This is a genomic window from Lentimicrobiaceae bacterium, assembly GCA_028697555.1.
In the GTDB taxonomy this organism is placed as follows: Bacteria; Bacteroidota; Bacteroidia; order Bacteroidales; family UBA4417; genus UBA4417.
Map to the genome: position 1 here is coordinate 1 of JAQVEX010000014.1, position 47,659 is coordinate 47,659.

The following is a 47,659-nucleotide window of genomic DNA, read 5'->3' on the forward strand; positions in this document are numbered from 1 at the left end:
ATCGGCTTGGGTGAAATACTGATACTTATCTCTGATATCTATCGGCGTATCGATAAAGTTTATATTTTCCGGTATATCAAGTGCTTTAAATACAGCTTGAGCCAAATGTAAAAACGGTCTGGCATTGCCTGTGCCTAGATTGTATAAGCCGGATTTTGGTTTGTTTTCCATCAAAAATGTTAATACATCTACAACGTCCTTTACGTACACAAAATCTCTTTTTTGGTATCCGTCTTTATAATTGGGATTATGCGACCTAAACAAGTTTGTATAACCTTGTTTTTTTATTTGATTGTACGAGTGCATAACCACCGATGCCATTCTTCCTTTGTGGTATTCGTTCGGACCATAAACATTAAAAAATTTCAGTCCGTACCATGCAGGTGGAGTTTCAGTCTGCGACAAAGCCCATTTATCAAAATCGTTTTTTGATTCGCCGTAGGGATTAAGCGGTTTTAGCTTATCAACAATATCGTGAGAATCGTTATATCCCAACTCTCCCATTCCATACGTTGCAGCACTCGATGCATAAACCAAAGGTATCTGATATTTTGAGCATTTTTGCCATACCTGTTTAGTATAGTTTAAGTTCAAGCGGTCGAATACAGATTTATCAAACTCAGTTGTATCGGTTCTTGCACCTATGTGATAAATAGCTTCCACATTGTGTTGGTTTTCATCTAACCACGAAAAAAAATCGTCGCGATGTACTTTTTGATATATGTTTTTATTTTTTATGTTCTTGTTTTTATCTTCTCTACTAAAATCATCGACAGCAATAATTTTTTTATCGCTTGCAGAGTTTAATTTTCCTATCAATGCAGAGCCGATAAAACCTACGGCTCCTGTAACTACTATATACTTCATTTTCTATTTTTTAATTTTGTTCAAAGATATGTTTTTCTGAAAAACAAATCGTAACATGATAGCAAAAAAAAATCGCTATTTATTTATAGCGATTTTTTTAATTTATTTATTATTCATCTACTTAACGGTATTCATGTACGCAATCAGGTCTAACATTTTGTTTGAGTATCCCCATTCGTTGTCGTACCATGCAATCAATTTAACGAAATTAGGATTTAGCATAATACCGGCTTGTGCATCAAAAATACACGAGTAGCTATTTCCAATAAAGTCGCTTGATACAAGAGGTTCATCAACGTATTGAATAATACCTTTCATATTTCCTTCTGCCGACTTTTTAATAACTTCTTTAATTTCTTCGTAGCTTGTCGATTTTTTTAAGCGACAAGTTAAGTCAACAACAGAAACATTAAGGGTTGGAACTCTAAAAGCCATTCCTGTGAGTTTTCCTTTAAGTTCAGGAATTATTATTCCAACAGTTTTTGCAGCTCCTGTGCTTGAAGGTGCAATGTTAGAACCGGCTGCTCTGCCTCTACGCCAATCTCTGGACGAAGAACCGTCAACTATTTTTTGAGTAGATGTAAGTGAGTGTACTGTTGTCATAAGACCTTCTTCTATGCCGAACTCATCGTTAATAACTTTTACCAAAGGTGCAAGACAATTGGTAGTACAGCTTGCATTTGAAGCAAATGTTTCACCTTTATATTCTTTATGATTGACACCATAAACAAAGACGTGAGTATCGTCTTTTGCCGGCGCCGACATAACAACATGTTTTGCACCACCGTTGATGTGAGCCTGACAGCTTTCGGCAGTTAAAAACTTACCTGTGCATTCAAGAACAAAATCGGCTCCTACAGATGCCCAGTCAATTTCGGCTGGGTCTCTGTGCGAGGTAAATCTTGTTGCTTTACCATCTACAATAATATTGTTGCCTTCAACTTCAATTTTTTTATCAAATATGCCGTGAACCGTATCGTATTTAAGCTGATATGCTGAATATTCAGGATCTTGTAGGTTGTTTACAGCAACAACTTCCATATCATTTCTATTACTTGCAGCTCTGAACGCGAGGCGTCCGATACGTCCAAATCCGTTAATTCCTATTTTTATCTTTTCCATAGTATTGTATTTTTATTATTCGGTGCAAAATTACACATTATTTCAAAATTAACTTACTTATCCGATTATTTATTTGTTACTATTTATTAATAATACTTCTGTAAGCTCTACTACACAAGTGCACATAAAAATACTGCCCTAAACAAATTAGAGCAGTATTAATATATTTATTAGTTAAAACTTAGAACTTATAGATAGCTCCAACAGTTATTGCTCCTAAGTTAGCAACATTTGTTAAGTCAAAATTCATGCCGAAGAACGAAGCAGTCGAAACTGTTTTTTGTTGTGGTGCCGGTGGATTATCGGCTGTTCTGACAAAGCCTGCGTTAAAGCCAAGGAAGTTAAGGTTGGTCCTTAACTGAACATGATTGTTAACATCGTATTTTAAACCCGGTGCTAAACCAACTGCCATTCCTACAACAGGATCTGAAGCAACTCATAAACCTCCGAGTGTTTCAGTAACTTTGCCGAAAACAAAAGTAAAGCTACCACGAGCAAAAACTCCAAATTTACCTACTTTCATAAAGGTGAAATCAGCGTAAGGGCGGAGCTGAAATAATGTAGTAGTTGCTTTATAGTTATCTGGAATAGCATTATCATTTTCTGTAAAAATAGTCAAACCCACAACACCTCCAATGGCAAGCTTATCAGACAAAATAAAACCTAACTCAGGACTTAGGTCAAAAGTAAATTCAGATGGACCTTTCACGGAAACATTTCCTTGAACGTCTTTTGATCCATTAGTATTAATTCCAAAAGTACCTCCCATGTACATTTGAGAATAACCTGCAGTAACAAACATAACTACAAAAACTGTAATAAGTAATCTTTTAAACTTCATAATATTAATTATTAAAAAATGCCTACTCTTTGTTGGTTTTTCGGCTTACACCATATTGCAAAAATAACAAATTTTGAATATATCCAAAATTTGTTATTTAATTTTTATGTTTTAAGAAAGCTTTTCTAGATTATTTTACATACTATATTATCTAACGTGTTGTATTACAGCATTTGGTACATATTTAAAATATCTATTAACAAAATTGAAAAATTATCAACAATAAGTCCGTTATATAGTGTGAAATAAGCTTTATAAATTTATACAGCCATTTTCAACTTCTATTAGTTTTTGCTTAATACTAACTCCTGCCGCATAACCACCAAGTTTTCCATCATAAGTAATTACCCTATGACAAGGAACAATTATAGCTATAGGATTTCGATTATTAGCCATACCTACAGCTCTTGCTGCCTTTGGGTTACCAATCTGTACGGCAATATCTTTGTACGAACGTGTTTGTCCGTAAGGGATTTTGCATAATACTTGCCAAACTTTAATCTGAAAATCAGTACCAAGCAATTTTATTGGAACTGTAAACTCTTTTCTTTTTCCTTCAAAATATTCGTTAAGTTGCTTAAGGGTTTCATCTGTCAAAGCGCAGGGTAACGATTCTGCTGACTCTGTTTTGTTGTTACCAACAAAATCAACTCCAACAATAAAATTATCATGATAAGATATTTTTATTTCTCCCAACAGCGTTGTGTAAATAGCTGATAAAACTGTATCCATTATGATAAAAAAACAATTATGTTAAAGGACAAATTTAACAATTTGAAACAAAAAACAATTATTTGCACTAAAATTTTAATAAACATTTAACCTGTAGTGAAAAACCTTTAGCAAAATCTAAAAACCTTAATAATATTTACGAAAAAACAATTACTTTTGCAAACGATGAAAAATATTCGAAATTTTTGCATAATAGCTCATATAGACCATGGTAAAAGTACTTTGGCTGATAGGTTATTGGAAGCTACCGACACGTTAAATCTCAGACAGCAGCAAGATCAAGTTCTTGATAGTATGGATTTGGAAAGAGAGCGCGGTATTACAATAAAAAGTCATGCCATACGTATGGATTACAATTATGGTGGCGAAAATTATGTATTAAACTTAATTGACACGCCCGGGCACGTCGACTTTTCTTACGAAGTTTCTCGTGCAATAGCTGCCTGCGAAGGTGCGTTGCTTATTGTTGATGCAACACAAGGCATTCAGGCTCAAACCATATCGAACTTGTACTTAGCTTTGGAACAAGACTTGGAAATTATTCCTGTCATCAATAAAATTGATATGGACGCGGCTATGCCCGACGAAGTTGAAGACCAAATTGTGGATTTGCTTGGTTGTAAGCCCGAAGAAGTTATTAGAGCAAGTGCAAAAATAGGCTTTGGAATAGAAGATATTTTATCTGCCATTATTAATAGGATTCCTGCACCTAAAGGCGATGCAGATGCACCGCTACAAGCTCTTATTTTCGACTCTTTGTTCAATCCGTACAGGGGTGTTATTGCTTACTTCAGAATTTTTAACGGAACTCTTAAAAAAGGCGACCACGTTAAATTTATGGCTACCGACAGAGATTATACGGCTGACGAAATTGGAATTTTGAAACTTGCGTCGGAGCCTGTCGATGAGCTTAATGCGGGAGACGTTGGATACATTATTTCGGGAATAAAAACTGCCAAAGAAATTAAAGTCGGCGATACTATTACTCATGTTGAAGATGGTTGCCATAAACCCATAGAAGGCTTTAGCAACGTTAAGCCTATGGTTTTTGCCGGATTGTATCCTGTTGATAGCGAAGACTACGAAGACCTAAGAGCTTCTATTGAAAAATTGCAACTTAACGATGCTTCGCTAACCTTTGAACCCGAATCATCAGTGGCACTAGGATTTGGTTTCCGTTGCGGTTTCTTGGGATTATTACACATGGAAATAGTTCAAGAGCGTTTGGACAGAGAGTTCGACATGGACATTATAAACACCGTACCAAACGTTATGTATAAGGTTATAACCACAAAAGGTGAAGTTTTAGAAGTGCATAATCCTTCCGGCATGCCCGATGTTAGTACAATACATCACGTTGAAGAACCGTACATTCATGCTCAAATAATTACGAAATCGGAGTACCAGGGAAGCATTATGAAACTGTGCTTAGACAAAAGGGGTACAATGAAAAATCAGGTTTACCTTACACAAGACCGCGTTGAACTTACTTTCGATATTCCATTAGGCGAAATTGTATTCGATTTTTATGATAAACTAAAGAGTATATCAAAAGGCTACGCCTCATTTGATTATCATATATCCGACTATAAATTATCAAACCTTATAAAATTAGATATTTTATTGAATGGCGACCCTGTTGACGCACTTAGCACACTTATACATCGCGATAATGCTTACACATTTGGTAGAAGAGTTTGCGAAAAACTTAAAGAGCTGATACCACGTCAACAGTACGAAATTGCTATTCAGGCTGCAATAGGTTCAAAAATAATTGCTCGCGAAACTATTAAGCCACTTAGAAAAGACGTTACTGCTAAATGCTACGGTGGAGATATTTCGAGAAAACGTAAACTTTTGGAAAAACAAAAGAAAGGTAAAAAAAGAATGCGACAAATAGGAAACATTGAAGTCCCGCAAAGCGCCTTTCTAGCAGTTCTTAAATTAGATTAATCTATAAATCTGGATTACATATGCCTCAAGGAGTGGATAATTTGTTGTACAATTACGACACAACACAAAAGTTGAACTTCCACCCTTTGTTTCCATATTTTGATACTGTGCAAAAAACTACCGACAGTACAAATCTTGTCGGTACAAATAATAATTATCAAAAATATTATCAAGAAGTTTCGGGATTCGATAATCTTTTGAAAACCTCCGATTTCGACCATATTCAAACTAAAACCACTATCAATAACGATTGGTTGGTTTTTGTAATTCTGATAAGCATTTCAATTTTTTCTGTAATACAAACTTTTTTCAACAAGCGAATACAACAAATGTACAAGGTTATTGTCAAACCTTCTCATTTGTACCAAATAGAGCGCGATGGAAATTTGCTTTCAGAATTTATTCAAATACCGTTAAACATCATACAACACCTGATAATCCCTCTGTTTATTTATCAAACTGCAGTTTATTACGAGATTATATCTTCGCAACGTGGGCTCCTTCTATATGCAATTTTTGTGGGTGTTTACGTATTGATAAACCTAACACGGCATTTGGCAATTCACCTTTGGGGATTAACATTTTCTACTAAAAGTTTAAGTCAAACTCATCGTTTGCTGCTAACCATATATAATCAAATCACTGCTATATTAATAATGCCAATATCATTGTGTTTTCTTATTTGGCAGAACTCTGTTTTTATAAAAACAGGTTTTTTAATAGCGGCTATCATGTTGACTATTAGAGTTATAAGACTTTTCTACATGAGCTTTTTTCAAGCAAGGCATCAATTATTTTATATAATTGTGTACTTTTGCACACTCGAAATTATACCAATTTTGATAATTATTAAAACAATTTATATACACATATAAATAGATTGAACATAAAATTAACAAATCATGGCACAAAAAATACTAATATCGCAACCCAAACCTAACGAGTTAAATATAACTCCATACAAAGAATTGGAAACCAAATACGGCGTTAGCTTTGATTTTGTACGATTTTTTAAAAACGAAAGCGTTTCGGTAAGAGAGTTCAGAAACAGCAAAACGTACATAAACGATTACACTGCTGTTGTTTTTAACAGTCGCCATGCTGTTGACAACTTCTTTAATTTGGCAAAAGAAGTCAGAGTTCAGGTAAAAGAATCGATGAAGTATTTTTGCCTTTCAGAAGCTATTGCGAACTATCTTCAAAAATATATACAATACAGGAAAAGGAAAATATTTTTCACAAACCAGTGTACAAACGAGCTGATTGAGCTTATTAAAAAGAATAACACCGAAAATTATTTACTTCCTTGTTCGGAAGTAACAAACAACGAAATAAGCAACGCTTTGGAAGAAGCCGGTATTAAGTTTCGTCAAACAACAATGTACCGTACTGTTTCGGAAAAGTTAGACGATATTGACATTACCAAGTACGACATTATTGTATTGTACAGCCCGAAGGGAATAACCGCTTTGTTTGATAATTGGAAAGATTACAAACAAAACAAACAAACCATTGCCACATTCGGCGATTCGACTAAGCAATACGCCAGAGAACGCGGACTTAAAGTAGGAATATCGGCACCAACATCAAAATTCTTTTCAATGACCGCCGCTTTAGACGATTACTTGAATAAAAAGAACAAAATATAATCCTTATCAGAAAAGATTTAATTGTAGCATTTTGTCAGAAATAAACACCGATAATTCGTTTTCGAAAAATGAAAGAATTTGCTCGGCTTTACAAATATCCGAACTTTTTAGTAAGGGAAAGTGTATTACCAAAAAGCCTATAAAACTTATATACCTGCAAAAACCTTCTGTCGACAACGATGCTACTGTTAAAGTGTTGATTTCCGTCCCCAAAAAAAAACTGCACAAAGCCGTCGACCGCAATCGTGTCAAGCGGTTGATAAGAGAATGTTACCGACTTAACAAAAGCAAATTGCACCAAAAAATTGATTGCAATTGCCAGGTGCTTTTGGCTTTTATTTACACCGAAAATCAGGTTTACAAATATGCTGCAATTTATGACGCAATAAATGATTTGTTTAATCGTTTACCAATAAAACATGAAGAGAGTAATATCTAAAATACTAATAGCTTTGATACGTTTTTACCAAATTGCAATATCGCCGTACCTTCCTCCTTCGTGCAGATACCAACCTACATGCTCAACATACAGCATTGAAGCAATAAAAAAACACGGACCAATAAAAGGTTCGTGGTTGGCAATAAAGCGTATTTTGTCATGCAACCCGTGGGGCGGTAGTGGATATGACCCTGTTCCTTAAATTTTAAAATAAGTTTCAAATATGAATAAAAAAATTACATCTTTTAGCAAATTAATTTTTACGATAATTATAGCTATTGCCTTTTTTCAAAAGGGATACGGACAAAATGACAAAGATTTTGAAATTCTGAAAAATGTAGATATTTACACATCGCTGTACAGAACCCTTAATGCCAACTACGTTGACGATATTAAGGTATCGGAAATGATGAAAACAGGCATAGAAGCAATGCTTAAAGAACTTGACCCATATACTGTTTTTGTTTCGGAAAGCGAAATTGAAGATATAAAATTTATTACAACCGGCGAATATGGCGGCATTGGCTCATTAATACAAATGCGAAACGATAGAGTTATTATTTCGGAACCTTACGAAAATTCGCCTGCACATAAAGCCGGACTTAAATCCGGTGATATTATTCTGAAAATAAATAATCAGTCGGCACTTGGAAAGACAGTTCAAGACGTTAGCGCCATGCTTAAAGGACAACCCGGCACATCTATAGATATTGAGATTGAAAGACCCGAAACCAATAAGACTCTGAACATAAAAGTAACTCGCGAAAAAATCTCCATACCGCCTGTCTCATACGCTAGCGTACTAAGCAATAACGTTGCTTACATTAAGCTCAATTCGTTTACCCAAAACTCGTACAATGAAGTTAGAAAAGCTTTTACAAGTATGCGCGACACTACTAAACTAAAAGGTGTAATCTTAGACTTAAGAGATAATTCGGGCGGACTGCTAACCGAAGCCGTTGATATTGTCAACTTGTTTGTAGATAAAGGCGAACACGTTGTTAGCACAAAAGGCAAACAAAAAGATAAAAACAGTTCCTTTTATACAACAAAAACGCCAATCGATACCAAAATACCTGTTGTTGTTTTAGTTAACGGCAGAAGCGCTTCGGCTTCCGAAATTGTATCGGGTGCTATACAAGATTTGGACAGGGGTGTTATTATTGGCAGACGCACATTTGGCAAAGGTTTGGTGCAAAACATTTTCCCTTTGGATTACAACACACAGGTTAAAGTTACCGTAGCCAAATATTACATTCCAAGTGGCAGATGTATTCAGGCAATAGACTATACACATCGCAACAAGGATGGCGACCCCGATATTATTCCCGACTCGCTGATAAATGAATTTAAAACTCGCAATGGTCGTAAAGTGTACGACGGAAAAGGAATACAACCCGATATTTTGTCCGATACGGTTTCGTTTAACAGTATTATTTTCAATCTAATAACTCAAAATATCATTTTCGACTACGCTACCAAGTTTGCTGCTAATAACGCAACAATTGCAAGTCCTTCCAAATTTCAAATATCCGACGGTCAGTACGATGAGTTTGTGAAATTCACCCAAAATAAAAATCTTACCTACAAAACGCAAATGGAAGAAGTTTTGGAAGATTTGAAAAAAGCTGCCGAATTTGAAAATTCTTTCGAAAATATAAGCTCCGAATATAATCAGCTGAAAAACATAATTGAACAAAACAAAAACAAAGACCTTATCACAAACAAAAAACAAATAAAACAGCTAATCGAACAAGAAATAATTTCGAGATATTACTACCAAAAAGGCAGAATTGAACATTTTTTGAAAGACGACAACGATGTTTTAAAAGCGATAGATATTATCAATAACAGCGATAAATACAAAGAAATTTTAAAGAAAAAGTAATTTTTATTCATGAAACTGAAAACAACTTCGTTAAACTATAAAGACGGATACTTTATTTCGATAGTATTGCTTGTTGCTAGCTTGCCGCTCTCGAAGTTTACGATGAGTGTTTTTCAGTTTTGCATCTTGTTTTTTTGGCTTTGGCATGGAGTTTCTTACCCCAAAAGTTTGAGCCGGTCAAGCAAAAACTCTGTAATAAAAATCATTTTTGCTTACTTAGCGGAAATTTTTAAACAGCTTATAAACAAGTTTAAAATACTGTTTAAAAATAAAGTTGCGTTGGTTTTTGTTTCTATTTTCTTTATGCACATTATTGGTCTCACCTACACCACCGATTTTAATTACGCATTTAACGACATCAGAATAAAAGTTCCGTTGTTTATTCTCCCTTTGTTTTTCGTTAGCGGTCCAAAATTATCAATAAAACAGCTACACATTATTTTTATAGTTTACATTCTCGCTGTTTTAGGCGGAATTACCTATCAATCATTGCTTTTTTACCAAGCCGGCGAAGCAAGTGCCTACGCAATAAACTCGCACGTTAGCCACATACGTTTTAGTCTTAACGCTATTTTTGCAATGGCACTTTGTTTCTACTTTGTTTTTAGTAAAATCTTTAAAAACGTACTTGTCAGACTGCTTTTTGTTATTCCAATTGCCATAATTGTAGCGTTTGTTTCACACTTTAATTATAAAACCGGAATTATGCTTATCCCTATAGTGGTTGGACTATCGGTGGTATTTTTAATTATTAATTGTAAAAATAAAATAGTAAAAACAACGGCTATAATCGGTACAGCAATAGTGATAATTTTGGGCATAATTGGAATTAAAATTTTGTTCGACAGTTTTAAACCGAAAACAATAGACTTTGCCACTTTGGATAAGGTAACGGCAAACGGAAACGCCTACACACACGATACGACAAACTACAAAACCCACAACGGCAAATGGATGGGCTTGTATATTTGTTATCCCGAACTCATCGAAGAATGGAACAAACACAGCTCTACCGATTTTTACGGCAAAGACAAAAAAGATCAGCCGATTAGGGGAACGTTGATAAAATATTTAGCATCAAAAGACCTAAGAAAAGATGCCGAAGGTTTTAGTAAACTTAGCAGCGAAGATATTGAAAACATTGAAAACGGCATAAATAATGCAAATTATACGTCGGGAAAGACATTGCGTAACAATTTTGAAGATTTTTATGCGGGATATTGCAACTACAAAACCAACAAATACGTCAATTACAACACGTATTGGCAAAGAGTTGAATATTGGCGTACATCTATTTTGATAATAAAACAGCATCCTGTTTTTGGCGTTGGCACCGGCGATTTGCAATTGGCATTCGACAAACAGTACGAAAAAATGCAAAGCACTTTGGATACTCAATTCCGACATCGCTCGCATAATCAGTTTTTGGCTATTGCTATTGCGTTTGGATTAGTTGGCTTGGCTTTATTCGTTTTCGTACAATTTTATCCGCCAATAAAACAAAAAAGTTTTAAAAATTACTATTTCTACATTTTTTGGTTCATAGCAATGATATCAATGCTTACCGAAGACACATTGGAAACCCAAGAAGGTGTTACATTTTACGCAGTTTTTATGGCTTTGTTTTTATTTGCAGTAAATTTTGCCAATAGCAACGATAAATCGGAACAAGAAACTTAAACACAACACGATTATGGAAAAAAAACATATTACTATCAGTTACAACGAGTTTTCAAACGTAAATGAGCTTGAAGAATATCAACAAAAGTTAATTCGCAAAGCCGAAATTGTTTTAAAAAATGCTTACGCTCCTTTCTCGAATTTTAAAGTCGGAGCAGCCGTATTGTTAAGTAATAATAAAGTAGTTACGGGCTGCAATCAGGAGAATGCTGCTTTCCCTTCGGGATTGTGTGCCGAAAGAGTTGCTCTTTTTTCTGCTGCATCAAAATATCCGGGTGTAAAAGTAAAATGTATTGCCATTGCCGCCGAAAGTAGTAATCTGTTTTCACCTGATATTGTAACACCCTGCGGTGCTTGCTGTCAGGTTATGAGTGAGTTTCAACTACATAATAATGAACCGATAGAAGTGCTGCTTAAAGGCAAAAATAAAATAATTCAACTGTTTGGAATCCAACAACTATTACCTTTTACATTTAAAACCAACGGTTAACCGATTGGCGAAAATCTTGCCTGAAACAATAAATTCACCTTACTTTTTACAGATAATTTTTACCATCTGAAAGTTTTTTTCATTTTATTAACCTTTATTAAAAAAGTTTTTATAACTTTACAAGAAATTTTTAGCCGTGTCTTTCAAAAATTTAATATTCACATACTTACACATTTTAAGCCGCCAAAAAGGCAATAGACATTGCTTATCTGTTTATTAACATAGCAGATAAGCACAAAACAACGGCTTAAGCTACTTGCCTTAATTTAAAGTAGCTAAACAAAATAATAATAAATTTAAAAAATAATATAAATATGAAAAAGTTTAGTTTAATTAAAATAGCTGTAATAGCAATTATTGCTACTTTAAGTCTTGGACTTTTCACGGCTTGTAACAAAGAGAATGATGCTTTATCATCTAGTAAAGATAATGAGGTTACTATTGTTACACCCGAAAATGATATTTTCACAAAATGGGAGTGCTTTTCTGCTAAAGGTATTAAAATTACATTAGATTTATATAAAGACAGATATTATACAACACTAAGTGATACTACTCCTTCCTTATGTAAGGGCTTATTTTTTGCAAACAACGTTTGGGTAGAATATCAAATGAATCAGGATACAATGTTTCTTACCAAAATTGGAGATTTAGAGTTGGTACCTGATGGTAGTGTTAGTCCCAAATGGTTAATAGACACACCTTCTGATAACGTTATGGCAATGGAATACTTAGGGCTTATACCTGCTGTTGAATACATAGAATTAATGTATGAGTTTAAACGTATTAAATAGTTTTGCTCAATAAAAAAGGGTGCAGCAGATTTCCCCCGCTACCGCCCCCGCTACCGCACGATTGCATCGTGTGGTAATTGTTTCTGAAAACATTAACTTGTTAAATCATTAGAATTTTGTATTTTTGGCATTCAACTAAATTGAGAAAATTATAATGAGCCGCAACTACAAGTTTCGGACTTGCCACACGATACAATCGTGCGACAGCAAAATAGTTAACTAAATTCTAAAAATATGAAAAAGTTTAATTTAATAAAAATAGTTGTAATAGCGATAATTGCTGCTTTAGGTATTGGTCTTTTCTCGGCTTGCAACAAGGACAATGATAATGCAAATGCTGTTACACCCGAAAATGATGTTTTCACAAAATGGGAGTGTGTTACTACCAGAGGTAATAAAGTTACATTAGATTTGTACAAAGACAAATATTTTACCACACTAAGCGATACTACTCCTATGTTATGTACAGGCTTATTGTTTGGAAACAATGTATGGGTAGAATATCAAATGAATCAGGATACGATGTTTCTTACCAAAATTGGAGATTTTGTAATAGAACCTTCTGGTGGTAGTCCCGGATGGTTTATAGACAAACCTTCTGAGAACATTATGATAATGGAGTACTTAGGTCTTATAGTCGGAATTGTAGAAATAACATATGAGTTTAAACGTGTTGAATAGTTTTTGAATAATTCTATGATGAAAAAATTATTACTAATTATTTTAACGCTAATTATTGCAACTTCCCTAACTGTTGACAAGCCTGCATACTTGATTTACAATTCGGCAGGAAAATCGAATAAATATCAAAAAATGATTAAATCTTGTGCCAAAGCCGATATTATTCTGTTTGGCGAACTGCACAACAATCCCATTTGCCACTGGTTGGAATTTTCTCTAACAAAAGATTTGCACAAAGCTAAATCGGGTAATATAATTTTGGGTGCAGAAATGTTTGAAAGCGACAATCAACTTATTTTAGACGAATACCTCAGCGGCTTGATAAAAGAAAGAAATTTTGAAAACGAAGCCAAACTATGGAATAACTACACAACCGACTATAAGCCTATTGTTGAGTTTGCAAAAGAAAACGAATTAACATTTGTTGCCACAAACATACCTCGCAGATATGCAGCTCTTGTTAATAGCGAAGGTTTTGAAGGTTTGGATAAACTAAGCGATGATGCTAAATCGCTTATACCTCCATTGCCCATTCTTTACGACGAAAACTTACCTTGCTATAAAAACATTGCTGAAAATATCGGCATGATGCCTAACAAAAACACTCTTAATAATATTGGGAAAGCTCAAGCCGTTAAAGATGCAACAATGGCTCACTTTATTTACAAAAACTTTAAAAAAGGAAACACATTTATTCACTTCAACGGAAGATACCATTCCGATAACTTTTCGAGTATAGTTTGGTATTTGAACCAATTAGACAGCACACTGAAAATAACTACTATAAGCTGTGTAGAACAAGACGATATTCAATCCTTTGAAGAAAAAAATAAGGGTATAGCTGATTTTATTATTGCTATACCCTCAGATATGACTAAGACTTACTAAAAACTATGTTTAGTTTTTAAAATCCTTATTAAACTGTATAAGTCTCTTTTCTAGGTCTGGGAATTGATCACGATATACCAACGAAACACAAGCTCTTAGTCCTTCGGTTCTTTCGCTACCGGTAATTCTTAGCGAAATCGCACTTACTCCGTAATAAATAAGCGCTTCAATAAGTTGTTCGCCACTCAATCCCGGGTACGAAATTGTGAAATAAAATCCGTCGGCTACAGGCTCGTCAAGGTCTTTATCGTAAACTATTTTGAAACCGTTGTCGGTAAAGAGTTTTTTCATAATTCTAGCTTTTTCGCCGTACTCAATAACGTCGTCTCTAAAATTATATACGCCATCATTGGTAGCTTTAAGCATGGCAGCCAAAGCGTACTGCGCCGAGTGTGCAGTACCCGAACTCAATGAATATACTGTTCCGAACACTATTGCTCTACCAAATTTTGAATTTCCAAAATACTGTACAAGATTTTCCGATTCAGTGTTGAAAAGTTTATCGCTAATAACCATTACGCCTATACGCTGACCGGCATAACTAAACGCTTTAGAACTGCTGATAAGCATAACGTAATTGTCGGTGTATTTTGCTACACTTGGCTGATAAGGAGGTTTGCCAGGCTGTCCGTAATCTTTACGGAAGTCCATTGCAAAGTAAGCCAAATCTTCTAAAACTATAACATTGTACTTATTTGCCAACTCGCCTATTATCTTTAATTCATCGTCGGTTAAGCATACCCACGACGGATTGTTAGGATTGGAATATAGAATTGAGTGCACGTTGCCTTTCGACAAATATTCCTCTAATTTTCCTCTTAGTTTTTCTCCTCTAAAATTATATACGTCAAACGATTCAAATTTTTGTCCCAAAACTCTGTGTTGTTGTTTGTGCACAGGAAATCCCGGGTCGATGAAAAGAGTGGTATCTTTCTCTTTGCTCATTCTGTTAAGGGTTAAAAACAAAGCAAAACTTGCTTGCATAGAACCGACTGTCGGGATACACGACGAAGGACTTACATCAACATCGATAAAGTTTTTAACAAAACGCGAAATTTCGGTCTTTAACTCGGGTATTCCGTCTATATCGGGATATACAGCAGCTACGCCTTTTTTCAGTGCAGCAATCTCTGCATTGGTACCGATTTCTGTTGGTACTAATCCCGGAACTCCCATTTCCATTCTAACGTATCTAACTCCGCTATCGCGCTCAATGTTATCTACCAATCTTTTAATTTCTCTAATGCTGGCTTTGCCAACAGACGACAAACCCATCAATTGTAAGTTCTTCTTAACAACTTCTGCGGGTACTGGTGTGTTTTTATATTCAAAATTCATAATTATAACTGTATTTTTATTTCAATGCAAAGGTCTGATTAATTTTCCAAATAAGCAAGGCGTTGGACTAAATATGTTTTAAAAGGAGTGCAAAATCATTAATGTAGGATAATACCTTGAAATGGTGAGTGGTGAGTGGTGGGTGGCGGTTGGAAGACGGAAGACAGAAGACAGAAGACAGAAGACAGAAATTAGAATTATCAAATTTTTAACTCTGACTCATAACTCGAAACTCGCAACATCCCGAAACTTCGGGATAACCCGAAACACGCAACCCGAAACCCGCAACTTCGTGATTAAAGATGATTATAGGACTCAATAATTCAAAATAGACATTAAGAACATTTAACTACCCACAAATAAAACTAAAATATTACCTTTGCCGTTTTATATAAAAATCATTTATGAATTCTATAAAATCTAACAATACTGTAAAAGGAGCCATTGCCATATGCATTGCTGCAACACTTTGGGGATTAGACGGAGTTGTCCTTACTCCTCGTTTGCATTTACTGGATATATCATTGGTTGTTTTTGTACTGCACGCTCTACCGTTTACTTTAATGTGCGCTATATTTTCAAAAGAAATTAAATTACTTAAGACCTTTAATTTTCAAGATTATTTAGGCTTTATTCTTGTAGCATTTTTCGGCGGATTCTTAGGAACTTACGCTATAGTAAAAGCTCTATTTTTGGTTGATTTTCAACAACTTACAATTGTAATATTACTACAAAAACTTCAACCGATTTTTGCTATAATTTTAGCAGCTATAATACTGAAAGAAAAGTTTCAGAAAAATTTCCTACTGTGGGCAAGTATTGCAATAGTTGCAGGCTACTTTTTAACCTTCGGATTTAACGCTCCCAACTTTAACCCAAGCGATAAAACAGGGCTAGCCGCCTTGTACTCTTTATTAGCCGCATTTTCATTTGGTGCTTCTACAGTAATAAGCAAAAAAATACTATTCAGATTTAATTTCGTTTCGGCAACCTACTACCGATTTGGTTTTACAGCCCTTATTACCCTTATTATCTTGCTATTTAGCAATAAAATAGGTTTGGTTGTAACTATTAATCCTAACCAATGGTTAATATTTTTAATTATTGGCTTAACTACGGGCTCGGGTGCTATATTCCTATATTACTACGGACTTAGAAAAGTAAAAGCAATGGTTTCGAGTATTTGCGAACTGTGCTACCCAATTTCTGCTATTATATTCGACTATATTTTTAACGGAAAAGTGCTTTCGCTTGTACAATGGGTTAGCGCTACAGTTATGATTTTAGCCATTTACAGATTGAGTAAGAATTAGTGTGAAAAATATAGGTTAGCTATTGGCTTTGGCTGTCAGCCGTTGGCGGGTAAAGTTAGAAATTAGAAGTCTGAAGGTAGAAGTGGAGAAATTCACTGTTATTAACCTCTATTTCTAATTTCTAATTTTTAATTGACTCATAACTCATAACTCGAAACTCAAAACTATCCCGCAATCCGCACCATCCACCATTCACCAACCACCATTCACATATAAATTATACAAACAAATTTTATCTTATTAACCTAATAATTACTACTTTTGCAGTTACAACAATAACATAAAAAACAAATAATATGGCAAATATTTTAATGGATCCTATAGGTAAGCTAATGGGACTTAGATATAAATCGCACCCATGGCACGGCGTTGAGCTTGGCGAAGAATGTCCCGACGTTGTTACCTGTTTTATCGAAATGGTTTCTACCGATACCGTGAAATACGAAGTTGACAAAACCAGCGGCTATCTCAGGTTAGACCGTCCTCAAAAATACTCAAATGTTGTACCGGCTTTATACGGCTTTTTACCGCAAACATACAGCGGCGATTCAGTTGCTGAATTTTGTATGCAAAAAAGCGGCAAAACGGGAATTAAAGGAGATGGCGACCCTATCGACATTTGCGTTCTGACCGAAAAAACAATTTCGCACGGAGATTTTTTGGTACATGCACGACCCATAGGCGGATTTAGAATGATTGACGGAGACGAATCTGATGACAAATTAATTGCAGTGCTATACAATGATGCTGTTTATGGCGATTATCAAGATATTAACGACTGCCCCGAACTCGTTGTTCATCGATTGCAGCACTACTTTTTGACCTACAAAGACTTGCCCGGGAAAGAAAGTAACGTCGAAATTACGCACATTTTTGGCAAAGAAGATGCACACGAAATAATTATGCGTTCGATAAAGGATTATAGAAATCACTTCAGTAATATATACACAATTTTGAAAGACGTATAATCGTTAATGCAATTGTAATGTTGTAATGTTTGTAGCACTTTACAATATTTTACTACTTTTGTAAACAGTTAATATTCCATACTGATGATAAAACCGACTAAGAATAGTAAAACGTACATTATAATTGCCCTTATTATTGGAACTTGTTTTTTCAAGCCTTCGTATTCGCAGATTGGCGTAACAATCCCTAACCTTCAAATATGTAACAACTCGTACAATTACGTACCTGTTATTATCAGCAACTTTATTGATATCGATTCGTTTTGCATTGAAATAAAATACAACAACGATATTGTAAAAAACACATCGTACTATGGATTGCACCAAGCTCTGAACGAAGGCAATGCCAACATTACAATTAGCGAAAATATTACAACTATAAAATGGCATACCGAACATGCTGGAGCTATTATTATAAACGACACATTGCTACATCTGAACTTTTTTGCCAATTCAATTGGCAGTACCGAACTGCAAATAATTGAAAGCTCATGTTATTTTTATTCGTCAGACGGTTCGCTACAAACATTCATGGCGAATAATGGAACATTAAACGTTAACGGAAAACCTAAAGTTTTTCTTACCGAAATAAATGCTACCTGCATGAATAAATGCGAAGCTAATTATTTAGCCTCCGTTTACGACGGATATGCTCCGTATCAGATTTTATGGAACGGTTCGCCTGGCAGATTCGACTCAATACAAACGGGATTATGCGCCGGTCCCAACAGCTTATGGATAAAAGATAAAATCGGATGCGTAACCGACACAATTTTTGAAGTTTCGGGACTTCCTTCGGCTAACGTTGAAATTGAAATTCGCTGCTACGACACGCTTACCGAAGTTATTTACCTTCAAAACCCAACATTGGATTTTTCTTTTAAAGAAATTCCTCCCTCTCATGTTCTTGAACCACCCTTGTGGGAATTTGGAGACGGCGACACCGCAAAAGCATTTACAACTTCTCACAAATACATTGGTGCTAAAGATAACACCGATGGATATTATATTCTGAAAGTGCATTTCATAAACGAAAACGGTTGCGATACTATAATTGAAAAAATTATTGAAATTCATGAAGCAAAACTGCGAATACCTAACATATTGATAAAAAATGCCGACAATGAATCGCATGCTGCTTTTATCATATCCGATAGAGAAGGTAGTTCTACCGTGGCTTCCGGAAACTACATATATAACCAAGTCATCAGAATGGAAGTAGTTATCAGAGACCGTTGGGGAAGGAAAGTCTTTGCAAGCAACGATTATAAAAACGATTGGAAAGCCGAAAATGTTACAGACGGGGTTTATTTTTATACCCTTAAAGTTATTGGGCATTATAAAAACGACTTCTTTAAAGGCTCTGTAACAGTTTTTACAAATAGTCTGTAGAATTATTTACAAATCATAGTGTTGAAACACATTATTTACATTTTTGTCATTCTTGCTACTTGCAACTTGAGTTTTGCTCAAAATGCCTTTGATACCGATATGTTTACTTTTGGAAAACATTGTAGCAGAAATATCATTGAAAAGAAAGACGTTTCTACCAAAAATGGTAATATGAACAACTACGATATTTCTTATCATCGTTTTGAATGGTACGTAAATCCCGAAGTTGACACTATTAGCGGCTGCGTTACAACATATTTCAAAACCTTAAATCAAAATACCGATAGCTTATTTTTCAATCTCACTTGTAAACTTACGGTAGATTCGGTTATAAACAATAATGTTCGTGTGTTACATATGCATACCAACGACCAATTGTGCATAACATTACCAAACAACGCCTGCTTTAACACTTTCGACTCGGTATCGATATATTATCATGGAAACCCTGTTGCACGTTGGCATAACGCATTTAACATCGATACACACGACGGTGTTGCCGTACTGTGGACGCTTTCTGAACCTTACGGCTCAAGTCATTGGTTTCCAACCAAAAACGACCTAACCGATAAAATTGACTCTGTGGATATTTTTGTATCAACGCCGGCGCCATACTCAACGGCTTCAATTGGCTTGCTTCAGTGGGACACAATATCGCCAAAGACCAATATCAGAACATGTTTTTGGAAACATCGCTACCCTATTGCCGCGTACCTGATTGGAATTGCTTCTACAAATTATTCCGTTTTCAATCAGTATCACGTTTTTACAAACAACGACACTTTGCTCATACAAAACTATGTTTATCCCGAAGATTCGGCTCTGCAACACTATATAGCAAATACAATGACCAAAGTTTATCAACTTTTTGAGGAATACTACGGCGCTTATCCGTTTATGAACGAAAAATACGGACATGCACAATGTGGTTTTGCCGGTGGCATGGAGCACCAAACTATGACTTTTATGGGCGGTATTTTCAGTCTTCATGTACTTGCTCACGAATTGGCTCACCATTGGTTCGGAAACATGATAACTTGTGGCTCATGGCACGATATATGGCTTAACGAAGGATTTGCTTCGTACAGCACTTTGCTTATGTACGAAAAGTTGAATGATGGTTCGTGGTGGCTACCGTGCAAAGAGCATGTTGTGAAAAGTATTACTTCAAAACCCGACGGCTCTGTTTATTGCTACGACATAACAGACCCTAGACGAATATTCGACAATCGCCTTACTTACGAAAAATCCACCTACGTACTACATACTTTAAGGTGGATTATAGGCGATTCTGCTTTTTTTACCGCCATAAAAAATTATCTCAACGATACAATTCTTCGCTACAAATTTGCCATGTCCGAAGATTTGATTAATCACTTTAAAAATGCCGCCAATACCGATTTGGAATGGTACTTCAACGACTGGCTCTACTGCGAAGGATATCCTTCATATAACATAACTCTCAGACATGTTGCTCAAAACGAGTACACAATCAATTTTGTACAAACACAGTCGCATCATTCTGTCGATTTTTTTAAACTTCCATTGCCAATAAAGATATTCGGCAATAATAAAGATACGATTATGGTTTTTGATAACACAGTCAATAATCAAACCTTCAACTTCATAACTGATTTTACAATAGACTCAATTCAATTCGACCCCGACAAATGGCTTGTTACAGCCAATAACAGTATTAACTATATTCTGAGCAAAGATATTGACGAAAGCAAAGTAGAAATCTACCCAAATCCTTGCTCAAACTTTTTTTGTATCAAAAACATAGACTTAGACAAGTATAAAATCAATATCTACAACACAAAAGGAGCAAAATTAAATTACACATTAGATAAGAAAAACAACTTATCGTACATAGTTAATATAAAAAATGCCATGTCCGGTATCTACATAATAGCGATAACCGATGGAAATAATAAAACAGTATTAAGCAAAAAAATATCAATTAAATAGATTCCGGTATCTTTTCAAAATTGAATCCTTTATCTAAACATTGCTTAATGTATTTTTCCAAAATTTCTAACATATTAGGTGCGGCTTTTATACTATCGTGAAAAACAATAATACTACCGCTTTTCGTGTATTTATTAGTAACATCAAGGCATTGTTGTGGCGATAGTTTTGGTGAAAAATCGCCCGAAATTACACTCCACATAACAATTTTGTATTCGGCTGATAATTTTTTTGCCCACATCAAAGGTAATATGCCATGTGGTGGTCGGAACAGCTTAGAATTAATCATTTTTGAAACTTCGTCTATTTCATTCTTGTACTGCATATAACTGACTTTGGTAGCTTTAACATGGTTATATGTATGTCCTCCAACCGAATGATTCAAATCAACAATATCATTAAACAAACTCAAATTATTTTTAACATTATTACCTACCATAAAAAAAGTAGCTTTAATATCGTATTTCTCAAGAATATCTAAAACTTTTGGAGTAACTTGCAGATTTGGACCATCATCGAAAGTAAGGTAAATACTATTATTCGAGTTTTTTATATCCCAAACTACACTTTTTGGATACAAATACCTAAAAACAAACGGTGTGTTGTGTAACATATTTGTTAATTTTGCAACAAAATTAATCATTAAATTATCTTAAATAGAAATTTAAGAGTGATTTTTAAATTATCTTTGGCAACATAATTTTTAACTAAAATAATAACAATAATGAAGAAATTGGTTCTACTCCGACACGGAGAAAGTTTATGGAATAAGGAAAATCGCTTTACAGGCTGGGCTGATGTTGATTTATCCGAAAGAGGTATAAAAGAAGCTATTGAAGCAGGTAAAACCTTAAAGGAAAATGGATTTGATTTTAAATTGGCTTACACATCGTATTTAAAGAGAGCTATAAAGACTTTGAACTTGGCTCTTGAAGAAATGGATTTGATGTGGATAGAAGTTCGTAAAACATGGCGATTGAATGAAAAGCACTACGGAGTTTTACAAGGTCTTAATAAAGCAGAAACAGCTCAAAAATACGGAGACGAACAAGTTTTAATATGGCGCAGAAGTTATGATGTACCTCCTGCACCAATGGCTGAAGACGACCCAAGATGCACAAGATTGCAACCCAGATATAAAGACATTGGAAATGATGCTCCTCTCACAGAAGCATTGAAGAATACCGTTGAAAGAATGATTCCCTACTGGGAAAACGAAATAAAACCATCGTTTGATAATCACGACCAACTTCTAGTTGTGGCTCACGGAAATAGCCTTAGAGCAATTGTAAAACACGTAAAAAACATATCCGACCAAGATATTATTGCATTGAACATTCCAACAGGAATACCTTACGTTTTTGAATTTGACGATAATCTTAACTTGGTAAAAGATTATTTCTTAGGCGATCCTGAAGTCATAAAAAAACTTATGGAAGAAGTTGCTAATCAGGGTAAAGCTAAGTAAACATAATGAGAACGTGGGTAATTCCGGATGTTCATGGTTGTATCAACACTCTTAAGGCGTTGATAGAAAATGTTTTACAACCAAACTCAAACGATAATATATATTTTTTGGGCGACCTTGTTGATAGAGGCGATAATTCTAAAGAAGTTATCGACTATATTTGGTCGCTCAAATATAGTGGTATTGCTACTCAAGTTGTAAAAGGAAATCATGAATACTACCTAATAGAGACCTACAAAGCTGAAACCAATAAAGGTTTTTGGAAAAAAAAACTTAATATACGCACTAATATTTATAAAGAATGGATGAGACACGGCGGCAAAAATACTTTGAATAGCTTTGGCGTTAGTTCTCCATCTCAATTACCGGAAAAATACGTAAAATACTTAGAAGAGCTACCCTACTACATCGAGACTGACAATTATTACATTGTTCATGCCGGATTTAATTTTGCCAACGATGATATTTTTTCGGATAAGCACTCTATGATGTGGGTTAGAGACTACGAAGTTGACAAGGACAAACTAAACGGAAAAAAAATAATACACGGTCATGTGCCTGTTCCTCTAGATTTTATACACCAAAATTTGAAATATAATTCATACGATTTCATCGACATTGACAATGGCGTGTATATGAAAGACAGACCCGATTACGGCAATTTGTTGGCTTTGGAATTGAACACTTTAAAACTTTTTGTACAACCGAATATCGATTAATAAAAACAATGATTTGCTAACTTAATTCGATTTCTGTTTTTTATCTAGCACATGCGAGATTTTAATTAAAAAAAAGAGCGTTGAAAATTCAACGCTCTTTTTGGATATATAATTTTGTTTTTAAACCAAATCTTTACTACAATACTGATTTAATTTCAACTCTACGGTTTTTAGCCCAGTTGGTAGGTCCATCATTTGGAGCTGCCGGTTGAGTAATACCATGGAATGATTTGATAATTCTTTCTTTTTCAATTCCTTTTTTAGCTAGGTAGTTGATAACATAATCGGCACGTTTTTCCGAAAGTCTCATGTTATAACCTTCATCGCCTCTTGAGTCGGCGTGACCTGCAACAGAAACTTTAACATCGCTGTGTTGTTTCATTAAATCAGCAACTTCGTTCAAATCTTTGGTATACTTTGAAATAACTACGCTGCTTGCAGTATTAAAGTAAACTACTTTGAAAATTTCTACGCTTGGTCCTTTAGGTGTTTCCGGACAACCTCTATTTGCTGCAGTTCCTGGAACTGTTGGGCAATCGTCGTCTTTATCAGGAATACCGTCACCATCAGTATCGGGGCAACCTCTTGTTGATTTAGGTCCTCTTAAATCCGGACATTCGTCGTCTTTATCAGGAATACCGTCACCGTCAGTATCGGGGCAACCGTTAAACTCAGCTAAACCAAATTCATTTGGACACTCGTCTTTATGATCAGGAATTCCGTCACCGTCTTTATCAGGGCATCCATTAAGTTCTTTTGAACCTGCTTCATTTGGACATTCGTCTTTATGATCGGGTATTCCGTCACCATCAGTATCGGGACAACCGTTGAATTCAGCTAAACCTGGCTCATTTGGACATTCGTCATCTTTATCAGCTATACCGTCGCCATCTTTATCAGGACAACCCATCAATTCAACAGTACCATATTCGTCAGGACATAAGTCTTTCTTGTCAGGAACTCCGTCGCCATCTCTATCTGAAGATTTAAATCTGATTTGTAAACCCAAAGATGCAAAACCAAAATGGTCATTTATTTCTTTATTGTTCACATTTTTAAAGTTGTCAACGACATCATCATTAAACAAAATATTGTGGTTATACTCAAGGTTTAAACCAACAACTTCTGACAATCTGATACCCAAACCAAGTCCGGCAGGAACCATAAACGAGCTTTTACTGATATTTTCCTTATTTGGTAAAGGATTTTCAGTACCTAACTGATATTGAGTACTCTTTGAGTTCAAATATCCGGCTCCACCCATTAAATACAAGTTGAGTAATCTTTTCGGATTATTGTTGAAAAGTTCATTAACGTTAAGAGTAAGCTGACCGCCTCCGTACATCAATTTACTACTAAAATCGCAGCTAGGAGCTCCTAAATCGTCTCTACCGCCAGATACTTTTCCCATATTGAAGTGTCCTCTAATTCCGACAACTCTACTAAATTGCCAACCCAAAGCGGCTCCATAGGCTAAATTGATTTCTTTGTCGTAAAAATCATTTTCATTTAAGTCCCCAAAATATTGGTGAATTCCAACATTTGGTTGAAGGTAAACATAACCATTAAATGGTACTTTAGCTTCTTGTGCGCTAACAGTCTGCGTTAAAGTGAAAACCAACAAAACTGATAGCAATAATTGTAAGATTGTGTTAAACTTTTTCATAATAAAATTAAATTTGGTTCTTAATAATGCAAATATAATATTGTTTTATAACTAATCTATTTATTTATTAAAAAAATGTAAAAATTTTACTTATTACAATGCCAAAAGCTACCGAAACATTCAATGAATGCTTAGTCCCAAACTGAGGTATTTCTAGGCTCACATCGCACATTTCAACTATTTGGTCGTCTATTCCGCATACTTCGTGACCAAGTACCAGTGCAATTTTTCTCATTTTGGGATTTTTAAAATTATAAATATCAATACTTTCAGTTGTTTGTTCTACACAAACTATTAAATAACCCTTTTCTTTCAATTCCAATATCGACTGTTTAGTGTGCTCGTAGTACTTCCAACTAACCGATTCGGTAGCACCTAAGGCTGTTTTAGAAATTTCCTTGTCAGGTGGCAAAGGTGTCAATCCGCATAGGTGTATTTCTTCGACTAAAAAAGCATCGCAAGTTCTGAAAATAGAACCGACATTGTGTTTACTTCTTACATTGTCTAAAACACATACTATAGGTTTTTTTTTAGATTCCTTATATTGTTCTACGCCGACACGATTTAGTTCCGATAATGATAGTTTTCTCATAAATAGCTGATTATATAATGCAAAGTAAATATTTTTTTAACAAGAGAATTAAAAATCGCGTCAAAAATTCAAATTGTTATTATATTTGCATCAAACAATAAAGATGGCAAAGAAAAGTAATAGAGAAAATAACGAATCAATGACTCCGTTGATGAAGCAATACAATAGCATAAAGGCTAAATATCCTGATGCCCTATTGCTATTCAGAGTTGGCGATTTTTACGAAACCTTCGGCAACGATGCCATCATTGCTTCGGAAGTTCTTAACATTGTACTTACCAAACGTGCCAACGGCAGGGCTTCTTCTATTGAGTTAGCGGGATTTCCGCATCATTCGTTAGACACTTATTTGCCGAAACTTGTACGTGCCGGTTACAGAGTTGCTATTTGCGACCAACTTGAAGACCCAAAACTAGCTAAAACCATTGTCAAAAGAGGTGTTACCGAACTTGTTACTCCGGGCGTTTCATATAATGACAAAATATTAGATGCAAAAGAAAATAATTTCTTGGCAGCCGTACACTTACGTAAAGATACTACTGGTATTTCTTTTTTAGATATATCAACAGGCGAATTTTACGTTGCGCAAGGAAGCAACGAATATATTGAAAAACTGCTTCAAACATTTTCGCCTTCGGAAGTTATCTTACAAAAAAATAAACGAAACGAATTTGAGCAACTTTTTGGCAGCAAATTCTACTTCTTTTATTTTGAGGACTGGGTATTCCAGTATGAGTTTTCGTACAATCTGCTAAAAAAACACTTTAAAACAACTTCGCTAAAAGGATTTGGTGTAAACGATTTAAAAGAAGGTATTATAGCCGCCGGAGTTGCGCTGTATTATTTATCGGAGACACATCACGATGAAACGAGTCACATATGCAAAATATCTCGTGTTGAGGAAGACAAATACGTTTGGCTAGACAAATTTACAATAAGAAATTTGGAATTGTTGCCTACAAACAACAAAGAATACAACCATAGTTTACTTGGAATCATCGACTCAACCATAACTCCTATGGGAGCACGATTGCTCAAACGATGGTTGCTTCTGCCTCTGAAAGACAAGACTAAAATTGAGCAGCGACAAAGTATTGTTGATTATATGATAAACAACGATACTTTTAGCGAAAATATAAACAGCAACATAAAACAGATTGGCGATATAGAAAGACTAATAAGCAAGGTAGCCATAGGAAGAGTTAGTCCGCGCGAAATACTGCAACTAAATAAGGCTCTCGTTGCTATTGTTCCTATTAAAGCATTATGCAACAACACTAACGTTGAAGCGTTGGTACAAATAGGCGAAAAGCTTAATCCGTGTAGTAGTATTGCCGAGATGATAGAAAAAAGCATTAAATCTGATGCTCCTGCAGTTGTTAGTAAAGGGAATGTTATACGTTCGGGGGTTTCGGAAGAATTGGACGAACTAAGAAATATTGCCATCTCCGGAAAAGATTACCTTGTTAGTATACAACAACGCGAAATTGCTACTACCGGAATACCATCGCTAAAAATCGGATTCAATAACGTTTTCGGTTATTACTTAGAAGTTACAAACACACACAAAGATAAGGTTCCAAGCACTTGGCAAAGAAAGCAAACTCTTGTTAATGCCGAAAGGTACATCACAGAAGAACTTAAAGAATACGAACAAAAAATTCTGACAGCCGAAGATAAAATCTTAGAATTGGAGCAGCAACTATTTGAAAACGTTGTAAGACAAATTGGGGAATACATTGAGCCTATACAACTTAATGCATATTTAATTTCGCAGTTAGATTGTTTACAATCCTTTGCTCAGAACGCCAAAAAATATAATTATTGTAAACCAACGATAGACAACTCTTTCTCTATTTCGATAACGGAAGGCAGGCATCCTGTAATTGAGCGACATCTTCCACCCGACAATCCGTACATTTCGAACGATGTATTTTTGGATAATCAAACGCAACAAATAATAATTCTTACAGGTCCAAACATGTCGGGTAAATCGGCTTTTTTGCGACAAACCGCACTAATTACACTGATGGCTCAAATAGGAAGCTACGTGCCTGCAAAAGACGCAACAATAGGTATTGTTGATAAAATATTTACCAGAGTTGGAGCATCCGACAATATTTCGTCGGGCGAAAGCACCTTTATGGTCGAGATGAACGAAGCTGCAAGCATACTGAATAATATGTCGAACCGAAGTCTTATACTTTTAGACGAAATCGGTCGTGGTACCAGCACTTACGATGGTATATCGATAGCACGCTCAATAACCGAATATATGCACGAACACCCGTTTTACAAGCCGAAAGTGCTATTTGCAACTCACTACCACGAGCTTAACGAAATTGCCAACAGTTACGAAAGGGTTAAAAACTTTCATGTAGAAGTAAAAGAAATAGGCAAGCAAGTAATCTTTTTGCGAAAGATAAGTGAAGGCGGTAGCGAACACAGCTTTGGTATTCACGTGGCACGCATGGCAGGTATGCCGGAATTAGTGATTAAAAGAGCTGAAGATTTGCTGAAACAATTGGAAAAATTAAGAATTAGCCAGCCCGAAAGTGTTAAAACTAGCGAAAAAAAAGAGCAAAAAGATAGTATTCAGTTAAGTTTTTACCAGATGGAAGACCCGCTTTTGTTGCAAATACGAGACGATATACTTAAAATAGATATCAATACGCTAACTCCAGTGGAAGCTCTGATGAAGCTAAACGAAATTAAAAAATTATTGAAAAATTATTGATTGTTTGAAGTGAAATTTTGCTTATTGCAGGTCTTTTTCATACCATTTTATTTATTCTTATACAACTTAAATTTGAATTGCCTTTGGCTTTTGGCTGTTAGCCGTTGGCTTTTGAAATTGGTGACGAGTGATGAGTGATGAGTGAAGGGTGCAGAGACTCGCCACCAAAGACACCGACCACTGACCACTGACCACCGACCACCGACCACCATTCACCCATCACCAACAAAAAATATTAAAAAATTATTAAATATATTTTGTGTATTACAAAAATCAGCTTATCTTTGCAAAGTTTTAAACAAAAGGCGGAAGTAGCTCAGTTGGTAGAGCACAACCTTGCCAAGGTTGGGGTCGCGAGTTCGAGTCTCGTCTTCCGCTCAAACAAAAAGCGCTGAATATTCAGTGCTTTTTTGTTTTATAGCTTTTTGCTTGATAACAATTTCCCGCTCGCTTTGCAAAAGCGAGCGAGCGACGATTGTACCTTTATAAATAGCCACGCCTTTAAAGGCATGGCTATTAATAAAGACACACGACTCAACTCTCCATTTTCGGCATTTCGGGTTTCGGCTACGCTCAACCACCACAATGACTGAAAATGTCGAGCCTCGAAACAGCCAAGAGCCCCGAAACTTCGGGGCTAATGGCTAAAAGCCATGAAACCTCGTAACTCCTAATAAATCTCCACAAACGCATTACCCAAATTCTCAATAATATCTGAAGCGATTATCGCTTCATAGCCATTTTGAAACGCTGAAATATCACCTGCTCTGCCGTGCAAATATGTAGCTAAAATACAAGCATCTTTCTGGTTATAACCTTGTGCTAAAAGTCCTGCTATCACGCCTGTCAACACATCACCACTACCTCCTGTTGCCATTCCGGGATTGCCGGTAGGATTAAAATAACAATCGCCTTGTGGCGTGCAAACAATACTGTAAGCACCTTTTAGTACGATATATACTTTGTAATTGATACAAAAATCTCGCATCAAATTTATACGCATAAAACTATCGGTGATATCAACATCAACTAGCCGTTGAAACTCTTTAAAATGAGGAGTAAGAATTGAGTTTTCAGGCAGCTTGTTCAACATTTCTCTGTTGCACGACAAAATATTAATTGCATCGGCATCAATAACCATAGGACATTCGACATTACTTAGGCAATAACTTAAAATCTCTTTCTTATCCTTATCAGTTCCAAACCCAGGACCAATAGCAACAGACTGATATTTTTGCAGATTACTATCACCTACTTCAAAGAAATTACTGTCGTGGGTGTTCAAACAAATCACTTCAGGTAAAGCTGTCTGCACAATAGGCAAAGTAGTATCGTTAACCAATGCCGAGACCAATCCCGCACCCGATTTAAGGGCTGCTTTCGACATAAGCAGCAAAGCTCCTGTCATGCCAACGCTGCCGCCAATACATAAACAATGCCCAAAAGTGCCTTTATGGGAAAACCTCTTGCGATGCTTGTACAACTTCTTTAAATCGTCAAATTCGACTAAATTGTAAGGCGTTGTTACGCTATTAACGTAATCTTTATGGATATTGATATCAACAATACTGAAGCTGCCAATGTAATCCTCCGTTTCGGGTATAAAGAAAGCTAATTTTGGAAAAGCAATGGTAAAGGTGTAGTCGGCTTTGATAATATGTGAGTTTTTGTAATCCATAGGTTTATCGGCAAACAAGCCCGAAGGAATATCAATAGAAATAACAATATTATCCAAACTATTGATTTTACCGATAACATCAGCTATTGTGCCATCACTAATAGGTCGAGATAAACCGCTTCCCAACAGGGCATCAATGATGATTGCATCGTCGGGAATATCAGTATTGAGAAAATCGGAATGAGAACCTACATTAACGTCCCTTGGCAAACTATTTATATTTTCGACTAAATCGTCGGAAAAATTATTATGGTTTTCAGGCAAAAACACCTCGACAATTCTTCTGCTAGCGTATAAAATTCTTGCCATAGCAGCACCATCACCGCCATTATTGCCACTTCCGCACACCAAATAAAACTTTTTATCGGTAAAAGTCTCATTATCAATTATTAATTTGGAACAATACCTTGCGGCTCTTTCCATTAAATCAATAGAGCTAATCGGTTCATTTTCAATTGTATATTTGTCGCCTTCGCGGACTTGCTTTGTATCAAGAATAGGTATCATAATATTTTGTTTTGTTAATTTGGTTAATTTGGTTTATCTGTCATTTCAAATTTTAATGTACCTCCCTTACGTATATCTTCGTGGTTTAAAGTATAATCGGAAATCTGTTTTCCATTAATGTAAACGTTTTTTACATAAATATTTTCATCGGATTGATTTTCAACTTCTACTTTAAAAACCTTGCCGTTATTGAGTTTTACAGTTGCATTTTTAACCACAGGACTTCCAATTGCATAGTAACTGCTTCCGGGCAAAACCGGATAAAATCCTAAAGCACTAAAAATGTACCAAGCACTCATTTGACCTACATCATCATTGCCACACAAGCCGTCGAAAGTGGGTTTATACATTGTTTTCAGTATTTCTCTGACTCGTTCTTGCGTTTTATGCTGACTATCAGTCCAATTGTACAAGTACGGGATATGATGTCCGGGTTCGTTGCCGTGAACGTAACCGCCAATTATACCGTGTCGAGTAATATCTTCGTTGTGTTCAAACTGCTCATCTTCAATATACATTGTAAAAACCGTATCCAAATAGCTTTCAAACTTTTGTTTGCCACCCATCATATCAATCATTTTGTTAATATCGTGCGGCACGTATAACCCGTAGTTCCACGCATTGCCTTCAATAAAACCTTGTCCCGACGTATTTGAAGGATCGAAGTTTTCTCTGAAAGTCAAGTCGGACAAGCGTGGACGCATAAAACCGCTAACAGTATCAAACACATTTATAAAATTGTTACTTCTTTTAAGATATTCTTCCTGGACAGCCTTATTGTTAAGACTTTTAGCTATTTCGGAAATACACCAATCGTTGTAGGCAAACTCAAGAGTTTTTGATACGGAAGAATGACTTTTATCGTCGGGAACAAAATTGTATTCTAGGTAATAACCCAAGCCGTCGAAATAAGGAACATTGGCAGTGCTAATAGCAGCTTGTAAAGCCAATTGTTTATCGAAGTTATCGTTGCCTTTGGCGATAGCATCAGCAATGACCGAAACCGCGTGATAACCAATCATACACCAATTTTCGTTTGCATAATGGCTCCAAATCGGCAACATTTTGTGGACACTCTGCTGATAATGAGCCAACATAGATTTTATCATATCTACATTTCGCTCCGGCTGGATAATATTAAACAATGGATGCAAAGCCCGATAAGTATCCCACAATGAAAAAATCGTGTAATTGTCGAAGTCTTCAGCTACATGAATGTTTTGGTCTAAGCCTCTGTACTTTTTATCAACATCTTGATAAATAATCGGTGATAAATATGTGTGGTACAAAGCCGTATAAAAATTGAGTTTGTCTTCATCAGAAATAAACTCCGCATCTATCTTGGATAATTCATCGTTCCATTTCTTTTGCGTTTGATTTTTTATTTCATCAAAATTCCAATTGGGTGCTTCGGTTTGAGCGTTTAGTTTAGCTCCGTCGGTACTAACAGATGACAAAGCAACTTTTATTTCCAAAACCGGGTCGTTTTGCATATCAAATTCAAAAAACGCCTTTATGTTTTTTCCTGCAAATTCCGGAAAATTATTTTCTTGGTCGAAACGTCTGTAAAAGCCCTGATATTGGGTTTTGTCAAACTTTTTGTGTCCGTAATTTATAATCGGCTTTGAAGTCTGAATACTGAAATACACTATGCGAGTCCTTGCCCAACCCTGCGTTTGTCGGTAACCGGTGATAAGAGTATCGTTTTCAACTCTTATAAAAGTCCAAACGTTTTTATCGTCGTGATGATAAACATTGTAAACCATATCTAACACTATACTCGCAGTGTTGCTATTTTTGAAAGTGTATTTATGATATCCAACCCTATCGGTAGCGGTTAGTTGAGCCAAAATTGAGTCGTTTTCAAGAAAAACCTCATAATACCCTGGCGAAGCAAACTCGCTATCGTGGCTGTATTTAGATGCAAATGTGTTGAAATCGGTGGGAGATTTAAAATCGGAGACTTTAATTTTCTTTGTAGTAGGCATAATAAGTACATCGCCTAAGTCGGAATGACCCGTACCGCTGAAATTTGTATGAGCAAAGCCAATAATAGTCGTATCGGCATACTGATATCCGGAGCAATATTTATAAACATCTTTGTTGTAATTCCCCTCGCTATCGTGCATTGGCTCAAAGTGCGTTTGCGGACTCAGCTGCACCATACCAAAAGGAGCCGTAGCACCAGGATATACATGTCCCATTTCGCCTGTGCCTATCAGCGGATCTACAAACTGAGTATAATCAAGTGGTTCAGCATCTTTGATTTTGGTTTGGCACGAACCAAAAGCAAACAAAAACAATATTAAAGTGGCTGCGTAAAGTATAATTTTTATCATATCGAAATATTTTTGTGTTGTTACAAATGTAGTACAATTTTGAAAAAATTATGATAATATAATAAAGATTGTAAGCAATTTATTTGTGTTTTTAGTGTAGTTTTGTAGTCGTTAAACAAAAAAATCACCACAAAACACGTAAGTTTTATACGACATTAACCAAATATAGATATGAGAAAGCTTTTAGTACACATTTTGAGCGATATAAATATATCTATAAAGTCGTTTATGACTCATAAAACCAGATTTATTTTAACAGTATTAATTATTTCGATTGGAATAACTGCTTTAGTCGGAATACTCACTTCAATTGAAGGTTTGCAACATTATCTGACCGAAAATTTTAAATCGATGGGTAGCAATACGCTTACCATCCACAGAAAATGGAGAGATACAAGGGGTAATGTCAAAAAAGAAAAAGGTGATTTGTACCGACGCATAACTTATAAAGAAGCTGTTGAATTTAAAAACAGATTTAGCAGCAATGATCACTTATGCAGTATTTCCAACACATTTTCGGGGACTTCTACCGTACAAAGTAATTTAATCAAAACCAACCCTAATATTTCTGTAATTGGCAGCGACGAAAATTACTTGACAATAAGGGGATACGACTTGTCGGCAGGCAGATTTTTTTCGTCGGAAGAAGCATCTCGCAACAGTTATGTTGTTGTTATTGGTTCGACCATTGCCGACAAACTGTTTTCATCGGCACAAAAATCCTTAAACCAAACCGTAAAAATAGGTTCCACTCCGTACAGAGTCATTGGAGTACTAGAAGATAAAGGAATGTCGATGGGATTTGATATGAACAACATTTGCATTATACCTATCCATAATGCCAGAATTAAATACGAAACCGATAGAACTAGCTACAAAATTGATTTCACAGTCTCAGATGCGACATCAATAGAAAAAGCCGAAGAAGAAGCAACCGGAGTTTTTAGAGTGATTAGAAAAAATAAACCTTCGGAAAGCAACAGCTTTGAAATTGATAAAGGCGACAGCATTTTATCAGACATGAACAAAAACCTGCGAACCATCAGAATTGTCGGGTTGGTCATCAGTATTGTTACTTTGCTTGCATCAGCCATAGCTTTGATGAACATTATGCTGATATCGGTAACCGAACGCACTCACGAAATCGGTTTACGCAAAGCTATCGGTGCTAACAATAACAATATAAGAACTCAATTTTTGTTAGAAGCTGTTATTATTGCACAAATAGGAGCTCTATTGGGAATAGTCTTGGGTGTTGCATTGGGAAATATAATATCTATCTACTTAAAAATTTCGTTTTTCGTGCCTTGGAATTGGATTTTGATAAGTGTTATAGCTGCTTTTATTGTTGCAATAATTTCGGGAATAATACCTGCAAACAAAGCTGCAAGTCTAAATCCAATAGACTCTCTAAGAGCCGAATAAAAACAAATTGTATGTTTTTTATTTCAAAAAAATAAGATTATATTACCTTTGTAGCTTTAAAACACCATTACATTTACTATGTTAGACAAATTACAAGCGATATACGAGCGATTTTTGGATATTGAAAAGCAAATGAGCAATCCTGACGTGATGCAGGATATGAAAACATACATTAAACTTAGCAAAGACCACAAAGACCTTCAACCAATTATAGAAAACTATAAAGTTTACAAAAACATAATAGATTCGATTGAGACGGGAAAATTAATTTTGGAAGAAGAGAAAGACGAGGAGATGCGAGAGTTTGCCAAAACCGAATTGGACGATTTACTGGAAAAGAAGGAAGAATTGGAAGAAGAAATACGTTTACAATTAATCCCCGGCGATCCGCAGGATAGCAAAAATGCTATTGTTGAAATTAGAGCCGGTACAGGTGGAGACGAAGCAAGTATTTTTGCAGGCGACCTTTATCGTATGTACACACGTTACTGCGAAAATAAAGGTTGGGCAGTTAGTACGGTGAGTCTGACCGAAGGTACAATGGGTGGATTTAAAGAAATTATTTTTGACGTTAAAGGTGAAGGTGTTTACGGATTGCTAAAATACGAATCGGGCGTGCATCGTGTGCAGCGTGTGCCTGTTACCGAAACGCAAGGCAGAGTACATACTTCGGCAGCTTCTGTGGCTGTGTTACCCGAAGCCGACGAGTTTGACGTTGAAATTAATCAAAACGATATTAGAAAAGACACATTTTGTTCGTCGGGTCCGGGCGGACAGAGCGTAAATACAACTTACTCGGCTGTGCGACTTACACACATTCCCACAGGTATTGTGGTCTCCATTCAAGATGAAAAATCGCAGATAAGAAACTTGGAAAAAGCCATGACCGTACTGCGTACCAGACTTTACGAACTTGAATACCAAAAATATATGGACGATGTTTCGAAAAAGCGTAAGACTATGGTTTCAACCGGCGACCGTTCGGCAAAAATTAGGACTTACAACTATCCGCAAAGTCGTGTAACCGACCATAGGATAAACCTTTCTACCCACGATTTAACTTCATTTATGAGCGGAGAAATTCAAGATTTTATCGATGCACTTCAACTTGCCGAAAACGCCGAAAGACTTAAAGCTGCAGGAGAAGGGGATGAGTGATACGGGTTGCGTGGTGCGGGTTGCGTGGCAATTATCAATTATCAATGAGTAATTATAAATTGTTAATTGCACATCACTCATCACTCATCACTCATCACTCATCACTCATCACTGACCACTGATCACCAACCACTAATCACCAACCACCATAATCAAAGATTAAATTCCATTTTTTTCACTTCAACGCCTTTACTTTCCTGCAAAGCATTTTCCAAATTCAGTCTTTCTTCTTTGTCGCCTTCCAATTCTAATAATATAAGGCGTTTATTGGTTGCTGTTTTGCCGTCGGTTTGATTTAAACCCAGGCGAGTGCGTACGCAACAGCCGTACGAAGTAAAAATTTCTTGTATTTCGCTTATCGAGGTTTTTTCACTATCGATTAGTACTCCTAATATTGTTATGTTATTTGGCATTGTTCTTTATTTTGAAAACGACATATATTTTACTTCAGTTCCGGGTATTGCTTCAAGTTCGTTAATCATACCTTCAAATAAGGTTGTATTATCTACAACGTGCAGAACAATAGTCCCTACTCTACTGCAAATGTTTTCGTTAAGCTCGTGAAAACCCAATCTGCAACGTATTATTTTGTCGTACTTTGTAAGTACGTCTTGAGTTTTGCCGGCTTCCTTAATCCTGTCGTGGATACTAATTCCAACTATTTTGGTTTCGCTATTTTGACTCATTTTTCTTTTTTTTACAAAATTACAAATATTTTTTCCAATTATACTATTAAATTATCGTACTTTTGAAAATCGAAAACTTTTACAAACTATATTTATTATGAAAATTGCTTGTGTGCTTAATGGCTTTTCAAATAATTTTTTCAACACAAAACAAAACGCAAATAAGCCGACTTTTTACTTAATTCCAGATACAACTTTATTGAAAAATAATAAGCCGTTTTTTTATCCGTACTTTACCGAAAACTTGGCTTGTTGCTGCGGAATTATGATTAAAATTAATAAAGTCAGTAAGCATATACCTATAGAATTTGCCAATTCGTACATAGAATCTTACTGCCTTGCTGTTCAGTTTATTGCAACAGATTTGCTTGCCCACAGCATTAATAATAATCTTCCTTATACAAACGCTTTATGTTTCGACAATGCCTTGGCTCTGACCAATTTTGTCGCCGTTGAAAACATTGATACGTTAAACAATGTTACGTTCAGCATGAAAAACAACAGCGAGAATGTTGTAAGTAATTCCATTAAGAATTTGAATTTTGATTTTGCTCAAATAATTTCGTCGCTATCGAAGATAATGACTGTAAAAACCGGTGATTTAATTTTTGTTGGAGATTATGACTCTACCGCTGAAAACATTAAAATTGGAGATAAAATCACCGCATCTACAAGTGATGATGTTTTGAGCTTGGAAACTAGAATAAGGTAGGTTTAGGGAGAGTTACGAGTTGCGGGGTGCGAGTTGCGGGGTGCGGGTAAGTTTTGAGTCAGGAGTTCCGAGTCGTGAGTTCAGAGTTTCGAGTCAGGAGTTATGAGTTAAAAAACTCAATACTCATAACTCAATACTCAAAACTAAAAAAACTATCGTCTCAAATAAATTTTTGTTCCTGGATTGGGTTCTAAACCCGGGCGTATTTTGTTGTATTTGTACAACTTCTTAAGTTTCACACACCTTTCCTGCGAAATTGAGTACATGGTCTCTCCTTCCTTAACTTCGTACATAAAGGTGATGCTTCGGTTGTTTTTTCTTTCCAAATACAAGATTTGTCCTTCGGTGATTTTATCGCTTATCGCCATATCGTTTTGCTTATACACTTGCGAAGCCCATATGTTAAACTCTTTTGCTATACTTTCCCAAGTATCACCTTTTTCGGCAAAAATAAAGGGAACACCGTAGTTTCTGTAAACGTTTCTGCCTGTTTTAGAAATATATGCCACTTGAAAATCTTCAGGGTTTGGCTGAACGTAATTTTCGTAAAATAATATTTTGCCCACATAGTCGGTGAATAACTCTTTATCGTATGTAGGTTCTTCTACAGGATGTTTATGTTCGGATTTATCCTTATCGGTTTCGTGTGAAATATCGGGAGTAACCACAGCACTTTGCCTTGTTTCGTCTTTTTGCAATCCTACCAATTTTTCAAAACTGTACACATTGACTGTATCGTCGAATATCATTAGGTTGTTTTCTTCAATTATACGAATTAAAATATTGGCATAATTCGGATTGGTAGCGTAACCACTAAGTTTTAATCCGTTAGCCCAGCCTTTGTAATCGGTGAGTGGAAGAGCAAACAAATTGCTGTATCTCGAACGCGTTGTAAGAAACAAAGAATGGTCTCTGAAAGATTCGGTTGCGCTTTTGTATTTCCTGAAACATTCGCCTTTTTTATCATCATCGTAGGTGTATGTTTCGCCCAACCAACTTTCGTGACATTTTATTCCAAAATGGTTATTGGCTTCGGTTGCAAGCAGACTTCTACCACTATTGCTTTCTAAAATTCCCTGAGCTAAAGTAATACTTGCAGGAATATTGTACAACAACATTTCGTTAACTGCAATATCTATATATGTTTCGACGTAGTTTTTGTATTCGGGACGAGAAAATTGTTGCGAATGCAAAAAATTGAATTTCACAAACAATACAAATGCAATAAGCAGCAGAGTTTTCTTCATATGTCAGTGTTGTTATCGTTTTTTAGCCTCAATCATAATATTAAGCATTTGTATAGCTGCTTCGGCTATTTTAGTTCCAGGTCCGAAAATAGCGACAGCACCAGCTTTGTACAAAAAGTCATAATCTTGATGTGGAATAACGCCTCCGACAATAACCATAATGTCTTTTCTTCCTAATTTTTCCAACTCTTCAATAACTTGCGGTACAAGTGTTTTATGTCCGGCAGCAAGTGAAGAAACACCAAGAACGTGAACGTCGTTTTCGACCGCTTGTTGAGCTGCTTCAGCCGGAGTTTGGAATAATGGTCCGATATCTACGTCAAAACCTATATCGGCATAGCCTGTAGCAACAACCTTGGCGCCTCTGTCGTGTCCGTCCTGACCCATTTTTGCGACCATAATTCTAGGTCTTCTACCTTCAAGCTCGGCAAACTCGTCGGCGAGCTTGCAGGCTTCTTCAAATTTGTTATCATCAACACTTTCAGATGAATACACACCCGAAATAGAACGAATAACTGCTTTATATCTTCCAAATTCTTCTTCCATAGCATAAGAAATTTCTCCTAAAGTTGCCCTTTTACGCGCAGCTTCAATACTAAGCTCTAATAAGTTACCATTGCCTGTTCTGGCACATTCGGTCAAGTTTTTAAGAGCAATATCAACCTCTTCTTGGTTTCTTTCGGCTTTAAGTTGCTCTAAACGTTTGATTTGAGCTGCTCTAACGGCAGTGTTGTCAACTTCTAAAATATCTAATGGTGTTTCCTTTTCGAGTACGTACTTGTTAACGCCTACTATTGTCTCCTTGTTCGAGTCGATTTTAGCCTGACGACGAGCTGCAGCTTCTTCTATACGCATTTTGGGTATTCCTGTTTCAATAGCTTTAGCCATACCGCCAAGTTCTTCAATTTCTTGTATGTGTTTCCACGCTTTATTGGCAATTTCGTTGGTAAGAGCCTCAACGTAATAAGAGCCACCCCAAGGATCGACTGAGCGACAAACATTGGTTTCTTCTTGAATAAAAATTTGAGTATTACGTGCAATACGTGCCGAAAAGTCGGTTGGTAAAGCAATAGCCTCATCTAATGCGTTTGTGTGCAACGATTGTGTATGTCCCAATGCAGCACCAAGAGCTTCTACACAAGTACGAGCAACATTGTTGTATGGGTCTTGTTCGGTTAAGCTCCAACCCGATGTTTGAGAGTGGGTTCTCAAAGCCATTGATTTGCTCAACTGCGGATCGAATTGTTTAACAATTTTAGCCCAAAGCATTCTGCCGGCGCGCATTTTAGCTATTTCCATAAAATGGTTCATACCTATACCCCAGAAAAACGACAAACGCGGAGCAAATGCATCAATAGGAATACCAGCTTTCAGACCTGCACGAATATACTCCATACCGTCAGCCAAAGTATAAGCAAGCTCAATATCAGCAGTAGCTCCTGCCTCTTGCATGTGATAGCCGCTAATACTAATAGAATTGAATTTCTTCATGTGTTTGGATGTAAATTCAAAAATATCGGCTATAATTTTCATACTTGGCATTGGTGGGTAAATGTAAGTATTACGCACCATAAATTCCTTTAAAATGTCGTTTTGTATGGTTCCGGTTAGTTTATCCATGCTAACGCCTTGTTCTTCGGCAGCAACGATATAAAACGCCAATATTGGCAGAACTGCACCGTTCATTGTCATCGAAACAGACATTTGGTCTAATGGAATTTGGTCGAAAAGTATTTTCATGTCCAAAATCGAATCGATAGCCACGCCTGCTTTACCTACGTCACCCACAACTCTTTCGTGGTCGGAATCGTAACCTCTGTGAGTAGCCAAGTCGAATGCAACCGATAAACCTTTTTGTCCAGCTGCTAAGTTACGTCTGTAAAAAGCGTTGGACTCTTCGGCTGTTGAAAATCCGGCATATTGTCTGATTGTCCATGGTCTCATTACGTACATAGTACTGTACGGTCCTCTTAAAAATGGCGGAATACCGGCAGCATAGTCTAAATGCTTGAAATCTTTAATATCATCAATATTGTAAAAAGATTTAACCGGAATTTGCTCATTGGTTACAAATTTGGTTTCTGCTTTATTGTTGCCCGAAGGGCTATATTTTTTATTTATATCTATTTTCTTGAAATCAGGTCTCATAATTTCATTTTTTAAAAGTCCAACTTGTTTTGAATTTCCTCCAGGGTTTTATAAACGTTAGCTCTAACGTGAATAAACTCGTCGATGCCTGCGTTTTTAAGCATTTCAATATGCTCTTTCGGGTAACCTGCAAGAATAAATAAAGCATCGGGATATTTAGCTTTAATTCCGTCGATAATTGGTTTTGTAACTTGCGGATATTCATCGTCGGAACTGCAAACAACGTAAACGTCGGCTTTTGTTTTCAATGCTTCGTCTATGGCTTCGTCAACATTATCAAATCCGTTGTTATCGAATATTTGGAAACCTGCACAGCCTAAGAAGTTGGTGCTGAACATTGCACGAGCTTTACGCATGGTCAAGTTGCCGACATTAACAAGATACGCCGATGGTCGAACTCCTCTTAGTTGTGTAACCATTTCTGCTCTGAAACGAAGTTCATCAAATTGCTCGGAACCGGCAACAAATGTTATGTTTTGACTTAATAATTCATCATCTTCGAAATCGAAATCGTCTTCGTCTAAATCTTCTTCAAGCTCATCGTCAACAATATCGTCATCTTCGGCGTAGTATTCCTCTTCGTTGAGAGAATCCAAATCTTCCGATTCGAGAATTTTGTCAAGCATAGTTTCGTCCAAATTCGGGTATTGGTTTGTACCAACCAATATGGTTTTTCTGGTCGCAACGTCTTCTTTTCGTTTTTGTCCACCTTCTTCCAACCATTTTTGAACAATGCCTTTATCAATAGACTCAATCATTCCGCCATTATCTTCAATATGAAGAAAGATTTCCCAGGCTTTATTAATTATTTTATTTGTAAGCACTTCAATGTAATAAGCTCCTGCCGATGGGTCGGCAACTTTATCCAAATGAGCTTCTTCTTTTAAAATTATTTGCTGATTGCGTGCAATGCGATACGAAAATTCGTCGGGTGGACTTATAAGTTCGTCGTACGGATTTACCGATAATGACTGACAACCGCCAATAACTGCTGACATTGCCGCAGTCGTGGTACGTAGCATATTAACATGAGCATCGTATAAGGTTAAATTCCATTTGGAAGTAACAGCATGGGCAAACAATTTGCACGAATTTTCATTTTGCGGATTGTAAGCATTAATGATATTAGCCCACAAATGACGAGCTGCTCTGAACTTAGCTATCTGCGGGAAATAATCAGGTCCTGCAGAAAAAGAAATCATAATTCGGGGAGCAATATCATCAATTTTAAAACCTCGTTTTATAAGCACTTGAATTACGCTAACTGCCGAAGAAAAACTCAGGGCTAACTCTTGTGAAATATTAGCTCCTGCTGAGTTGTATCCTAAAGCATTGATAGAAACAGGTTTGAAATCAGCTCCGAAATCTTTGGTAAGTTCAAACAACTTAGTAATCTCATCTTCAAACATTGGCTCCGATTCGGCTACATTTCCTACAAATAAAACATCAAAAACAGGGTCGTATTCCAATCCGCCTTTTACATCGGATAGTTTGATGTTATTTTTGGCAAGATAGCTTTTGTAAATACCGATAAACTCGTTGACATCAACTACATCGTTGAAGTAAATGTATTTTTGGGTAACATCAATGTTTTTTAGTAGTTTTTCCAAATCATCGGAATTTGAAACCGACATTACCGACAATGAGACCGCATCGGCACCTTTGCTCAGATGGTCAACAGCTGTAGCATTGGCTTCTTCAATAATTTCGGTTTCTATTTCCTGTCTGATAATCCATTTGTTTCCTGATTTGGAAACGGAACGCGTATATGGGAAATCTCCGGGATTTAACTTGACAGAAGACAAGTTTTCTATATCTTCTTTTCTGTAATACGGGTTCAAATCAAACCCTTCATCTGTTTTCCATACAAGGCGCTTATTGTAGTCGGCACCTTTTAAATCGACATTAATTATTTCCTCCCATTCTTCGGTTGAAGTTGGTGGAAATTCTGCAAATAAATTATTGTTTTTATCCATATTTATAACTTATTCTTTTTTAAAGTTTTTATAACTGTGCAAAAGTAAACAATTACTCTTAACAAACGAGTAGTTTTATTTTTCTATTTGTTGTTTGTTTGCTTCATCTTCTAATATTTGTTCGGCTCTCGCCAAAGCTTCGGGGAATGATGGTTTAACATTTTGCTTGCCAACCATAAACAACAATCTGGATTTATTGAGTTCTTCTAAGATTTTACTATCGGTAACGCCCGACAATATTACTCTACCTTCGTTTCTTTGAATATATTTGGTAACTTCTTTAAGCACTCTTGTTCCGCTTCCGTCAATTAGGTGGACATTACGCATACGTATTATAAGCACTTTGGGAGTTCGTTCTATTTGCCTGATTGCATCTCTAAACTTGTACGCAGCACCGAAAAACAATGGTCCGTTGATTTCATAGACCAAAACACCTTTCGGCACCTCAAATTTAGTAAGAGCAAGTGGATCGTCGACTTCATCTTCAATATCGACAAAATCAAGATTTTGAACATCGGTGTTTTTAATTGAATCACGTAGGAATAAGAAGATCGCCAAAATCATACCAACCTCAATAGCCATAACCAAATCGACTACAACGGTTAGTACAAAGGTTATAACCAAAATGAGCATGTCGGAGCGTTGCCCTCTGGCAATGGAAACAAAGTTTCGCCACTCACTCATATTGTAGGAAACAATAATAAGTATTCCGGCAAGGGTAGCCATTGGTATATAGCTAACAGTTTTTCCAAGAAACAATATTACCATCAGAACAAAAATAGCATGAGTAATACCTGCGATTGGTGTTCTACCGCCGTTTTTAACGTTAGCTGCTGTGCGAGCCATTGCTCCGGTTGCAGGAATACCGCCGAAAATTGCCGAACCGATATTGGCAAAACCCTGTCCGACCAATTCCATATTGGAATTATGATTTTTACCAATCATACCGTCGGCAACAACAGCCGACAACAAGGATTCTATACCGCCTAATAAAGCAATAGCAAAAGCCGAATTGACCAAACTTTGAAAAGTTACCCAATCGATATTGGGAATTATAGGTTTTGGGAAAACTGCATTTAATTCGCCAAAACTTGAACCAATAGTTGCTACCGGAATTTTAAAAATGTAAACCAAAAGCGTTGAAATTATAATAACTATCAGTGGAGCCGGTATTTTTTTGGTGTATTTATTCCAAAAAACCTGAAACAAAATAGCAAATAACCCCAAGCCTAAAGCGTAAAAATTAACATTTTCTATATTGCTGAAAAACATTTGCCACTTGCTAACAAAGTCGGCAGGCACTTTTTCGATACCTAAACCTAAAAAGTCGTTTATTTGTGAAGAAAAAATTATAAGAGCAATTCCGGAAGTAAATCCTACAATTAAAGGATAAGGAATAAATTTGATTATACTTCCCAAACGCGCAAATCCCATGGCAACCAACATAATACCAGCCATAAAAGTAGCCACTATAAGTGCATCAACTCCATGCTGACTTACAATACCGTAAACAATAACGATGAATGCTCCGGTAGGTCCACCTATTTGCACACGGCTTCCGCCCAAAAACGAAATCAGAAATCCGGCAACAACTGCCGTCACCAAGCCTCTATCGGGCGAAACACCCGAAGCAATTGCAAAAGCAATAGCCAATGGCAAAGCTATTATTCCTACTATTATCCCTGCAAAGATGTCTTGTTTGATACGGTCTTTGCTGTACGGAAACAACCTGAAAAATTTAGGTGTAAATTCCCTGCGAAATTCTTTCAATTTATTTTCCATTACCAATATTTATTAGAATTGGCAAATGTAAGGAATTTGTAGAAATAAAAAATCTATTATTTCTTAAAAACGAACTGAACTGTTTGTTGATATCACTAAACAAAGTATTGAGTAATTAGTGTGGGCTATGGTAGCCGTTAGCCGTTAGCCGTTAGCCGTTAGCCGTTAGCCATTTGCAATAGTCAAACTCAGCCAAGAGCCAAGAGCCAACGGCTAACAGCCAACAGCCATCTAATACTTTAATTGCACCTATATATAACATTTTATCTTAAGTGTTGCATTTTGAGAAAATACAAATTCCATGCAGACAAATATTAAACATAAGGTTGCAAAAAAGTTTTTCATACTATTCGAGTTTTAGATATTGTTTTAATGTTTCAACATATTCTTCAAAAGCCTCAACTCCTTTTGGTGTAATTTGGCACACAGTGCGGGTTCGTTTTCCTACAAAACCCCTTTCAACTTCAATATAACCCGCTTCACTCAATTTATCTATTTGCACACTTAAATTTCCAGATGTTGACTTAGTTTGCTCTTTCAAATAATTAAAATCGGCTTCTTCTACAGATAGCAATATTGACATAATTGCCAACCTGAGTTCAGAATGAAGTAAGGGGTCAAGCTGTTTAAACATTTTTTTTACCTTTCCAATTTAAAATATGTCCGGGAATTATCATCATTACTAAAAAGATAAGCGCGAAAACAAGAATCGATTCATATCCTTTTATAATCAAACATAAAAAAGAGAGAAAAATACAAGCAAACCCCGAAAAAATAAGAGGCTTAAATTTTATAATCAACCCTGTTATGGCAGTTCCGCTTCCCATCATTAATGCCACGATGAAAAGGATAGGTATGTACCAGAAAAATATTGCCGATGCAGATATGACAACTCCTCCTATTCCAAATACAATCCAAACATAGCCTATAATTCTATCAATATAAGTCTTCACACCTTTTTCACTTTTGCGCATTGTTAGCATAAAAAGCGGAAAACCAATAATAGGAATTAGAAACCATAAATAGTTCCAATAATAGTTTCCGGTTGTTTTGAGAGCAAACCAAACTGCCAGCGAAACAAGTACAGTTGTATAACCCCATACAAGAAACGGCATTCCGTTTCCTTTTTCAATACGTTGTTGCGTATTTCTAATCATTTGCGAAATGAGCTCTAAGCTCTCTTTTTCATTAAATTGTTTTTCTTCCATAGTTGTAATTTTTTAATGGTTTATAAATTATTATTTTGCAAAGATAAATCAGTTTACATTATAAACCAATTTATTTTCAAAATATTTTTAATCTTTTTTTAAAAATACTAGATTTAATCGGTGATACAGCTATGAAAAAATTTTTATAATTTAAATAGGTCAGGACTAACAATCAGACTTAAATAAAAGTGCCTACCAATAGCATCAACGCCGGAGCCGTGTACTCTGTAGGCAGAATTAAAAACATTGCCTACTCCACCTGAAATGGTGAAAAACTTGTAATTGTAGGTAGTTTTAAAATCGGCACAAATCCATCCTGGAGTTCCGCTATTATTTATACGATTGTCGGCTAAGTCGCCACTACTTAATCTGGTTTGCTTTGCTGCAGCAGAAACTATCGTTTCAAATATTAGATTTTTAATAGGTCTATAGTTAATACTAAATGTTGCAAAAAAAGGAGGAATACGTCTGAGAGGTTCGTTTTTAGAAATATTTTGCCCGTGAGTATATGTGAAATTAGAATAGATTTCCACTTTTTTGCTTGCCAAATATTCAAACTCAAATTCTAAACCTTTAATTACGGCTTTTTGCGAATTTTCTCGTTTATATATTTTAAATCCGTCAATTGAATCTAATCCGTTGTATGTGGATTTTACATTAGTTATCAAATCGGTTAAATTATTATGATAGGCACTAATAGCTAGTCTGATTCCATCGGCTGAATAGCGAAGTATAATTTCCTTGTTTAATGATTTTTCGGGATGTAAATTAATATTAGGCACTTCGTATCTGTAGTCGGCTATACCGAAGCTGGCAACATCGTTTATGTTGGGTGCTCTAAAAGTTGAATTTACATTAAAAGCCAACGTATAATTTTCGGCAAATTTGTATGATGCTCCGACTAATCCGGTAAGTGCATCAGGTTTTATTGTAGGATTTCCGAAAGTTGAATCTGAAACATTGATTGCAAAAAATCCATATCGTAGTCCTGCATCTATTTGTAATCGGTTCAGATTGAACTTATGCAATGAAAACAAAGCCGGGCTCGACATGTTGGAGTTGTCGGGATAAAGTCCTCGTAATTTAAGTTTAGTATCGTTCAGAATGTCATTTTTATATGCAACACTATTTACATAATCGTAGTACACTTCAACTCCGGTAAGGGTTTTCCAAAACGAATTTATTATTGTGGTGTTTTCGGCAGTAAAGCCAAAGGTTTTTACGTCATCGAGCTCGTTATTTGAAAAATTGCTTTCGTTTTTTCTCTTCAATCTTTCTTCAATGGATCGCTGAACTGATAAGGTAACATTAATTTTATTGAACAACTTATTATCCGACTCCACATCCCACTTTAAATAAGCAAGATTCCTCAACTGTGGCGAAAAATTGTAATACATGTAATTTTCGAGATGCACTTTGTGATAAAGCGGCACATCTTTTTGAACATGTCTTTGAACAGCCAAAGTAAAAATAGAGTTATCACTTGTTTTATATTTAATTTTTGCATTTATAGCGTACTCGCTGTAATTGGTCGGGCTGAGCTTTCCGATAGAACCGCCTGCCACGATATCGCCAATATTTCTGTAGGTGAAGCCTACGTTTGCTGCGATGTTTTTGTCAGCAATTTTTGCCGAAATATTTCCGTTTTTTTCCATGCTGCTGCTAACAATCTTCGAATAAGCCTCAAAACCCAATTTTGTTCCGCCATTGCTAAATTCCGGTTCAATTGTGTAAAGACAAATTGTTCCGCCAATTGCATCGCTGCCATACTGCACCGACCCCGAACCTTTGAGAATCTCTACATTCTGAAGCATAAGAGCATCAACTGTGGCAAGGTATTGATTAGGTCCCGACCTAAAAGTCGCATTGTTGAGTCTAATCCCATCAATAACAATAAGTGTTTGGTAGCCCGTAAGTCCTCTAACAAACGGAGAACCTGCCCCATAATTCGTTTTTTGCATCCAAACACCGGCTAACTGCCCAACCGCATCGGGTAAAGACATTGGCGACATGCTCAATATTTCACTCCTTTTACAATCTACTATACTGAATGAAGAATTATCTCTTAATTCTTGCATCTTATTGGCTGTAACAACCACTTCAGGTATGTTTATTGTGTCGGTCGGGCTCGCTTCAAGTTTGCCAGTTACAATTAACAAAATAACAAATAGAACAAATTTACTCGTACTTGTGCATCTCATTAATATCGTCTAATTTAGGAGAATTACTAAGTTCTTTCCAATCAAAATTTTCGTCAAAAGGTGTAAGTGCTTTCTGCGGGTCAAAACATCTTGGATCAACCGCAATAGCATTGTAAGGTGTATAATCCGGTTCGGAAATAAACATATCGGACAAGTCCGTCGCACCTGCATCGTACTGATTTAGGTAAGGTAAGCCCAAAATATTCCAAAATGTTTTAAAAATACTACCAAAACTGTTATGCACATGACTTACATATCCTTTTTTTGCGTAAGGCGAAATAACCATAAGCAAACTACGATGAGCATCAACATGGTCTCTTCCGTCTTGAGCGTCATCTTCAGTTATGAATATCGCCATATTCTTCCAATATGGTGTTGACGAAAGGAACTGAATAATACGTCCT

Annotated in this window: 42 protein-coding genes and 1 tRNA gene; 22 read left to right on the forward strand and 21 right to left on the reverse strand. The window is 36.0% G+C overall.

Annotated features, from left to right (window positions below; genetic code table 11):
* The 5 genes from rfaD to PHP31_03330 all read right to left on the reverse strand — a co-directional run.
* The coding region (gene rfaD / locus PHP31_03310) for an ADP-glyceromanno-heptose 6-epimerase (protein ID MDD3738302.1) at positions 1 to 867 on the reverse strand (867 nt) is incomplete at its 3' end.
* A 117-nt stretch (positions 868 to 984) separates the two neighbouring features.
* Positions 985 to 1,989 carry a type I glyceraldehyde-3-phosphate dehydrogenase gene (gene gap, locus PHP31_03315; protein MDD3738303.1) on the reverse strand — a complete coding sequence of 335 codons (1,005 nt, stop codon included), beginning with the start codon at positions 1,987 to 1,989 and terminating at the stop codon, positions 985 to 987.
* Between the two features lie 181 nt (positions 1,990 to 2,170).
* The gene (locus PHP31_03320; GenBank protein MDD3738304.1) at positions 2,171 to 2,401 is read right to left on the reverse strand and encodes a hypothetical protein; all 231 of its coding nucleotides are present in this window, start codon (positions 2,399 to 2,401) and stop codon (positions 2,171 to 2,173) included.
* A 24-nt stretch (positions 2,402 to 2,425) separates the two neighbouring features.
* Positions 2,426 to 2,830 (reverse strand): hypothetical protein, encoded by a 405-nt coding sequence (locus tag PHP31_03325; GenBank protein MDD3738305.1) that lies wholly within the window; start codon positions 2,828 to 2,830, stop codon positions 2,426 to 2,428.
* Positions 2,831 to 3,082: 252 nt separating this feature from the next.
* Positions 3,083 to 3,562, reverse strand: coding sequence for a methylated-DNA--[protein]-cysteine S-methyltransferase (locus tag PHP31_03330; GenBank protein MDD3738306.1), 480 nt, complete (start codon positions 3,560 to 3,562; stop codon positions 3,083 to 3,085).
* 165 nt (positions 3,563 to 3,727) lie between these two features.
* On the opposite strand from PHP31_03330, the gene lepA reads away from it, so the two are divergent.
* From lepA to PHP31_03385, 11 genes are all read left to right on the forward strand, one after another.
* Entirely contained in the window at positions 3,728 to 5,515 is a 1,788-nt protein-coding gene (lepA, locus tag PHP31_03335) for a translation elongation factor 4 (GenBank protein MDD3738307.1), read from the forward strand.
* 20 nt (positions 5,516 to 5,535) lie between these two features.
* On the forward strand, positions 5,536 to 6,390 hold the full coding sequence (locus tag PHP31_03340) for a DUF4271 domain-containing protein (GenBank protein MDD3738308.1): 855 nt from the start codon (positions 5,536 to 5,538) through the stop codon (positions 6,388 to 6,390).
* 27 nt (positions 6,391 to 6,417) lie between these two features.
* The gene (locus PHP31_03345) at positions 6,418 to 7,164 is read left to right on the forward strand and encodes a uroporphyrinogen-III synthase (GenBank protein ID MDD3738309.1); all 747 of its coding nucleotides are present in this window, start codon (positions 6,418 to 6,420) and stop codon (positions 7,162 to 7,164) included.
* Between the two features lie 31 nt (positions 7,165 to 7,195).
* Positions 7,196 to 7,603, forward strand: a complete 408-nt coding sequence (gene rnpA / locus PHP31_03350) for a ribonuclease P protein component (GenBank protein ID MDD3738310.1) — start codon at positions 7,196 to 7,198, stop codon at positions 7,601 to 7,603.
* Complete coding sequence (yidD, locus tag PHP31_03355) at positions 7,584 to 7,805, forward strand: membrane protein insertion efficiency factor YidD (GenBank protein ID MDD3738311.1); 222 nt, start codon at positions 7,584 to 7,586, stop codon at positions 7,803 to 7,805. The genes rnpA and yidD overlap by 20 nt, the downstream gene beginning before the upstream one ends.
* Positions 7,806 to 7,826: 21 nt before the next feature.
* Entirely contained in the window at positions 7,827 to 9,491 is a 1,665-nt protein-coding gene (locus PHP31_03360; protein ID MDD3738312.1) for a S41 family peptidase, read from the forward strand.
* A 9-nt stretch (positions 9,492 to 9,500) separates the two neighbouring features.
* Positions 9,501 to 11,171: an O-antigen ligase family protein gene (locus PHP31_03365; GenBank protein ID MDD3738313.1), complete on the forward strand. Its 1,671-nt coding sequence runs from the start codon at positions 9,501 to 9,503 to the stop codon at positions 11,169 to 11,171.
* A gap of 13 nt (positions 11,172 to 11,184) precedes the next feature.
* Positions 11,185 to 11,661, forward strand: coding sequence for a cytidine deaminase (cdd, locus tag PHP31_03370; protein MDD3738314.1), 477 nt, complete (start codon positions 11,185 to 11,187; stop codon positions 11,659 to 11,661).
* A 314-nt stretch (positions 11,662 to 11,975) separates the two neighbouring features.
* Complete coding sequence (locus PHP31_03375; protein MDD3738315.1) at positions 11,976 to 12,455, forward strand: hypothetical protein; 480 nt, start codon at positions 11,976 to 11,978, stop codon at positions 12,453 to 12,455.
* A gap of 234 nt (positions 12,456 to 12,689) precedes the next feature.
* Positions 12,690 to 13,136: a hypothetical protein gene (locus tag PHP31_03380; protein ID MDD3738316.1), complete on the forward strand. Its 447-nt coding sequence runs from the start codon at positions 12,690 to 12,692 to the stop codon at positions 13,134 to 13,136.
* A 15-nt stretch (positions 13,137 to 13,151) separates the two neighbouring features.
* Positions 13,152 to 14,024 carry a ChaN family lipoprotein gene (locus tag PHP31_03385; GenBank protein MDD3738317.1) on the forward strand — a complete coding sequence of 291 codons (873 nt, stop codon included), beginning with the start codon at positions 13,152 to 13,154 and terminating at the stop codon, positions 14,022 to 14,024.
* Between the two features lie 9 nt (positions 14,025 to 14,033).
* On the opposite strand, the gene PHP31_03390 is transcribed toward PHP31_03385, so the two are convergent.
* Positions 14,034 to 15,362 carry a pyridoxal phosphate-dependent aminotransferase gene (locus PHP31_03390; GenBank protein MDD3738318.1) on the reverse strand — a complete coding sequence of 443 codons (1,329 nt, stop codon included), beginning with the start codon at positions 15,360 to 15,362 and terminating at the stop codon, positions 14,034 to 14,036.
* 404 nt (positions 15,363 to 15,766) lie between these two features.
* On the opposite strand from PHP31_03390, the gene PHP31_03395 reads away from it, so the two are divergent.
* The 4 genes from PHP31_03395 (at position 15,767) to PHP31_03410 (ending at position 21,006) form a co-directional block, all read left to right on the forward strand.
* Positions 15,767 to 16,675, forward strand: a complete 909-nt coding sequence (locus PHP31_03395; protein MDD3738319.1) for a DMT family transporter — start codon at positions 15,767 to 15,769, stop codon at positions 16,673 to 16,675.
* A gap of 296 nt (positions 16,676 to 16,971) precedes the next feature.
* A complete protein-coding gene (locus PHP31_03400; protein MDD3738320.1) occupies positions 16,972 to 17,643 on the forward strand; it encodes an inorganic pyrophosphatase in 672 nt (223 codons plus the stop codon).
* A gap of 84 nt (positions 17,644 to 17,727) precedes the next feature.
* Positions 17,728 to 19,035: a gliding motility-associated C-terminal domain-containing protein gene (locus tag PHP31_03405; GenBank protein ID MDD3738321.1), complete on the forward strand. Its 1,308-nt coding sequence runs from the start codon at positions 17,728 to 17,730 to the stop codon at positions 19,033 to 19,035.
* Positions 19,036 to 19,056: 21 nt separating this feature from the next.
* A complete protein-coding gene (locus PHP31_03410; GenBank protein MDD3738322.1) occupies positions 19,057 to 21,006 on the forward strand; it encodes a M1 family aminopeptidase in 1,950 nt (649 codons plus the stop codon).
* On the opposite strand, the gene PHP31_03415 is transcribed toward PHP31_03410, so the two are convergent.
* Positions 20,999 to 21,619, reverse strand: coding sequence for a polysaccharide deacetylase family protein (locus PHP31_03415; GenBank protein ID MDD3738323.1), 621 nt, complete (start codon positions 21,617 to 21,619; stop codon positions 20,999 to 21,001). The two genes, PHP31_03410 and PHP31_03415, sit on opposite strands and share 8 nt — an antisense overlap.
* A gap of 111 nt (positions 21,620 to 21,730) precedes the next feature.
* Between PHP31_03415 and gpmA the strand changes: the two genes are divergently transcribed.
* Both gpmA and PHP31_03425 read left to right on the forward strand, forming a co-directional pair.
* Entirely contained in the window at positions 21,731 to 22,474 is a 744-nt protein-coding gene (gpmA, locus tag PHP31_03420) for a 2,3-diphosphoglycerate-dependent phosphoglycerate mutase (GenBank protein MDD3738324.1), read from the forward strand.
* A 5-nt stretch (positions 22,475 to 22,479) separates the two neighbouring features.
* Positions 22,480 to 23,193, forward strand: a complete 714-nt coding sequence (locus PHP31_03425; GenBank protein MDD3738325.1) for a metallophosphoesterase — start codon at positions 22,480 to 22,482, stop codon at positions 23,191 to 23,193.
* A 136-nt stretch (positions 23,194 to 23,329) separates the two neighbouring features.
* Here PHP31_03425 and PHP31_03430 read toward each other — a convergent pair whose 3' ends face one another.
* Positions 23,330 to 24,859, reverse strand: a complete 1,530-nt coding sequence (locus tag PHP31_03430) for an OmpA family protein (GenBank protein MDD3738326.1) — start codon at positions 24,857 to 24,859, stop codon at positions 23,330 to 23,332.
* 67 nt (positions 24,860 to 24,926) lie between these two features.
* Positions 24,927 to 25,451: an RNA methyltransferase gene (locus PHP31_03435; protein MDD3738327.1), complete on the reverse strand. Its 525-nt coding sequence runs from the start codon at positions 25,449 to 25,451 to the stop codon at positions 24,927 to 24,929.
* Between the two features lie 103 nt (positions 25,452 to 25,554).
* On the opposite strand from PHP31_03435, the gene mutS reads away from it, so the two are divergent.
* Together mutS and PHP31_03445 are read left to right on the forward strand one after the other, a co-directional pair.
* Positions 25,555 to 28,188: a DNA mismatch repair protein MutS gene (mutS, locus tag PHP31_03440; GenBank protein ID MDD3738328.1), complete on the forward strand. Its 2,634-nt coding sequence runs from the start codon at positions 25,555 to 25,557 to the stop codon at positions 28,186 to 28,188.
* A gap of 305 nt (positions 28,189 to 28,493) precedes the next feature.
* A tRNA-Gly gene (locus PHP31_03445) sits at positions 28,494 to 28,566 on the forward strand.
* A gap of 292 nt (positions 28,567 to 28,858) precedes the next feature.
* Here the strand turns inward: PHP31_03445 and PHP31_03450 are convergent.
* Both PHP31_03450 and PHP31_03455 read right to left on the reverse strand, forming a co-directional pair.
* Entirely contained in the window at positions 28,859 to 30,373 is a 1,515-nt protein-coding gene (locus tag PHP31_03450; protein MDD3738329.1) for an NAD(P)H-hydrate dehydratase, read from the reverse strand.
* 23 nt (positions 30,374 to 30,396) lie between these two features.
* On the reverse strand, positions 30,397 to 32,712 hold the full coding sequence (locus tag PHP31_03455) for a GH92 family glycosyl hydrolase (GenBank protein MDD3738330.1): 2,316 nt from the start codon (positions 32,710 to 32,712) through the stop codon (positions 30,397 to 30,399).
* Positions 32,713 to 32,883: 171 nt separating this feature from the next.
* On the opposite strand from PHP31_03455, the gene PHP31_03460 reads away from it, so the two are divergent.
* Together PHP31_03460 and prfA are read left to right on the forward strand one after the other, a co-directional pair.
* Complete coding sequence (locus PHP31_03460) at positions 32,884 to 34,137, forward strand: ABC transporter permease (protein MDD3738331.1); 1,254 nt, start codon at positions 32,884 to 32,886, stop codon at positions 34,135 to 34,137.
* A 78-nt stretch (positions 34,138 to 34,215) separates the two neighbouring features.
* Positions 34,216 to 35,295 carry a peptide chain release factor 1 gene (prfA, locus tag PHP31_03465; GenBank protein ID MDD3738332.1) on the forward strand — a complete coding sequence of 360 codons (1,080 nt, stop codon included), beginning with the start codon at positions 34,216 to 34,218 and terminating at the stop codon, positions 35,293 to 35,295.
* 152 nt (positions 35,296 to 35,447) lie between these two features.
* Here prfA and PHP31_03470 read toward each other — a convergent pair whose 3' ends face one another.
* Positions 35,448 to 35,708, reverse strand: coding sequence for a hypothetical protein (locus tag PHP31_03470; protein MDD3738333.1), 261 nt, complete (start codon positions 35,706 to 35,708; stop codon positions 35,448 to 35,450).
* Between the two features lie 6 nt (positions 35,709 to 35,714).
* Positions 35,715 to 35,981, reverse strand: a complete 267-nt coding sequence (locus tag PHP31_03475) for a hypothetical protein (GenBank protein ID MDD3738334.1) — start codon at positions 35,979 to 35,981, stop codon at positions 35,715 to 35,717.
* Positions 35,982 to 36,078: 97 nt separating this feature from the next.
* On the opposite strand from PHP31_03475, the gene PHP31_03480 reads away from it, so the two are divergent.
* Positions 36,079 to 36,693 (forward strand): fumarylacetoacetate hydrolase family protein, encoded by a 615-nt coding sequence (locus PHP31_03480; GenBank protein MDD3738335.1) that lies wholly within the window; start codon positions 36,079 to 36,081, stop codon positions 36,691 to 36,693.
* A gap of 152 nt (positions 36,694 to 36,845) precedes the next feature.
* Here the strand turns inward: PHP31_03480 and PHP31_03485 are convergent, their stop codons facing one another.
* The 8 genes from PHP31_03485 to PHP31_03520 form a co-directional block, all read right to left on the reverse strand.
* Positions 36,846 to 37,940: a glucosaminidase domain-containing protein gene (locus tag PHP31_03485; GenBank protein MDD3738336.1), complete on the reverse strand. Its 1,095-nt coding sequence runs from the start codon at positions 37,938 to 37,940 to the stop codon at positions 36,846 to 36,848.
* 12 nt (positions 37,941 to 37,952) lie between these two features.
* Complete coding sequence (gene scpA, locus PHP31_03490) at positions 37,953 to 40,088, reverse strand: methylmalonyl-CoA mutase (GenBank protein ID MDD3738337.1); 2,136 nt, start codon at positions 40,086 to 40,088, stop codon at positions 37,953 to 37,955.
* 11 nt (positions 40,089 to 40,099) lie between these two features.
* Positions 40,100 to 42,064, reverse strand: coding sequence for a methylmalonyl-CoA mutase family protein (locus PHP31_03495; protein ID MDD3738338.1), 1,965 nt, complete (start codon positions 42,062 to 42,064; stop codon positions 40,100 to 40,102).
* Positions 42,065 to 42,139: 75 nt separating this feature from the next.
* On the reverse strand, positions 42,140 to 43,846 hold the full coding sequence (locus tag PHP31_03500; protein MDD3738339.1) for a SulP family inorganic anion transporter: 1,707 nt from the start codon (positions 43,844 to 43,846) through the stop codon (positions 42,140 to 42,142).
* Between the two features lie 346 nt (positions 43,847 to 44,192).
* The gene (locus PHP31_03505) at positions 44,193 to 44,480 is read right to left on the reverse strand and encodes a transcriptional regulator (protein MDD3738340.1); all 288 of its coding nucleotides are present in this window, start codon (positions 44,478 to 44,480) and stop codon (positions 44,193 to 44,195) included.
* A complete protein-coding gene (locus PHP31_03510) occupies positions 44,473 to 45,054 on the reverse strand; it encodes a hypothetical protein (GenBank protein ID MDD3738341.1) in 582 nt (193 codons plus the stop codon). Before PHP31_03510 ends, PHP31_03505 begins: the two co-directional genes overlap by 8 nt.
* Before the next feature lie 143 nt (positions 45,055 to 45,197).
* Positions 45,198 to 47,213 carry a TonB-dependent receptor gene (locus PHP31_03515; protein ID MDD3738342.1) on the reverse strand — a complete coding sequence of 672 codons (2,016 nt, stop codon included), beginning with the start codon at positions 47,211 to 47,213 and terminating at the stop codon, positions 45,198 to 45,200.
* 19 nt (positions 47,214 to 47,232) lie between these two features.
* Positions 47,233 to 47,659, reverse strand: a 427-nt coding sequence (locus PHP31_03520) for a hypothetical protein (protein ID MDD3738343.1), incomplete at its 5' end; no start/stop codon positions are given.

Bases quoted from the DNA above. Each gene is read 5' to 3' on its own strand.
- gap (MDD3738303.1), bottom strand. From the start codon at position 1,989: ATGGAAAAGATAAAAATAGGAATTAACGGATTTGGACGTATCGGACGC.
- PHP31_03320 (MDD3738304.1), bottom strand. From the start codon at position 2,401: ATGGCAGTTGGTTTAGCACCGGGTTTAAAATACGATGTTAACAATCAT.
- PHP31_03325 (MDD3738305.1), bottom strand. From the start codon at position 2,830: ATGAAGTTTAAAAGATTACTTATTACAGTTTTTGTAGTTATGTTTGTT.
- PHP31_03330 (MDD3738306.1), bottom strand. From the start codon at position 3,562: ATGGATACAGTTTTATCAGCTATTTACACAACGCTGTTGGGAGAAATA.
- lepA (MDD3738307.1), top strand. From the start codon at position 3,728: ATGAAAAATATTCGAAATTTTTGCATAATAGCTCATATAGACCATGGT.
- PHP31_03340 (MDD3738308.1), top strand. From the start codon at position 5,536: ATGCCTCAAGGAGTGGATAATTTGTTGTACAATTACGACACAACACAA.
- PHP31_03345 (MDD3738309.1), top strand. From the start codon at position 6,418: ATGGCACAAAAAATACTAATATCGCAACCCAAACCTAACGAGTTAAAT.
- yidD (MDD3738311.1), top strand. From the start codon at position 7,584: ATGAAGAGAGTAATATCTAAAATACTAATAGCTTTGATACGTTTTTAC.
- PHP31_03360 (MDD3738312.1), top strand. From the start codon at position 7,827: ATGAATAAAAAAATTACATCTTTTAGCAAATTAATTTTTACGATAATT.
- PHP31_03365 (MDD3738313.1), top strand. From the start codon at position 9,501: ATGAAACTGAAAACAACTTCGTTAAACTATAAAGACGGATACTTTATT.
- cdd (MDD3738314.1), top strand. From the start codon at position 11,185: ATGGAAAAAAAACATATTACTATCAGTTACAACGAGTTTTCAAACGTA.
- PHP31_03375 (MDD3738315.1), top strand. From the start codon at position 11,976: ATGAAAAAGTTTAGTTTAATTAAAATAGCTGTAATAGCAATTATTGCT.
- PHP31_03380 (MDD3738316.1), top strand. From the start codon at position 12,690: ATGAAAAAGTTTAATTTAATAAAAATAGTTGTAATAGCGATAATTGCT.
- PHP31_03385 (MDD3738317.1), top strand. From the start codon at position 13,152: ATGATGAAAAAATTATTACTAATTATTTTAACGCTAATTATTGCAACT.
- PHP31_03390 (MDD3738318.1), bottom strand. From the start codon at position 15,362: ATGAATTTTGAATATAAAAACACACCAGTACCCGCAGAAGTTGTTAAG.
- PHP31_03395 (MDD3738319.1), top strand. From the start codon at position 15,767: ATGAATTCTATAAAATCTAACAATACTGTAAAAGGAGCCATTGCCATA.
- PHP31_03400 (MDD3738320.1), top strand. From the start codon at position 16,972: ATGGCAAATATTTTAATGGATCCTATAGGTAAGCTAATGGGACTTAGA.
- PHP31_03405 (MDD3738321.1), top strand. From the start codon at position 17,728: ATGATAAAACCGACTAAGAATAGTAAAACGTACATTATAATTGCCCTT.
- PHP31_03415 (MDD3738323.1), bottom strand. From the start codon at position 21,619: ATGTTACACAACACACCGTTTGTTTTTAGGTATTTGTATCCAAAAAGT.
- gpmA (MDD3738324.1), top strand. From the start codon at position 21,731: ATGAAGAAATTGGTTCTACTCCGACACGGAGAAAGTTTATGGAATAAG.
- PHP31_03425 (MDD3738325.1), top strand. From the start codon at position 22,480: ATGAGAACGTGGGTAATTCCGGATGTTCATGGTTGTATCAACACTCTT.
- PHP31_03430 (MDD3738326.1), bottom strand. From the start codon at position 24,859: ATGAAAAAGTTTAACACAATCTTACAATTATTGCTATCAGTTTTGTTG.
- PHP31_03435 (MDD3738327.1), bottom strand. From the start codon at position 25,451: ATGAGAAAACTATCATTATCGGAACTAAATCGTGTCGGCGTAGAACAA.
- mutS (MDD3738328.1), top strand. From the start codon at position 25,555: ATGGCAAAGAAAAGTAATAGAGAAAATAACGAATCAATGACTCCGTTG.
- PHP31_03450 (MDD3738329.1), bottom strand. From the start codon at position 30,373: ATGATACCTATTCTTGATACAAAGCAAGTCCGCGAAGGCGACAAATAT.
- PHP31_03455 (MDD3738330.1), bottom strand. From the start codon at position 32,712: ATGATAAAAATTATACTTTACGCAGCCACTTTAATATTGTTTTTGTTT.
- PHP31_03460 (MDD3738331.1), top strand. From the start codon at position 32,884: ATGAGAAAGCTTTTAGTACACATTTTGAGCGATATAAATATATCTATA.
- prfA (MDD3738332.1), top strand. From the start codon at position 34,216: ATGTTAGACAAATTACAAGCGATATACGAGCGATTTTTGGATATTGAA.
- PHP31_03470 (MDD3738333.1), bottom strand. From the start codon at position 35,708: ATGCCAAATAACATAACAATATTAGGAGTACTAATCGATAGTGAAAAA.
- PHP31_03475 (MDD3738334.1), bottom strand. From the start codon at position 35,981: ATGAGTCAAAATAGCGAAACCAAAATAGTTGGAATTAGTATCCACGAC.
- PHP31_03480 (MDD3738335.1), top strand. From the start codon at position 36,079: ATGAAAATTGCTTGTGTGCTTAATGGCTTTTCAAATAATTTTTTCAAC.
- PHP31_03485 (MDD3738336.1), bottom strand. From the start codon at position 37,940: ATGAAGAAAACTCTGCTGCTTATTGCATTTGTATTGTTTGTGAAATTC.
- scpA (MDD3738337.1), bottom strand. From the start codon at position 40,088: ATGAGACCTGATTTCAAGAAAATAGATATAAATAAAAAATATAGCCCT.
- PHP31_03495 (MDD3738338.1), bottom strand. From the start codon at position 42,064: ATGGATAAAAACAATAATTTATTTGCAGAATTTCCACCAACTTCAACC.
- PHP31_03500 (MDD3738339.1), bottom strand. From the start codon at position 43,846: ATGGAAAATAAATTGAAAGAATTTCGCAGGGAATTTACACCTAAATTT.
- PHP31_03505 (MDD3738340.1), bottom strand. From the start codon at position 44,480: ATGTTTAAACAGCTTGACCCCTTACTTCATTCTGAACTCAGGTTGGCA.
- PHP31_03510 (MDD3738341.1), bottom strand. From the start codon at position 45,054: ATGGAAGAAAAACAATTTAATGAAAAAGAGAGCTTAGAGCTCATTTCG.